At 66.2% G+C, this 40,719-nt stretch carries 42 protein-coding genes and 2 pseudogenes; 14 read left to right on the top strand and 30 right to left on the bottom strand.

Annotated features, from left to right (window positions below; all coding sequences use genetic code 11):
- The first annotated feature begins 519 nt into the window (after nt 1–519).
- Nucleotides 520–660, top strand: coding sequence for a hypothetical protein (locus ACIPM1_RS31755; protein WP_402440528.1), 141 nt, complete (start codon nt 520–522; stop codon nt 658–660).
- A 118-nt stretch (nt 661–778) separates the two neighbouring features.
- On the opposite strand, the gene ACIPM1_RS31750 is transcribed toward ACIPM1_RS31755, so the two are convergent.
- A complete protein-coding gene (locus ACIPM1_RS31750; RefSeq protein WP_402440526.1) occupies nt 779–1,234 on the bottom strand; it encodes a hypothetical protein in 456 nt (151 codons plus the stop codon).
- A gap of 1,091 nt (nt 1,235–2,325) precedes the next feature.
- On the opposite strand from ACIPM1_RS31750, the gene ACIPM1_RS31745 reads away from it, so the two are divergent.
- Nucleotides 2,326–2,607 carry a hypothetical protein gene (locus ACIPM1_RS31745; RefSeq protein WP_402440524.1) on the top strand — a complete coding sequence of 94 codons (282 nt, stop codon included), beginning with the start codon at nt 2,326–2,328 and terminating at the stop codon, nt 2,605–2,607.
- Here ACIPM1_RS31745 and ACIPM1_RS31740 read toward each other — a convergent pair.
- Together ACIPM1_RS31740 and mobF are read right to left on the bottom strand one after the other, a co-directional pair.
- Nucleotides 2,540–3,655: a hypothetical protein gene (locus ACIPM1_RS31740; RefSeq protein ID WP_402440534.1), complete on the bottom strand. Its 1,116-nt coding sequence runs from the start codon at nt 3,653–3,655 to the stop codon at nt 2,540–2,542. The genes ACIPM1_RS31745 and ACIPM1_RS31740 overlap by 68 nt on opposite strands.
- 367 nt (nt 3,656–4,022) lie before the next feature.
- Nucleotides 4,023–4,718 carry a MobF family relaxase gene (gene mobF / locus ACIPM1_RS31735; protein WP_402440522.1) on the bottom strand — a complete coding sequence of 232 codons (696 nt, stop codon included), beginning with the start codon at nt 4,716–4,718 and terminating at the stop codon, nt 4,023–4,025.
- 525 nt (nt 4,719–5,243) lie between these two features.
- On the opposite strand from mobF, the gene ACIPM1_RS31730 reads away from it, so the two are divergent.
- Entirely contained in the window at nt 5,244–5,876 is a 633-nt protein-coding gene (locus tag ACIPM1_RS31730) for a hypothetical protein (protein ID WP_402440520.1), read from the top strand.
- A gap of 475 nt (nt 5,877–6,351) precedes the next feature.
- Here ACIPM1_RS31730 and ACIPM1_RS31725 read toward each other — a convergent pair whose 3' ends face one another.
- Nucleotides 6,352–7,599 (bottom strand): CynX/NimT family MFS transporter, encoded by a 1,248-nt coding sequence (locus ACIPM1_RS31725; protein WP_402440519.1) that lies wholly within the window; start codon nt 7,597–7,599, stop codon nt 6,352–6,354.
- A gap of 205 nt (nt 7,600–7,804) precedes the next feature.
- The gene (locus tag ACIPM1_RS31720; protein ID WP_402440532.1) at nt 7,805–8,239 is read right to left on the bottom strand and encodes a transposase; all 435 of its coding nucleotides are present in this window, start codon (nt 8,237–8,239) and stop codon (nt 7,805–7,807) included.
- A gap of 204 nt (nt 8,240–8,443) precedes the next feature.
- On the opposite strand from ACIPM1_RS31720, the gene ACIPM1_RS31715 reads away from it, so the two are divergent.
- From ACIPM1_RS31715 to ACIPM1_RS31700, 4 genes and pseudogenes are all read left to right on the top strand, one after another.
- Nucleotides 8,444–8,740 (top strand): transposase, encoded by a 297-nt coding sequence (locus ACIPM1_RS31715; protein WP_402440517.1) that lies wholly within the window; start codon nt 8,444–8,446, stop codon nt 8,738–8,740.
- 633 nt (nt 8,741–9,373) lie between these two features.
- A pseudogene (locus ACIPM1_RS31710) lies at nt 9,374–9,595 on the top strand (transposase); the annotation flags it as partial.
- Between the two features lie 47 nt (nt 9,596–9,642).
- Nucleotides 9,643–10,381: pseudogene (locus ACIPM1_RS31705) on the top strand (IS5 family transposase); the annotation flags it as partial.
- A 260-nt stretch (nt 10,382–10,641) separates the two neighbouring features.
- The gene (locus ACIPM1_RS31700; RefSeq protein ID WP_402440515.1) at nt 10,642–11,250 is read left to right on the top strand and encodes a superoxide dismutase; all 609 of its coding nucleotides are present in this window, start codon (nt 10,642–10,644) and stop codon (nt 11,248–11,250) included.
- A 477-nt stretch (nt 11,251–11,727) separates the two neighbouring features.
- Here the strand turns inward: ACIPM1_RS31700 and ACIPM1_RS31695 are convergent, their stop codons facing one another.
- The 12 genes from ACIPM1_RS31695 to ACIPM1_RS31640 all read right to left on the bottom strand — a co-directional run bounded on the left by ACIPM1_RS31695 (nt 11,728) and on the right by ACIPM1_RS31640 (nt 23,636).
- Nucleotides 11,728–13,998 (bottom strand): SpoIIE family protein phosphatase, encoded by a 2,271-nt coding sequence (locus tag ACIPM1_RS31695; protein ID WP_402440513.1) that lies wholly within the window; start codon nt 13,996–13,998, stop codon nt 11,728–11,730.
- 522 nt (nt 13,999–14,520) lie between these two features.
- Nucleotides 14,521–15,246, bottom strand: coding sequence for a DsbA family protein (locus ACIPM1_RS31690; protein WP_402440511.1), 726 nt, complete (start codon nt 15,244–15,246; stop codon nt 14,521–14,523).
- Between the two features lie 65 nt (nt 15,247–15,311).
- The gene (locus ACIPM1_RS31685) at nt 15,312–16,145 is read right to left on the bottom strand and encodes a carbon-nitrogen family hydrolase (protein WP_402440530.1); all 834 of its coding nucleotides are present in this window, start codon (nt 16,143–16,145) and stop codon (nt 15,312–15,314) included.
- 127 nt (nt 16,146–16,272) lie between these two features.
- A complete protein-coding gene (locus ACIPM1_RS31680) occupies nt 16,273–17,199 on the bottom strand; it encodes a cyclase family protein (protein ID WP_402440510.1) in 927 nt (308 codons plus the stop codon).
- Complete coding sequence (locus ACIPM1_RS31675) at nt 17,199–17,498, bottom strand: Dabb family protein (RefSeq protein ID WP_402440508.1); 300 nt, start codon at nt 17,496–17,498, stop codon at nt 17,199–17,201. The genes ACIPM1_RS31680 and ACIPM1_RS31675 overlap by 1 nt, the downstream gene beginning before the upstream one ends.
- Before the next feature lie 105 nt (nt 17,499–17,603).
- Complete coding sequence (locus ACIPM1_RS31670; RefSeq protein ID WP_402440506.1) at nt 17,604–18,935, bottom strand: MFS transporter; 1,332 nt, start codon at nt 18,933–18,935, stop codon at nt 17,604–17,606.
- Nucleotides 18,936–19,081: 146 nt separating this feature from the next.
- On the bottom strand, nt 19,082–20,281 hold the full coding sequence (locus ACIPM1_RS31665) for an NAD(P)/FAD-dependent oxidoreductase (protein WP_402440504.1): 1,200 nt from the start codon (nt 20,279–20,281) through the stop codon (nt 19,082–19,084).
- Nucleotides 20,281–20,469 carry a rubredoxin gene (locus ACIPM1_RS31660; RefSeq protein ID WP_402440502.1) on the bottom strand — a complete coding sequence of 63 codons (189 nt, stop codon included), beginning with the start codon at nt 20,467–20,469 and terminating at the stop codon, nt 20,281–20,283. The genes ACIPM1_RS31665 and ACIPM1_RS31660 overlap by 1 nt, the downstream gene beginning before the upstream one ends.
- Nucleotides 20,470–20,492: 23 nt before the next feature.
- Nucleotides 20,493–20,798, bottom strand: a complete 306-nt coding sequence (locus tag ACIPM1_RS31655; RefSeq protein ID WP_402440500.1) for a hypothetical protein — start codon at nt 20,796–20,798, stop codon at nt 20,493–20,495.
- A 9-nt stretch (nt 20,799–20,807) separates the two neighbouring features.
- A complete protein-coding gene (locus ACIPM1_RS31650) occupies nt 20,808–21,311 on the bottom strand; it encodes an aromatic-ring-hydroxylating dioxygenase subunit beta (RefSeq protein WP_402440499.1) in 504 nt (167 codons plus the stop codon).
- Nucleotides 21,298–22,527: an aromatic ring-hydroxylating dioxygenase subunit alpha gene (locus tag ACIPM1_RS31645; RefSeq protein ID WP_402440497.1), complete on the bottom strand. Its 1,230-nt coding sequence runs from the start codon at nt 22,525–22,527 to the stop codon at nt 21,298–21,300. Before ACIPM1_RS31645 ends, ACIPM1_RS31650 begins: the two co-directional genes overlap by 14 nt.
- A 23-nt stretch (nt 22,528–22,550) precedes the next feature.
- A complete protein-coding gene (locus ACIPM1_RS31640) occupies nt 22,551–23,636 on the bottom strand; it encodes a zinc-binding dehydrogenase (protein ID WP_402440495.1) in 1,086 nt (361 codons plus the stop codon).
- Nucleotides 23,637–24,172: 536 nt separating this feature from the next.
- Between ACIPM1_RS31640 and ACIPM1_RS31635 the strand changes: the two genes are divergently transcribed.
- Genes ACIPM1_RS31635 through ACIPM1_RS31620 form a run of 4 tightly spaced genes read left to right on the top strand, consistent with a single transcriptional unit; the run spans nt 24,173 to nt 28,592 of the window.
- Entirely contained in the window at nt 24,173–26,566 is a 2,394-nt protein-coding gene (locus tag ACIPM1_RS31635; RefSeq protein WP_402440493.1) for a xanthine dehydrogenase family protein molybdopterin-binding subunit, read from the top strand.
- Nucleotides 26,563–27,435, top strand: a complete 873-nt coding sequence (locus ACIPM1_RS31630; protein ID WP_402440491.1) for an FAD binding domain-containing protein — start codon at nt 26,563–26,565, stop codon at nt 27,433–27,435. The genes ACIPM1_RS31635 and ACIPM1_RS31630 overlap by 4 nt, the downstream gene beginning before the upstream one ends.
- Nucleotides 27,432–27,944: a (2Fe-2S)-binding protein gene (locus tag ACIPM1_RS31625; RefSeq protein WP_402440489.1), complete on the top strand. Its 513-nt coding sequence runs from the start codon at nt 27,432–27,434 to the stop codon at nt 27,942–27,944. The genes ACIPM1_RS31630 and ACIPM1_RS31625 overlap by 4 nt, the downstream gene beginning before the upstream one ends.
- A gap of 27 nt (nt 27,945–27,971) precedes the next feature.
- Nucleotides 27,972–28,592, top strand: coding sequence for an SRPBCC family protein (locus tag ACIPM1_RS31620; protein ID WP_402440487.1), 621 nt, complete (start codon nt 27,972–27,974; stop codon nt 28,590–28,592).
- Here the strand turns inward: ACIPM1_RS31620 and ACIPM1_RS31615 are convergent.
- The 3 genes from ACIPM1_RS31615 to ACIPM1_RS31605 all read right to left on the bottom strand — a co-directional run bounded on the left by ACIPM1_RS31615 (nt 28,567) and on the right by ACIPM1_RS31605 (nt 31,400).
- The gene (locus tag ACIPM1_RS31615) at nt 28,567–29,259 is read right to left on the bottom strand and encodes a GntR family transcriptional regulator (RefSeq protein WP_402440485.1); all 693 of its coding nucleotides are present in this window, start codon (nt 29,257–29,259) and stop codon (nt 28,567–28,569) included. The genes ACIPM1_RS31620 and ACIPM1_RS31615 overlap by 26 nt on opposite strands.
- 104 nt (nt 29,260–29,363) lie before the next feature.
- Nucleotides 29,364–30,089 carry a GntR family transcriptional regulator gene (locus ACIPM1_RS31610; protein WP_402440483.1) on the bottom strand — a complete coding sequence of 242 codons (726 nt, stop codon included), beginning with the start codon at nt 30,087–30,089 and terminating at the stop codon, nt 29,364–29,366.
- Nucleotides 30,090–30,263: 174 nt separating this feature from the next.
- The gene (locus tag ACIPM1_RS31605; RefSeq protein WP_402440481.1) at nt 30,264–31,400 is read right to left on the bottom strand and encodes an XdhC family protein; all 1,137 of its coding nucleotides are present in this window, start codon (nt 31,398–31,400) and stop codon (nt 30,264–30,266) included.
- 442 nt (nt 31,401–31,842) lie between these two features.
- On the opposite strand from ACIPM1_RS31605, the gene ACIPM1_RS31600 reads away from it, so the two are divergent.
- On the top strand, nt 31,843–32,625 hold the full coding sequence (locus ACIPM1_RS31600; protein ID WP_402440479.1) for a DUF5753 domain-containing protein: 783 nt from the start codon (nt 31,843–31,845) through the stop codon (nt 32,623–32,625).
- Nucleotides 32,626–32,805: 180 nt separating this feature from the next.
- Here the strand turns inward: ACIPM1_RS31600 and ACIPM1_RS31595 are convergent, their stop codons facing one another.
- Nucleotides 32,806–33,462, bottom strand: coding sequence for a FadR/GntR family transcriptional regulator (locus ACIPM1_RS31595; protein WP_402440477.1), 657 nt, complete (start codon nt 33,460–33,462; stop codon nt 32,806–32,808).
- Between the two features lie 654 nt (nt 33,463–34,116).
- Between ACIPM1_RS31595 and ACIPM1_RS31590 the strand changes: the two genes are divergently transcribed.
- The gene (locus ACIPM1_RS31590; protein WP_402440475.1) at nt 34,117–34,473 is read left to right on the top strand and encodes a hypothetical protein; all 357 of its coding nucleotides are present in this window, start codon (nt 34,117–34,119) and stop codon (nt 34,471–34,473) included.
- Between the two features lie 79 nt (nt 34,474–34,552).
- Here the strand turns inward: ACIPM1_RS31590 and ACIPM1_RS31585 are convergent, their stop codons facing one another.
- From ACIPM1_RS31585 to ACIPM1_RS31575, 3 genes are all read right to left on the bottom strand, one after another.
- Complete coding sequence (locus tag ACIPM1_RS31585; RefSeq protein WP_402440473.1) at nt 34,553–34,921, bottom strand: hypothetical protein; 369 nt, start codon at nt 34,919–34,921, stop codon at nt 34,553–34,555.
- A 100-nt stretch (nt 34,922–35,021) separates the two neighbouring features.
- On the bottom strand, nt 35,022–35,588 hold the full coding sequence (locus ACIPM1_RS31580) for a hypothetical protein (protein ID WP_402440471.1): 567 nt from the start codon (nt 35,586–35,588) through the stop codon (nt 35,022–35,024).
- 121 nt (nt 35,589–35,709) lie between these two features.
- Nucleotides 35,710–35,868 carry a hypothetical protein gene (locus ACIPM1_RS31575; protein WP_402440470.1) on the bottom strand — a complete coding sequence of 53 codons (159 nt, stop codon included), beginning with the start codon at nt 35,866–35,868 and terminating at the stop codon, nt 35,710–35,712.
- Between the two features lie 11 nt (nt 35,869–35,879).
- Here ACIPM1_RS31575 and ACIPM1_RS31570 point away from each other — a divergent pair, with 11 nt between their 5' ends.
- The gene (locus ACIPM1_RS31570; protein WP_402440468.1) at nt 35,880–36,050 is read left to right on the top strand and encodes a hypothetical protein; all 171 of its coding nucleotides are present in this window, start codon (nt 35,880–35,882) and stop codon (nt 36,048–36,050) included.
- Nucleotides 36,051–36,207: 157 nt separating this feature from the next.
- Here the strand turns inward: ACIPM1_RS31570 and ACIPM1_RS31565 are convergent, their stop codons facing one another.
- From ACIPM1_RS31565 to ACIPM1_RS31540, 6 genes are all read right to left on the bottom strand, one after another.
- A complete protein-coding gene (locus ACIPM1_RS31565; RefSeq protein ID WP_402440467.1) occupies nt 36,208–36,618 on the bottom strand; it encodes a hypothetical protein in 411 nt (136 codons plus the stop codon).
- A 196-nt stretch (nt 36,619–36,814) separates the two neighbouring features.
- A complete protein-coding gene (locus tag ACIPM1_RS31560; RefSeq protein WP_402440465.1) occupies nt 36,815–37,396 on the bottom strand; it encodes a hypothetical protein in 582 nt (193 codons plus the stop codon).
- 914 nt (nt 37,397–38,310) lie between these two features.
- The gene (locus tag ACIPM1_RS31555; RefSeq protein ID WP_402440463.1) at nt 38,311–38,502 is read right to left on the bottom strand and encodes a DUF397 domain-containing protein; all 192 of its coding nucleotides are present in this window, start codon (nt 38,500–38,502) and stop codon (nt 38,311–38,313) included.
- A gap of 12 nt (nt 38,503–38,514) precedes the next feature.
- A complete protein-coding gene (locus ACIPM1_RS31550) occupies nt 38,515–39,369 on the bottom strand; it encodes a helix-turn-helix domain-containing protein (RefSeq protein WP_402440461.1) in 855 nt (284 codons plus the stop codon).
- 7 nt (nt 39,370–39,376) lie between these two features.
- Nucleotides 39,377–39,901 (bottom strand): DUF6879 family protein, encoded by a 525-nt coding sequence (locus ACIPM1_RS31545; protein WP_402440459.1) that lies wholly within the window; start codon nt 39,899–39,901, stop codon nt 39,377–39,379.
- Nucleotides 39,879–40,280, bottom strand: a complete 402-nt coding sequence (locus tag ACIPM1_RS31540) for a hypothetical protein (RefSeq protein ID WP_402440457.1) — start codon at nt 40,278–40,280, stop codon at nt 39,879–39,881. The genes ACIPM1_RS31545 and ACIPM1_RS31540 overlap by 23 nt, the downstream gene beginning before the upstream one ends.
- Between the last annotated feature and the right edge of the window lie 439 nt (nt 40,281–40,719).

Here is a 40,719-nt window from a genome sequence, read left to right as displayed (position 1 = left end):
CAACTGGCAACTCGCCCCGGCCACCGCATAGCAAAGAGGGGCTGCCCGGCCTCCGGCCGGACAGCCCCTCACCAAGATCTTCATGAGCCTTCTAGGGGGTGAAGAAGCCGTGCTCGGGAGGACAAGACGCAAGCACCTGAGACCTGCCACTGTTCCGCCCGCCCAGCCGAACACATGCCGGAGGCAGTACCGATGACCACCCGCCAGACACCCAGGGCAACACCCGCACCGATCGCCGCTACGCTGAACACGCCACCCTGGGCTCGGGCAGAAGCCCCGCAGGGACGCTCTCAGGAAGAGAGCCGCAGCAGGACCGCCGACCGCGAGGCGCGCATCACCCCCACGCGGACGACACCACCTCAGGTGTCCGTCGTCTCTGTTCCTCCGCCTCGTAGGAGACTCCCGATGTCTCGGGACCCGCGCCCGCACTCCCCCATACCCGCCCGACCCGAACCACCCGGCCCGCCTAGCACGGGGCTGCCGTCGACGGCCCCGCTGCTGTCGGTGCACGCTGCCGTGGTGTTCCTGGCGGCCGTCATCATCGGCCTCGTCATGGGTGGGGTCATGTTCCTCCACGAGAAGTCCGTGCCTGCAGCCATCGCGACGGGCCTAGGCTGCTGCGGTCTCAGCGTTCCCGTGCTGCACAAGCTGATCGGCTGACCCGCGGTGGGGTCAGGGCGCATCCGCTGCGTCCGGCCCCACCGCCTCTCTCGAATTCCTCTACACGCAGGAACGCGTGTACAAAGCCATCCAGCCCGGGGCCATGGGTCAATGCTGCTCAGTTTGAGCGAGACACCCACTTAGAACTGGCCTTCCATGCAGCTCTGTGCAGCTCAAGCAGACGGCTCCGCTCAGCAGGCTCCACGGATAGGGCATCCAACACACTTACCAACTCAGATGGGGTAGGAATCAACTTTCCGCTCAAATAGTCAACAAGCGCGTCAGGATCTATGTCAGCGACGCGACTGATGTCCGTCACAAGCCATGGCAGACCGACTTCGCCAGGCAGGGTGACTCTTCTTGGACGCTGCCGCACAGCGCTCAGGGCCATCGCGAAGGCAGCTGCTTCCTCGGTCTCACCTATTACACGGTTGTCACTCGTAGTACCCGCCCCCGGGTGGACAGCTACGACTTCCTTGGAGCGCAGCGCAACCAGTTCATCCTCAACCTTGTTGCGGGCCATGAGCCACTCGCCAATGGCAAGTTTGCCACGAATGTCCCAGGCCGCGACCATGGTACTGATCGTTTCTGTCGAAGCTAGACGAGTCCCATTGAGGGCGGCATAGACGGCAGTTCGGCTTGTTCCCCATGGTGAGTTGCGAGCGATCTCAGTCGGGCTGATCCGTCGCACTTCTTCTCGGCTCCCTGCCCGCGCGATCGCCTCAGCTTGCAGGCGGCGCAGGCGAAGCGCGAATGCGCCCAATGGATGCCGGTAGTTGATGGGTCGTCGTCGATTCGGCATGTGCTGAGCTCGCCTCCCTTGAAGTCCCAAGTCCCGCTTGGTACTGCGTGGTGCCAGTCTGTCAGCTAGGTCACGGCTCCTGTGCTGCTATGAGAACGGCCCGTCGGAGGCGTCCAAACACACCGACGGGCCGTCGGATCTCACCTGCGAAAAGGGGACCCAATGGCTAACCGTACGCGCACCCGCAAAGGTGCACAGCCCAGCACCGGACAAGGGGAAGCGCTCAAACCGAAAGGAAAGTACTTTGCAGGCCAGGCAGTGCGGGGGACATGTGCCGGCGCCGCGCGTGCGGTAGTCGATTGGGTACTCCGAACGCTCACGGACCACTGAGCTGGCTACGCGATAGAGGGGCGGGAGCGGGAGCTTCCCTCTCCACGCCCCTCTACCGTCGGCGCGGCTCAGACGGCGTGGTGTGCAGAGGCTCCGTGCCACTCCGCCCAATGCGGGTCCGTCCAGGATGGCCTCGGATCGGCGACGCCGGTGCCTTCGAGAAACACGACCAGGTCGTGGTCGCTGTAGGCGGTGCCGAGGGTCTCGTCCCAGCCGCTGCTGTGCACGGTGCCTCTCCGGCCGCCCGAGGGGGAGGGCCGGTGCACGACGATCGGCGGTGCTGGTCACGCCTCCCAGCGTGCCCCGGGCCGGTTCGGTGAGCGAGTCGGACCGAGGCCCTCAGCACTGCGGTCGGCGAGCCCGAAAGCCTGATCATGTGTGAGCGGATGGAGAGCGCATCGTGCGTCATGCGCAGTCGGTGGGAGGTTGGAGGATGTGCTCGTTCCACCCGGGCAATCGGTGAGGGCTGGCCCCGAGGCATGATCTATCCGTAGGGGCGCACCGAGCGTCCCACGATCCTAGGGAGGGACCAGATGGCCGATTTTCCCGGCGTCTACCAGTGGCCTACGTACTTTCACGAAGCGAACAACTCAGCCGTTCTGTCCATGCAGGAGCACGGCCTGCTGAACCTTCCCGTCGGAACGGGGGTGCTCCTCCGCGGTGACCGCTACAGGGTGGTGGACTCCTGGTTCAGCTACGACCACCACGGCATCTTCGATGACGGCTTGCACATCTTCCTTGAACCAGTCACTGAGGAAGATGACCGCCTCCGGCACCTCGCCCCCGATTACTTCCGGGAAGACCCCGACGCCTGAGCGCCTCAACAAGATCGCCCGCTGCCCGATCCGGGTTGGGAGCGGTCTTGTTACGCTTCCTCACGAAATCCTGGTCCGACCGCGGGCCCAGGTGGTCGTGGTCAGCGCCGCACCCGGCGGCATAGCAGCTGCTCGTCATCACGGTCCGTCCGTTCAGCCTGGCAGCCGCCGCTGACAGCCGGGTCCTCGCGTCACCTGCGGAAGCGGGAGAGCCATGTGCCGCCGGCCTTCTGCTCGGGCACGACCTGGTCGTGCTCCTGGTGCTCGTGCCCGGCCTGCTGGGCTTGGCGTTCGGCAGTGATGGCGCGCTGCTTGCAGTCGTCGCACAGGTGCGGGTGGGTATCGCACGGGGCGCCCCACCCGGCGGGCTCGATGGCCTTCCACCGTTTGTCGGTGAACCGGGCGCCGCAACCGGCGCACACCGGGCGGCGGGCTTCCCGCTCGGCCTTCTGCTGCTCGGCCGCGCGGCGCAGCTGTTCCTTGTACTCCCGCTGGCGGGCGGCGTACTCGGCCTGCTTGCGGGCGTCGTGGGCTTCGCGGCACGGATTGCCGATCGCCTCGAGGTGCGTCTGGTTCTGTGGCCGGCAGAAGCGCCGGAAGATCGCTCCGGCCGGGACGAGCAGCAGCGGCGGGTGCGGCTGTCGCCGTCGCGGCCGTCGAGCACCCACCAGCGGGTGCGCCACATCGGCCGCTCCTTGCCGTCGACGTCCTTCAGCTTCCGTTGGCAGATCCGCATGTACTTGTCGATCTTCGCGGCGAGGACCTGCGCGGACTCGAAGCAGTTGTCGATCTCCACGAACAGCAGCGGCACTCCGTCCTCGGGCGCGGTGATGACGATGTCCGCCTTGGCGCCGCCCTTGCTGGGGTTGGACCAGGTGCCGGTCGCGGGCAGCGCCACCTCGGTCGCGTAGAAGGCTATGGTGCCCAACCCGGCGGGCGCGTCGACGGCGGCCTGTGCGGCGGCGAGGACGTCGGCCGGCTTGTTGGCGAGCTGGGACAGGTGCGGCTTCGGGCGCAGCAGGGCGAGCACGGCCTCGTTGACCGCCATCGGGTGGGAGGCGCCGGTGCGGCCCGCGCCGCGGGCCGGGTTGCCCATCTCCCCCACCGGCCGCCCAGCTCGCGAGCGGCGGCCGTCAGGCCCATGGGCGTCAGGTTGCGCAGCGTGTCCCCGCCCGGGAGCTGCCCGCCGTTCTCCGCCAGGCCGTGCTTGCGCAGATCGGACAGCGCGCCCGTGTGGGAGGCGGTGCGGGCCTGCTTCCGCTTCGACGGGGTCGGCTTGTCGGTGTGCCGGTAGCTCAGGTGCGGAGCCGCGATCTGCTGGATCTGTTCGACCGTCGCGACCTTCAGCACCCCGAGCACGTCGCCGCGCAGGGTGTTCGACGACCCCGCCAGGTTCTCCTCACGCTTCCCCGCCATCAGCTGCCCTCCCTCCCCGTCGTCTGGCGCGCGCGGCCACCTGCCGGGCGCCGGCCGCGCCCGCCCACAGTGGGCACCCGGCCCCCGGACCCGATGATCTCCTCCTCCACGGACATCACTTCCACAGTGGCCTCCCAAGTGATCGCGCTCGTCTTCCACCACGCGCGCGGCTGCGCGAGCGGCCGGGTCTGCTGCTTGGGCGGGCGGGTCATCTTCGCCGCGATCCCGTTCAGCTTGGCGCGGGCCTTCTCGGAGACCTCAGGCGCGAACTTCAGGTTGCCGTCGTCGTCGACGGCGGTGACGTACTCGTGCTCCAACTCTGCCCAGCAGGCGGCTATCTGGTCGCTGCGCCGTGAGGTCCAGCGGATCAGCTCGTGCGGCACCCCGGCGATCTCCATCACCGGGCGCCGCCCGGCGGTGACGGTGCGCGGCTCGGAGGCCAGCCCCAGCGCCTTACACACCCCAGCCATCACGATCTCGTTGTAGAGCGCGGACGCGGCGACGGTGTTCTCGAACAGGACCTCCGAGTGGACCGATCCCCACTTCCCGTCCAGACGCTGCCCCTTCACGGACAGCCACAGATGGTCATGGAGTAGCGGCATGCCGGACCGGGCCTCGTAGTGGTGGAAGCGGGCGGCGACCAGGCCGGCGGGCGGCCGGACCTGGTCGCCAGCGGGGACGACCCGCCAGACCACCCCTGACCAATACACCTGAACTACGCAGCAGCAGGCAGTAATAAAGAAATCCCGTAACGATCACTGAACTTGCACTTCAGAGCCTTCCCTCGCTTCCGAACCTCCACGGAGACTCCAGCTCAGAGACAGACCACACCACGTCAAAAATCCTCAAACGATCACTAGATTCCCCAGGTCAGCCCATCACTTACCTAGTGATCACTACCGGGTTTGTCACCTCCAGCCCGACCCCGTCGAGGCCGACATCGACCCGGCCGCCATCGAGGAGACACGCACAGCCCTACAACTGCAGCTGGAGGACGCACAGCGCATCCAGGAGGCCGATGAGACGCACCTGCAGACCGCCCAGGAACGCTCGCAGCAGCTCAGCTTCGCCATCAGCAGCCTGCGCCGGGAGCTCGACGCCCAGACCCGCGATGCGGTCGCCCCCCCCGCTTTGACGCGATCGCCGAGGCGAGCTCCCGCGTCGCCGCGCTCAAAGCCAGCATCGATGTCATCACCCAACTGCGGGAATCGTGGGCCCGGGTGCGCGCTATCGACGCGGATATCCGCTCGATCAAGGCCGAGCGCCGGCAGGTCAACAAGGACATCAGGGAGAAGTCCGAGCAACTCAAGGTCAGCCAGTCACTGCTGGGCGACCTCAGCACCGAGTTCGGTCGGCTGCTCACCGGCTGGAACCTGCCGTGGGTCGAGACGGCGGTCATCGACCGCGACACCTACCTGCCCGTGGTCAACGGACAGCCCTTCGAGAGCCTGCAAGCCTCCGGCGGCGGCCTCGCCACGTCCGTCAACCTTGCGTACAGCCTCACCCACCTCACCTCCGGGCTCGACCACGCCGACGTCCTGGTCCCGTCCCTCCTCGTGATCGACTCACCGCGCAAGGCCTTCGGCAACAACGCCTCCGACCGCCAACGCGCTGCCGAGATCTACAGTCGATTCAGGACCCTGGCTGATGCGTACGGCGAACGCCTCCAAATGATCATCGCTGACAACGACCCCCACCCATCACCAGCGACTCCTTCGGCAAGGTGGAATTCGACTACGAAAACCCCATGGTCCCCGGCGTCGAGCACCCTGGCCCCGAACACGTCACCCGTATCGAAACCCAGTCGGAGAGCGGAGATCGACAGCCTCCTGCATGACCGGCGGGACGGGTAGTCGGCGACAGCGACGTAGTCCCTCGACGTCAGTTACGGCGGCGTCGGACGCTGCGCAGCCACCGGCCCAGGGCCGAACGCCCGCCGTCCTCTCCTGGCCCCGGCGGCGGGAACGGCGGAAGCGGGGGCGTCGGAGGCAGCGGAGGCCGTGACGGGCGCGGAGGCTCCGCAGCCGGGCATCGCGATGCAGCAGACTCATCCTCACGGCCTTCATGCTGGACGTGTGTGTTCCTTGGTCGGAGCACATGTTCAGACGAAGGCCGCTTTGACGTACGCGGTTACCGAACCGAGTGATCAAGTTCGAGGCACCATTCGACATCGGCCGTTAAAGATCAAGCTAATAGGGGGCGAAGCTCTATGTGCGGCGGGCTGCCTGCCCGGTCAGCAGCCTCCAGCAGCGTCGGCGTTGCGAGAGGCTGAGCCGTCCATGACTCGGGCCTCATGTGGGGCGCGACAGATGCCGTGGGACGGGTCGGTCAGACGGAACGGTTCCGGCCGGCGAGCGCGCCAACAAGCATCTGCAGCGCCATGACCGCAAGCAGCATGGTCAGGGATATGCGCCAGCCGCCAGCCGCATCATGCAGCAGACCGAAGAGCATCGGTCCGAACGAGGCGATCAGATAGCCGATGCCCTGGGCCATGGCCGAGAGCTTGGCTGCGGTTTGGGGATTGGGCGATCGCAGGGAAATCACCGTCAGGGCCAGGGAGAAGACCGTCATGGACGCCCCGATCAGGGTGGCCCAGAGCCAGGCTGCAGCCGTGGGGGCAACGATCAGCCCGAGTACTCCGAGCATGCCGGCAAGGGTCAGTCCCACAATCCATGGTGCCTGGTTGCGGGCGCGTGCCGCGGCCGCAGGTATCACCATGCTGAGCGGGACTGCCACCACGGTGGCGATGCTGAGCATCAGACCGGCCTCGCCCTTGCTCAGGCCTGCACCGATGTACACCTGCGGGAGCCAGCCCATGACGACGTAGGCTGTGAAGGACTGAAGGCCCATGAAACAGGTGACCGTCCAGGCCACCGTGCTGCGGGACAGGCCACGGGACGGCGAGGCATCCGCCAGCTGCTGCGAACTGTCCAGAACCTGCGCTGGCTCGTGACGCGCCACGGCCACCCAGACGACCAGCGCGATGAGAGCCAGTCCTGCCCACAGGAGCAGGGCAAGGCGCCAGCCGCCAAGGGGTACTTCGGCCAGAGGTGTCACCGCAGCGGCCAGGGCACCGCCACCTTGCAGGGCTGCCGTGTAGGCGCCGGTCATCAGGCCGATGCGCAGCGGAAAGGATTCCTTGACCACGACCGGGACAAGTACGTTAGCGATGGCGATGCCCGCGCAGGCTAGGAACGAGGCGCCCAGCAGGGCGAGCGCTCCCCCCAGCACGCGAAGTCCCAGGCCGGTGGCGAGGACCAGCAGGGCCAAGGAGACGGCCCTGGCCAGACCGATTTTCCGGGCAAGCCAGGGAGCCGCGAGACCGACCGTTGCGAAGCAGAGTGTCGGGATGGTGGTGAGGGTCCCTGCCCAGCTCGCGGATGCGCCCAGGTTGGCCTGGATGTCGTCGAGCAGCGACGAGGCGCTGGTGACGGCGGGCCGCAGGTTCAACGCGGCGAGGACGAGTCCCACGGCCAAGAGCAGGGTCCCGCGCAACGGCCCCCACCGGGCGTGGCGAACCGGCTCGACCGCGCCGTCGAGCTCGCGCTCCAGGCCGCGTTCGATGTCGGACTCCACCTCCCTCCATAGCCGGTTGGAACGAGGACGGCGGTGTGTGTGGTGCTGGGTCCTGCTCATGCGGCCTAGTATTACAAACATAGGATGATCGGATGACCGGATGGCTCTGTGGGTTCGATCACGCAGAAACTGGGGAATAAGTTGTCGCTCCGCGGTGACTGCCGTACAGGTGACGCACGCCACTAGAGGTCTTTAACGGCTGGAGTTACGGCGGTTGGAGGTCGAGTGCGGTCCTGGCCGTGAGGCCCTCAAGGAGACTGGGCCGGTACTGCATTCGTTTCAGTCGCGTCTTCACCAGAACGGTGAGCTGGTCGAGGTCGTGTCTGGTGAGGTTGGCCAGCGACCTCTTCAGGTGCGACCACACCCCCTCGACCGGGTTGAACTCGGGAGCGTACGGCGGCAACTGGTAGACGGTGAGCCATAATCGGGTGGCGATCAGCTGCCGCATGGCGCGGCTGACATGCGTGTTCAAGTTGTCCCACACCAGCACGATGGGCCCGCCGAGCTGTTGGTGTGCGCCGTCCAGCAGGCGGGCGTAGTCGGTCTCGGTGAAACCCTTGCGCCGACCCTTGGCGGGACCGCGGTCCAGGTGGATGCGATAGATGAGCCGTGGCCGTCGACCGGCTTTGGTGCAAATCAGCGCGGCGATAGGGACGCGTTTGGTGCCCTGCGGCCCTTGGGCGGCCTCAGGCCCTGGCTCAGTCAAGATTTCCGTGACAGGGTGACGGGGCGTCATGTCAGTGGCATGGTCTGCAGTGTGTGACGACTTACTGACCATCCGCTACGGACGCCGCACCGTTGCGCTTTGCCCGACCCGTGCCTTTCGTCGCCACGGATGCTGGGCGTGGATGATTTCGCCACCCGACGTGGACGCAGATACGGGACAGTGCTGGTCGACGTCGAGTCCCATGGCGTCCTCGACCTGCTGCCGGGCCGGGAGAAGGAACCCGTGGCCGTCTGGCTGGCACGGCACCCTGGCATCGAGGTGATCTGCCGGGACCGGGCCGGCGCCTATGCCGAGGCAGCCCGCACAGGAGCTCCGGGTGCGCTGCAGGTTTCCGACCGGTGGCACTTGTGGGACAACCTCGCCACCGCCGTCGAACGCTCACCCATCGTCCCTGCCTGCACGCACCGGAGCTGAACGCCCCGTCCCACCGGCGCATGGCCGCAGCCCTGCCCCGCCCGCGACTCAATCCGGATACCGGCCTCGAAAAATGGCTGGTCACACGGACACGCGAGCGCTATGAAACAGTTCAGCGAATATTGGGCCGGGGCTGGACGATCAGCGCCATCGCGCGAGAGCTGGGCCTGGCCCGGCACACCGCAGAACGCTACGCCCACTGCAAGAACCTCGATGGCCTCATCGACCGGTCCCTTCGCACGACACGCCTGGACGACTTCAAGCCCTACCTGGTCCGGCGCTGGAGCGAGGGGTGCACCGATGCGTCCCGTCTCTTCCGGGAAATCCAGGCTCAGGGTTACCCGGGACGGACCCCGCAAGCGGTGCGGCGCTATCTTCGCCCGCTCCGCACGAGCCTGGGCTCGATCCGGTCACCGGCCCCGGTACTCAAACCTCAGCAGGTCACCAATTGGATCATGTGGAACCCCGAGCATCTCCGCGTCGACGAGGAGCGACAGTTGCGCGAAGTCCTCGGCCGGTGCCCCGAGTTGACTGCCACACGTGGTCACGTGCACGCCTTCGCGCGGATGATCTGCGACCTCTGCGGAGATCGCCACAGGTTGAGGGCGGAGGCGGCCGAGGCGCCGCACCGCATGGACAGACGCCGTTCACTCCGACGACCTGCCCGCCCTGCGTGCCTTCGCCGACGGCCTCCGACGCGATCACGAAGCCGTTGTCGCCGGCCTGACGCTGCCCTGGAACTCCGGCCCCGTCGAAGGCCACGTCAACAGGATCAAGATGCTCAAGCGGCAAACGTATGGCTCTGCTTTGAGGACGAGGCAGGTCAGGGCCTGGGCTCAGTCAAGATTTCCATGACAGGGTGACGGAGCGTGATACCTGTCAGCTGAGAAGGACGTGTTTGCGGAGGGTGGCCGGCCGAGAAGCATCCCCGCCGCGAGATCGTCGACGCCATCCGCTACGTCGTGGACACGGGCTGCAAGTGGCGGCCTTGCCTGCGGATTTCCCTCCCTGGCGCAAGGTCTGGGGGTTCATGGCCCGCTGGGCGGCGGCCGGGATCATCGGCCAGATCCGTGACCAGCTGGCGGGGCGAATCTGCCGCAACATGGGCAAAGGTCCCCGCGCGGTGGCCACCGTGATCGACTCCCAGAGCGTGAAGGCCGCAGAGACCGTCTCCAAGGCCAGCCGCCGCTACGACGCGGGCAAGAAGATCAACGGCCGCAAGCGCCACCTGGTCGTCGACACCCGCGGCCTGCCCCTCATGGTCATGGTCGCCCCGGCGACCTGCACGACGCCGCAGCCGCCAAGGAAGTCCTCTTCCGGCTGCGTCTGATGCACCCCGAGATCACCATCGTGTGGGCCGACTCCGCCTACGCCGGAAAGCTCGTCGACTGGGCGAAACAACACCTCAACCTCACCATCAAACCCGTCAGCCGTCCCAAGGACGCCTCCGGCTTCGTCGTACTGCCCCGCCGCTGGGTCGTCGAGAGATCGCTCGCCTGGATGATGCACGCCCGCCGCCACGCAAGAGACTACGAACGACTCATCCAGCACTCCGAAACCTTGATCACCTGGGCGGCCATCACCCTCATGACCAGGCGTCTCGCACGGAAAGGCGCCACCCCCAGCTGGCCGAGGAAACCGGCACCTGCCAACGGCTGAGCGAGCCTGAGGCCGTTGCATGCCAGAGCGGGGCCAGCCGGGACCGGCGGGTGCCGGGTGAGAAGACGATCACTCTCCACGAAGGACACGCCGACGGACGGGAGGCGCTCAGACACCGAAGACTGACGGGCCGACCCCGCCACAGATCATGCTGATGCATCTCAGTCGTTGTTGCAAGCTCTTCGCAATAGAGGCATAGGCTGTCCCGGGACGATCACTCACCCGGAAAGGGGACGTGCCTGATGAGCACCTACGTGCTTCCCGACCTGCCCTACGACTACGCCGCGCTGGAGCCGGCCATCACCGGGCAGATCCTGGAACTGCACCACGCCAAGCACCACGCCGCCTACGTCAAGGGCGCCAACGACACCCTGGAGCAGCTCGCCGAAGCCCGCGACGAGGACCAGATCACGCCTACTTCACTGGTCGGCCTGGAGAAGACCTTCGCCTTCAACCTCTCCGGCCACGTCCTGCACTCGATCTTCTGGCAGAACCTCTCCCCGGACGGCGGCGACCGCCCCGACGGGGCGCTGGCCGACGCCATCGACGAACACTTTGGCGGCTTCGAGCAGTTCAAGAAGCAGCTCACCACGGCGACCGCGTCCGTCCAGGGCTCCGGGTGGGGTGTCCTGGCCTGGGAACCCCTCGGCAAGCGCCTGATCGTCGAGCAGGTCTACGACCACCACGGCAACGTCGGCCAGGGCGCCACCCCGCTGCTGGTCTTCGACGCCTGGGAGCACGCCTACTACCTGCAATACAAGAACGTCCGCCCCGACTACGTCACCAAGCTCTGGGACCTCGTCAACTGGGAAGACGTCACCGCCCGCTACACCGCAGCAACCAGCGCCTGACCCAATCACAGCAACACCAGGCGGGCCGGGAAGCCGCCATGGCTTCCCGGCCCGCCGCGTTCGGCGACCGTCCGGCCAGCATCAGAAACACGCACTCAGCGGCCGCGAGACGAACTTGCTCACGGCGAGCCCGTTCCTCGGCCGTCAGCCCGCCTCCATCGGCATACCTCATCCCTCCGGCATAGCGCGACTGAAACCGACCGTCACGGCCGGACGTGACCCCAGCCGTTAAAGATCTCTAGCTCCCGCGAAGCGCAGCCAGCTCGTCGGCCGCGAGCCTTCGAAGCCGCCGTCCCTGACCAGAGTTCACGGCCTCTCAGTTGCGGTGTCTGTGCCAGGCCGTGGTACCTCGGCGTCCGGCCCAGTCAGGCAGCACTGGCCTCGGGGGCCATTGCGTGACCGCAGAATTGCTGGGGTGGCCTGCAGAGTCAGCGGCATGTGGAGGGGGCTGAACAGAAAGCCAGCGGTTCTCGTTTTTCAGGCCCGGTCCGTGTGCAATCCAGAGTCCGCCGCAGGTATACCGATCTCGAACCAGGTGGTCTTGCCACGACCCGCAGGCGAGCTACCCCATGTGAGAGCAAGCGCATCGACGATCAGGAGACCGCGTCCGGACTCAGCCTCCTGATTGCTGGTCTCGTCCTCAAGGAGGGCCGTCGGCACGGGAGGATACGAATCGCTGTCGCGCACTTCAACGCGGATCCTGTCCGCGTACTCCCGCAACCGCAGATCTACTTCACTATGCGCGTGAATGAGCGCATTCGTGACGACCTCAGACACGAGCAGCTCCAGGTCGTCCAGCATCACCAAACGATTCCACCGGTGCAGCACATCGCGCAGGAAGCGCCGTACTCGCGAGACCCCTCGTAGGTCGTGGCGTCCGATCGAAGTCCGCGCCACACGCGGGCGATCACTCGGCTGGACGCCTTCATACCGCACCAGAAGAAGAGCGGCATCGTCGCCGAACACCGCCCGTGGGCGGCAGTGGCCGACCAGGTGGTCTGCCAGCACCTCCAGATCCTGGGAGCAGTTGTCGGCCAGCCGGCGAGCCAGCTGGCGAGCGGCGACGTCTGCATCCAACTGCCGTGAATCCAACAAGCCATTGGTGAACAGGGCGGCCACCGAGCCTGTCTGCACCTGCAACTCGGATTGCTGGTAAGCGGACTGCGTCTCGATGCCCAACGGCGGCCCGGTCAACAGCCGCGGCTGAATGATCCGTCCTCGAATGTCGCTGATCACTGGTGCGGGATGGCCCGCGGACGCCATGCTGACGAGCCCGGTCGTCGTGTCCAGCCACACACAACAACATGTGGCGTACAGGTCCGTGTCCAGCCCGGCGAGCAACCTGTTGCTCCGTTCCAGGACATGGGCCGGGTCATGCCCTTCGGCGGCGTAGGCACGTACACCGCTGCGCAACTGGCCCATCACCGACACAGCCTCCAGGCTGTGCCCTTCCACATCGCCGATGACGAGGCCCACTCCCCCATTGGGCAGGGTGAGCAGGTCATACCAGTCCCCCCCTACCGCTGCGCCTTCGGCCGCAGGGAAGTAGCGGGCGGTGGCGGCCACCTCGGGCAGGTGCGGAAAACTGCGCGGCAGCAGGCTGCGCTGGACGGTCTGCGTGAGCGCGTGCTCGTGTTCATAAGAGCGGGCCCGTTTCAGGGACTGCCCTACCTGCTCCAGCATGACCATCAGTACGGCGATCTCTTCGGCGGACAGGGGGCGGCCGGGCTCGGTGAACTCCAGGACGCAACAGCCCACGGCGCGGCCGTTGGAGATCAAAGGAAAGTAGGCCCGGGCCTGGCGCTCGAGATCGATGCTGAGACCGGGATATTCGTGCCAGATCTTGTTGGCCGATGTGAAAACCTTGACCTCGACATCGGTGATCGCATCGGTCTCGGGGCTGCGGTGGGACAGCGGTGTCCCCTCGATGCGATTGAGCACTTCACGCGACAGGCTGGCGGCACCCACCACATGGAGACGTTCTCCCTCGACCAGGCACAACGCCGCGGCCCTTCCCCCGAAGGGGCGGACGATCTGGCTCTGGGTGACGGCGAGGATGCCCTTGGTGTCGACCGCGGCGGTGAGTTCCGTGGCGAGCCGTTGGAGCTGGTAGAGGAACGGGCTTCCTGGCGTTGTGGACGGGGCTGTTGCCTCTCGATGCTGCTGGACAGCCCCCCGGGTGCCCGCGGTCGGCAAACCGGGCTGGCTGGAGATGAACAGTGGAATCGAAGGCCCTTCGATGGCCACGTCTTGTCGGGCCAGGCTCTCTAGATCGTTTGCCAGTTCGCCCGCGGTTGCTTGCAGGTACTCCAGCTCGTCGCCTGTGATCTCCCGTGGAGGGAGGCAGCGCAGGCTGATGACCCCGAAACGGTTGTGCGGTGTCCGTATCGGCGCCACTGCTATCACCATGGGGAAGGGCGTGGTGACCAGAAGCGCCGGCGACTGGCGGGACAAGTTCTGCAAGTCTCGTTCGTCGAAGATCACCGTTTTCCCGGTCTGGAACGCCTGCGCCACGGGCCAGGCGAGATTGTCCACCTTGACTTCAGGAGTGATGGCGAAGCTCAGTGGGGCGTTCACAGTCATCGCGGCGACCAGCAGCCGGGCGTCTGCTGTGAGCAGGTAGGCGGTGCAGGTACTGGCCTGCAGTCGCCCGTATATTCGGCGGAGCGCGGAAGCGATGGCGTCGTCGCGCCGCGCTTCCAGCCCGTCAAGCCCGACGCTGAGCGGTGTAGAAAGCTCAGATTCCATGAGGTCCACCCGGTGAGTGGCGTACGGCCGGAAGAAGGCGGCACCCGGGTCTTACGGCTGCTGGCGAGGGATTGATCACTACCCATATTATGGGCAACCCGGCCACAATGGGCAGATTCCGACAAAACCGGACGCGATCATGGCGGACGCCGGACTGGACACGGCCGGACGCTGTGACCTGCCACGGCGGCAGTCTTCGTTGACACGTACACCTCCTCGCGTATCGGCGCCTGATGACTGATCCAATCTCGGAGTCCAGCCGACGGTCGAAAACCGGCGTGAAAGGCCCGCGCGGCCCGTCGAACAGGTGCTCTTGCGGAATCGCTCCGGCGCGGCGCCTCTTCCGGACCCACCAGCCCCAGCGGCTGACTGTTGAGGCTTCGGGAGACACCACGCCAGCCGCTTCCCCGGCCACCGCCTTACCGGCTGGTCGTTTTCGGCCAAGGAAACTAAAGCACCCGCAACATGTGCGGAAATGCGCACCCGCCGTCACTGTCGTGTCTGCCACCGGGACTGCCTCAATCAGCCGCTCCCCAGAGAGGTCAGCAACTCATCCGCCCACTCATGGTCGTAGTGGGTGAGCTGGAGTCCCTGGTCGTCCCGGTGGTAGGTGGCGCCCGGGTTGTGGACGTCAACGCCATCCGGCGTGAAGAAGTGCGGGCTGCCCTGCACTTCCGGCCGCTGGGCGCTCTTCCACTGCTCGTAGACGGTTGACCGCGAAGCGCCCTGCGCCAGTGCTGCAGCCAGTCGTTCAGTGTCGACACGCGGACACAATTCGGCGATGTCCAGGATGACTGCCGGCACGCTGATGCAGCGGCTGTCTTCGTAGAAGGCCCTGCGCAGGGCGGCATCCAATTCATCACTCGCCCGAACGCCTCCGACTTCGGGCAGCTTGCACGCTTGGACGGCTTCCATGGCCAGGAGCGTAGTCACGGGGTAGGTGTATTCGGGTGCGGTCCAAGGCCGCCAGCCAAGGCCTGGTACGGCACGGAGCACCGCCCTGACTTCGTCGTCGAGCAGAGGCTTGGGGGTGGGTCGGCGGTTGAACAGTTCGAGGGGGAAGACACGGTGATCGATCACCAGGTCCTGCCCCCGTTGCCGGGCCAGGTCATGGATGGTGGTCAGGGCCAGGGTGGCCCAGGGGCATCCGATGTCGGACCATACCGTGACTGTTCGGCGGTCCGAATTGGCCAGGCCTGCCGCGGAGGGCGAGGCCGTGTTTGCGGGTTCGGCGTCGGCGTTGATCACCCGGTGCTCCGTCGGTCGAGGCCGTGAACGGTCGATGCCAGCAAGGGCTGTCTAACGTGGCTGTGTCACAGGCGGCGGTCATCCAGCACCGGGAATGCCGCACGGTAGGAGGTCATTTCCGCGAGGTCGATGTCGGCCCAGATGCACTCCTCGTCGTCCCCGGCCTCCGCGAGCACTGCTCCGGTCGGGCTGACAATCTGGCTGTGCCCGCCCATGGTCACGCCGCTGTGGGTTCCTGCCGTGTTGCATTGGACGACAAAGCACTGATTTTCCACCGCCCGAGCGCGGCCCAAAAGCTTCCAGTGCTCCACCCGGCTGGCGGGCCAGGCCGCCGGGACGACGAAGAGCTCACTGCCGGCATCGACCAGGTGCCGGAAGAGCTCCGGGAAACGCAGGTCGTAGCAGGTCGCCAGGCCCACGGTCACAGGTGCTGCCTCACCATGTCCCGTGCGCCCCGCCACCACCGCGGTCACAACCTCTGTGCCTGCTTCGAGGAGTGCGGGTTCCCCCTCGCCGAATCCGAAGCGGTGAATCTTCCGATAGACACTTTCGACGCCGCCATCAGATCTGAGTAGTACCGCGGTGTTCGACATGCCTCGGCTCCGATCCCCCGGAGCCGAGGCATGTGCACTACTGCGGGCTCGGGCCACGATGGAACCGACGTGAACACTCGCGCCGATCTCGCGTGCCGCGGCTGAGAGAGCCTGCACAACGGGGCCGTCGACAGGTTCTGCTCGCTTGCTCCACTCGGTGTAGGCGAAACCTCCGTGGGCCCACAGCTCAGGCAGCACCACCACGTCCGCTCCGCGTTGCCGACGCACCAGTTCGGCCACCCGCTCGACGCGTTCGGCGACGGGCTCGGTGTCGCCATAGGCGACCTGCAGGACGTGGATCCGCAGCCGTCGGGACGTGTCGGCGAGCCCGTGGCTCTGCGGCAGCGCAGGACTGTCGGGAGTCGGGGAGGACTCCCGGGAAACGAACGTGGTCATGGTGATGCCTGAGGTCTTTCGTGCGTGGGGAGAGGGGTCAGTGCCGCAGGGCCATGGCAAGCGGACGCAACGGAGCTCCGGTGGCACCACGGAGCCTGATCGGGGCGGCCACGAGACAGAACTCGTGCACACCGTCGCGCGCCAGTTCTTCGAGGTTGACCAGCTCGATCATGGGCACACCTGCCTCCGCGAGGAAGTGGCAGTGCCCGGGCAGCCAGTTGTCCTCGTGTTCCGAGGGCCCCACCTCGACGCACTCCTGGTCTGCTGCGACGGCGATGATGTCCTGAGCGGTCAGCCAGCGGGCCGCGTCCAGGCTGAGCCCGGGGGGCGCACCGAGCACCTTGGATCCGTCCGGCCAGTAGCCCATCCGGCCGGTGCGGACCAGGGCGATGTCGCCGGCCTGGAGCGACAGGTTGTGCTGCTTCAGCGCCTGCTGGCAGTCCTCGACCGTGATCGAGTAGGAATCCGGCAGGCACGGAACGTCCTTGAGTGCGGCGATGTCCAGCATCACGCCCCGGGCCACGATCGGGGGGATCTGTTCGGCGCCGCCGCGGGTCCAGTGCCGGCTGCCCAGGTGCTCGTCGGCGGTGAAACCGTTGTAGATCTTCCCGTCGACGCCGAAGTGGTTGAGGGCATCGATATGGGTGCCGGTGTGGGTGTACATGAAGATGACATCGCCGGAGTAACAGACCCGTTGGTTGACCTCTTGGCCCACACCGTTGAGGTCGTCGATCGGCGTGCCGGCGGGCGTGTGACTCATGAAGATCTGGTACGCAGGGTCGCCCGCGGCCTGGAAGCTTGGCATGCCGACGAAGTAGTCGATGCTCAAGTCGTAGACACGGGAGGCGTCGGCCCGGCCCAGGATGTCTGCCTGCGTGGCCGGGGTCATGAGATTGAGTGCGCCGAGCTGGTCGTCCGGGCCGTAGAGGCTCGTGGCAACCTTGATGTCTGCTTTCGGGGCCATCAGGCGTCGTTCCTCTCGACGTCGACTACCGCGCGGTCGGCAACCAGGGGCTTGAGCTGTGCGACCACCTCGACATGGAAGGGGTGGTCGGAGTACTCCTCGAGGCCCTTCCAGTCGTCGAAGTCGGAGATGAGCATGCCGTCCCACGGCTCGCCGTTGTCGCCGGGGTCACCCTGGTGCTTGCCGATCTCCCAGCTGCGCAGCGACGGGATGCGAGTGGACAGCTGGGTGAGCAGCTCGATGACCTTGTCCGGGTCACTGCCGGCGGCGACCTTCCACAGGAAGACGTGACGGATCATTATCGCTCTCTCCTTTGGGGGATACTTCTATCCAGCGCGGAAATGGTGGATAGCTGAGGGGAAAGGGTTGGGTATTTACACCAGCCCCACACCCGGTCTTGCGCTTCAGGTGTTCACGGGAACAAAGTCCACGTCCCTGGTCTCCGGGCCGATTTTGGCCCCTACCGCGGTCAGTACGCCACCGATCAAAATGAGAACGATCGGCGTGTAAACGTACGGCATCACATTCGAAAGCCACAGCATGTAGAAGCTGTAGAACGACGGAATGATCAGGGAGAAACTGTATGCCACACCATATCCGGACGCCCGGACTCGGGTGGGGAATGCTTCCAGCAGGTAGACGGTCGCCACACCGTACGGCGAGATCGCCACGACGAGACAGACGGTGTAGATGACCATGGCGAGAGTGAAACTACCGCCTGCCCGCAGGATGTGAACCGTTTCGTAGAAGGTGATCGCGGAAATTATTGCGGTGGCGATTCCCGAGAGAAGCAGTACCTTCCGCCTGCCGTGTCGCTGCCCGAACCGGCCGTAGGTCAGATAGCCGAGGAATAGAGCGACGTTGGCAATCAGCAGGGCCGTGGTCACGGAGTCGGATCCCTGCTTCAGATGAGCAATCAACAGCCCCGACATGGGCGAGATGATGGACTGGACCGCAAACCACAGTCCGCTCATCAGGACCATGACCTGGAGAAGCCGGCGGCCGTTGTCTCCTGCGAAGAGCTGGCGCAGCGGTGGCTTCTCCGACGAGGCGGTCTTCTGCGCCTCCTCCTCCCACACCTGGGACTCTTCGATGGACCGGTAGAAGTACCAGAAGAAGACGACGCCGAGCAGGCCACCGACGATGAAGGGGATTCTCCATCCCCACTGGACGTAGTCCGAATACAGGCCCTGTGTTGGGAAGAGCCGGAGAAGCGGCAGTGTGACCAGCGAGATGGCAATGTAGCCGATCGGGTAGGCAGCGGCGATCAGGGCTCCGACGAAGCCCCGCCTTTCCTTGGGACAAGACTCCAGTGCCAGCGGGTTGGCACTGGTGTACTCGCCGCCCATGAACACGCCGCCGACCAGCCGGAGGAACATCAGCGCACCGAGGCCACCGTATCCCCATGCCTCATATCCGGGAAGCGCCGCCATCAAGAAGGTGGCCACCGTAAAGCCAGCGACGGCGATCAGGGTCGACTTCCTCCGACCGATCTTGTCGCTGAGGCTTCCGAAGATCGCCGAGCCGATCGGCCTGCCGATCAGCGTGAGCGCAAAGGTCAGGTAGAAAAGCGTCGTCTCCAACGCGCCCGAGATCGATTCCGGCTGAAAGTACTGGATGGCAGGTGCGAGCGCCACGACGGGGAGGTAGATGTCGTAGTAGTCGACCGCGAAACCGAGGAACGCAGCCCTCGCCGCCTTCTTCGCCTGGGGTGGCATGTCTTCTGCAGTAGCCACGACTGTTGACGATCTGAGAGGCGCTACTTCTGGTGAATTCTCCATGGGAGAGCTCCTGTCTAGATGCCCAGCTTAGCCGGGGGTTGGTGTGCCGCGTGGTGGCCGTGAGCGGCTATTGCCGTCCCGGTCGCTGCGCGCTGCTCCTATTACTCCTGTGTGAAAATCCTTGTCGCGGAGATGAGTTCGCGGGCGTGCTCAAGATCCTCCGGGCGTCCGCAGGTCAGTGCCGCAGCCACCCGCCCGCCGAGCAGGTACCAGACGGTGAACTTTCCGCTGCGGAGAGACCCGATGACGCGTTCCTCGTCCCACTTCGCCGCCGGGCCGACGTATTCGAGTCGCGCCCAGTCGGCGAGGTCGGTCCAGAAATATGGGACTTCCACGTGCGGGGTGGACAGGCCCAGCATGTTGCGGGCCGCTGTCACGCCCTGGGCCTCGGCATGCCGTTCATGCTCGACACGAATACGGCGCTGGTGGACGAGGCTGTAGTACTCGCAAACATCGCCTGCCGCATAAACGTCTTCGGCGCTGGTGCGCAGCGCCTCGTCGCAGGCGATGCCTCCGGTGGCGCCGATCTCAAGCCCGGCGCTGGAACCGAGCCTGGCGTCCGGGACGGCACCGATGCCTACCACGACCAGATCGGCCAGCAGGTGTTCGCCCGCATCCGTGCGCACCCCGCTGACTCGCCCGTCGCCGGTGAACTCCACGACCTGCTGACCGCACACGAGGGTGACTCCGCGCTCGCGCAGCATGTCGGAGACGTAATTCGCCACGGTGGGCCCGAAGGAAATTTCCAGAGGGGCACGCTCGGGCATCACCATGGTGCACTGGACGCCGATCGATGTCAGCGACGCTGCGACCTCGACTGCGATGAAGGATCCACCCACGAGTACGGCGTGCTGAGCCTCTCGCACCTCGGCACGCAGCTTGCGAGCGTTGCCCGGGGCGCGGAGGTAGTGGATGCCTTCCAGCGCGGCCCCCTCGATCAAGAGCCTGCGTACGCCGGCTCCGGTCGCGATCAGGGCCTTGCGGTAGTGCAGCACCTTCTTGCTCGCCAGGGTGGCGGTGTGAGCGTGGGGGTCAAGGGAGGCGACCGAAGAGCGGGTGAGCAGCTGGATGTCGTTGGCCGTCCACCAGTCGGGGGGCTGTACCGTCGGGTCGTGGTCTTCGGCCTTGGGGCCTAGGAGTTCCTTGGTGACTGCGGGACGATGGTAGGGCGGGTCGAGTTCGCGCGTGACAAGTGCGATCGATCCATCGAACCCGCTGTTGCGCAACTCGGCCGCTGCGGCGACCGATGCGACGCCACCGCCGATCAGCAGCATCTCAACGTTCAGGTCCTGTGTCGGCATTACGCTGCCTCTTCTACGTAGGGCTCGTAGTCGCTCTTGCGGGCACCGCAGATGGGACAGACGTAGTCGTCGGGGAGGTCCTCGAAGGCCGTTCCGGAAGCGATGCCGGCCAGTGGGTCACCTTCGGCGGGATCGTAGATGTCGCCACACGACATGCAGATCCACTTCTGGGCTGTTGCTGCGTTCATGGTGTTGCGCTTCCTCAATGTTTCTATTCGTCGCTGGAGTTGGCCCAGCGGGTACGGCTGGGGTCCAGCAGCGGCGAAAGATCCTTGTGCTGGGCCCAAGCCAGCGATTCCAGTTCGAGAGCGTCCAGCTCCACCGTCTGGCGGGTCCGGAGGTCTTCGATGAGGAGTCGGGGGCGTGCGGATCCCGCGTCTCGGACGGTGACAGCGACGACCGCGAATTCGTTGCGGACGATCATCCGGTCCGGGTCGGGTTGCAGCGCGGCGCGGATGCTCTCCAGCCGCATCTCCGCGTCGCTGTCGTTGGGGCCCGTGCCTTCGAAGCTCGACATGCGGTCCCCCTAGAGAAGCAGGCTGAGGTTTCCGAAGTAGCCGTCGTTGTTGATGAGTTCGACCTTCTTCCGACGGATGCGGAACTCGCCGTCTTCACGGTGGAGCCGGTATTCGTAGCGTCCGGCGTGCTGGTAACGGGCGCCCCTGCGAAATTCGGCGATGAGGAAGCCGGCTTCGACCTCCAGCTCCAGAACGCCTCCCTCGGAGGGCTGCACGTCCAGGAGGCGGACGTTGGTGACGAGGTGGGCAGTACGCGACCGCGGTTCCTGCGCGTACGCCAGGCCGCTGTCGAAGCGCCAGACACGCTCGCTGAGGGCCGCAACGTCGTCGTGGACGATGGACACTTCACGGCTGGGGTCGATGTTGTCGCCGATGGCCGGTATCCAGTACACGGCGTCCGTTGTGAACAGCTTCAGCCAGGCGGGGAAGTCCTCCGCGTCGAGGAGCGCTGCCTCGGCGTATAGGAACTGTTGCACTGCCGGAAGCAGTGTCGTGTCCTCAGTCGTTGTCATTGCCGGCCTCCATCAGCTCCAGCCAGCGGCGCAGGTAGGCCCGCTGGGGCACCTCGTCCGAGGAGCGGCCGATGCGTATGCCCGTGGTCTCGTCGATCTCTTCGCGATTCAGTCCCCTGCTCATGAGGGTGAAGTCGGCTGCGCTGGCCGAGCTCTCGATGCCGGCGGTGACCCGGTCGAAAGCGACTTCGATGTCGTCGGTGGAGCCGAAGCCGGCGGGGCCGTAGAAGATCTCGTGGTCGCGCAGAATGCGGTTGCGGGTGTCCTCATCGGCTCCCTTGGGGAGCATCGGGTAGAGGTAGACCCATGTCTCGTCCGCGGCGCGGGGGACGATGAGTCGCAGGTGTGCCCCGACGAAGGCCAGGCTGGGGAACACGTTGAGGTTGAAGGGGATCAGCTCGCCGATGGCGATAGCGTGGGCGTTGGCGGTGTCGCCGTTGATGCTGCCGAATTCATGCACCGCGTGTCCGCCTCCGAGGTCGATGCCTCGCCACTGCGGGTTGGTGCGCACGTTCTTGACCCAGGGGCTGCTGGTGCCGGTTCGTTCCTTGAGGATGTCCAGCCAGCTCTTGTGGGTGAAGGAGAAGTGGTAGGGGTCGATGGTGTTCTCGACCTGGAGCTTCCAGTTGCCCTTGTAGACGAGCTTGTGCGCGTTGGAGGTCAGTTCCGGGCCTGCGTCCCCGATGTCGGCGATGAAGTCGAGGTAGCGACGGGCGTGGCCGAGGTAGTCGGCCAGCGGCTCGATCCCGGGGTTGAGGCTGGCGAAGACGAAGCCGCGGTAGTTCTCGACGCGCGGCACGTGCACGAGGCCCATGACGGTCTTGTCGAAGTCCTCGCCGTAGCCGTCGTCGAAAGGGACGCCGGTCAGTTGGCCCGTGGAGTCGTAGGTCCAGCCGTGGTAGGCGCACCGGAAGTAGTTGGCGTTGCCGAAGTCGCGCTGACAAACTGATGCTCCGCGGTGCCGACAGCGGTTGAACATCACGTGGATGGTGCCGTCGTCTGCACCGCGGTTGACGATCACGGGCTGGTGCCCGATGTGGGCAGTCTTGTAGTCGCCCCCGTTGGGGATCTCGCTCTCGTGGGCCACGAAGACCCAGGTGCGCCCGTAGATGGCGGTCATCTCACGGTTGAAGATCTCGGGGTCGCGGTAGATCTTGCCGCTGACGTGCCAGTCATCGGTGATGAGCGGTTCCTTGGCGCTGTCGACCGAGCTCACGTGCTTGCCTCCTATCAGTTCGGTCAGATGAGGGTGGGGACGATGACGGAGCGGATCGCCGAAGGGTCCTTGGCCGCGAGGGTCAGGGCCTGCTCGGTCTGCTCGATGGGGAATTGACCCGTGCACATCCGGGCGAGTGGGTACTTGCCCGATTCGATGAGTCGGAGGGTGGGGGGCACGGCGCTGCTGGGTCGTCCTCGCACTCCCCTGAGGGTGAGGACCTTGCGGTTCATGGCGTCGACGATGGATTCGGCGCCGCCCCCGCCTCCCTTGGCCAGACCTGCCTGCACCACGGTCGACCGGTCTCCTGCGACGGCGAGCGCGGTATCCAACGCGGCTGATGAATCGGCTGCGTTGATCACGGTGTCGGCGAGTTTTCCGTCCGTTATGTCTTCGACGGCTGCGAGGACGTCCTCGAGCGGACCGGTGAGTGTGTGGTCGGCGCCCAGGGCACGCGCCACGTCCAGGCGTGTCTCGTCGCTGGGCCGTCCGATGACGATCACGGATCCGGCACCGGCTTCGCGTGCGCCGACCACGCAGGACAGGCCGTGCGGGCCGGGCCCGACTATGACGACCGTGCCGCCGGGGCGCAAGCCTCCGACCCCGGCAACCCAGTCCAGGCCGTTGGACAGGGGGATGTAGAGCTGTACCAGCTCGGCGGGGACCTCGTTGGAGACCTTGTGGACGATCGACTGCGGGTGCAGGTAGAGGTAGTCGCTGTAGGCGCCGTACAGGCCGGATCCGCTGTGGATCGACTTTCCGCCGTAGCGCGGTACGCGGCACATCTGGTAGGCGCCGCCCAGGCAGGACCTGCAGGTGCCGCAGGGAAGGTACTCCTCCACGACGATCCGGTCACCGGCGCTGACCCCCCATCGGGCGCTTGCTTCGGGACCGATGTCGACGACCGTTCCGACGAACTCGTGTCCGAGTGCGCACGGCAGCTCGTAGTAGGGGTTGACGCCGTGGTACGCGGCCATGTCGGTGCCGCAGACCCCGGTGGCCTCCACCTTCAGCAAGCCGTCATCCCTGCCGATTTCGGGCAGGGGGAGCTCCTCGATCCGGAGCTCGCCTGGCCCGTAGAGCACGGCCACTCGGCTCGTCGCGTTCATGCGGGAATCTCCTTCTTCACGGTCGGGGCGCCGATACGCCGGCTTCCACCCATCCGTGATTGATTGGATACAATCTTTCGCCAGTGTCTGGCTGTCAGGCGCGGGCCGCCATGACACTTGGTCGCCGATCGGCGACCAGGGTGAAGCGGCTCTTCTCCGGGTGACGTAGTGGTTGCCCCGGGAGTAGATAGAATTCTATATTCCAAAGAGTGGGTCTCGGACACCTGGAAGTCAAGGGTCAGATGCGAGCAAGCTGCGAAAACCTGACCCCAACCCCCTGGAGTCCGGTCGAGGCCGTACTACGACGTGGCTGCTTTGACGTCGGGCGCCGCCCGGAGGATGAAGGGGCGGCACCCGTGGAGGGGACACGGTGAACGCGACAGCCAGCCTCGGGTCCGTTGGCCACCCACTGCAAAGTTGCATACCATCTATCTCAGCGGCCCACGCATGGCCGGACGCTGCACCGCAGTCGCAGGTAGCCGACGGGGTGCACCGGACAGTGACGAGGGGCTGCCTGAAGCAGCAAGGAGGCTCGCATGACCGCCGATGACGGCGAAGTTGCACGACGCCACGGAATCGGGACCCGAACACCGCGACGCGAGGATGCCAAGCATTTGGCGGGCAAGGGCTCGTTCGTCGCGGACGTGAAAATGCCCGGGCTCAAAGAGGTTGCCTTCGTCCGGAGCCAGGTCGCACACGGCTGGATCAGGAACGTGTCCGTCCCCGACGACGTAGCGCCTGGATCGGTGTGGACCGGAATCGACCTCGCGCCGATCGCCCAGCCCCTCACCGCGACCTCGACGCTCGAAGGCTTCAGGACCGCTCCGCTGCCCAACCTCGCGGTAGATAAGGTGCGTTACGTCGGCGAGCCCATCGCGATGGCCATCGCCGACACCCGCGCGGAGGCCGAAGACCTGGCAGCGCGCATCACCGTGGACATCGAACCGCTGCCGGCGGTGGTCGGCTTCTCCTCAGCGCTCGCACCGGACGCATCTCTGGTACACGACGACTGGCCAGACAACATCTTCGTCACAACGTCAGGCGACATCGGCGACGTAGACGCCGCAGCGCAGGCTGCGGCAGTGTCGATCACCCGCGAGTACACCATGAACCGGCAGGCAGTGGTGCCGCTGGAGACCCGAGGGGTCATCGCCCACGACGACCGGACTACCGGCCAGCTCGTCGTGTGGTCGTCCACCCAGACACCGCACATGATCCGCGACATGATTGCGCTCCTGCTCGGCATCGAAGCACGGCGAGTGCGGGTCATCGCGCCGGACATGGGCGGCGGTTTCGGCGCCAAGTGCTCTGTCTACCCGGAGGAGGTCGCGCTCGCGGCGGTGGCGGTCCGGCTGGGTCACCCGATCCGTTGGGTGGAGGACCGCTGGGAGGGCATGGTCTCCTCCACCCAGGCACGCGACCATCACTACCGGATCACCGCACATGCGGCCCAGGACGGCACGCTGCTCGGTGTCGAGGCCGACATCCTCGTCAACGCCGGTGCGTACTCGGTGCATCCGTGGACGGCGACGATGGACGCGACCATGTCCTCCGCGATGATTCCCGGCCCCTACCGGCTGCGGAACTATCGCTTCCGAACTCGCAGCGTCGCCAGCAACAAGACCCCCCTGGGCCCCTACCGCGGGGTGGCACGCCCCGGTGCCTGCTTCGCCATCGAGCGGACACTCGACGATCTTGCGCACGAGCTGGACATGGAGCCGTATGAGATACGGATCAAGAACATGGTGCGGTCCGAGGACATGCCCTACACCTCCGTGGCCAACAAGGTCTACGACAGCGGCGACTACCCCGAGGCCGTGCGCCAGGTCGTGGAACTCATCGGGCACAAGGAATGGCGGGACCGCCAGCAGAATGTGCCGGCGGACTCGCGCCGCAGGATCGGCATCGGCTATGGCTCCTTCTGCGAGCAGACCGCGCACGGCTGCATCGAATGGGCGGCCCGCGGCCTGGCGATCACCATCGGCACGGAGGGCGCCCGGCTGGAGATGGATTCCACCGGAAGCCTCACCCTGAGCGTCGGCATCAAGAGCCACGGCCAGGGCCTGGAGACCACCCTGGCGCAGGTCGTCAGCGAAGTCTTCGACGTCGATCCGAAGCACGTCACCGTCGTGCATGGCGACACCGCCCTCACCCCCCGGGGGGATGGCACGTTCGCCTCCCGGTCCATGGTGATGTCCGGCGGTGCCACCCACGGAGCGGCAAAGGTCCTTGCGGACAAGGTCAAGCGCATCGGTGCCGTGCTGCTCAAGGAGCCGGTGGAGAACCTGCGGCTAGAGGATCACAGCGTGGTTGGTCCTTCGGGTTCGATCTCCTACCAGGAGCTGGCCAAGGAATTCTTGTTCACCCCCGACCACGTGCCCGGGGTGGAGGCGGGCCTGGAGGTCAGCTACTACTACCGACCCGACGTGCAGACGGGTGCCTTCACCTACGCGACGCACGCCGCGGTGGTGGAGGTCGACCTCGACACCGGCGCAACAACGCTGCTGGACTACGGGATCGTTGAAGACTGCGGAACCGTAGTGAACCCGCTCATCGTGGACGGGCAGATCATCGGCGGCATCGCGCAGGGCATCGGCAGCGCGCTCCTTGAGGAGATCGTCCACGATGCCGACGGGCAGCCGAAGGCCACCACCTTCCTCGACTACCTGCTGCCCGGCGCAACAGAAATCCCGGTGATCAAGATCGGTCACATCCAAACGCCCTCCCCCAACACGGTATTCGGAATGAAAGGTGCGGGCGAAGGCGGTGCGATCGCTCCACCCGCGGCCATCGCCAACGCCATCACGGACGCGTTGCGCGAGTTCGGCGCGAAGGCAAACGAGACACCCATGACTCCCATGCGGGTATGGACGGCTCTCCAGGAAGCCCAGGCATCGCAGACGGCCGCAGCAGCGGGAGCAGCACGATGAAGCCAATTGATTTCCAGTACTATCGGCCGACCACCAGCGCTGAGGCCGCCCGGCTGCTGAACAGCCTGGGCGACGACGTCAAAGTGATCGCCGGCGGGCAGAGCCTCCTGCCGATCATGAACATGCGTCTGGCCGAGCCTGCGCACCTCGTGGACATCACCGGCATCGCCGAACTGCGGCAGACGACGGAAAGCCACACCGGCGCGACGTACGGTGCGACCACCACGCACATGATGTTCGAGCATCAGCTGGTGCCCGATGTCACGGCGGGGCTGCTGAGCCAGGCGGCGCGGGGAATCGGCTATCCGGCGATCCGCAACCGCGGCACCGTCGGCGGTAGCCTGGCCCACAGCGACTCCTCCGCCGAGTGGCCCACCGTGATGTCGGCCGTCGGCGCCACGGTGCACGCCCTGTCGGTCCGCGGCGTGCGGCGTATCCCCGTCACCGAACTGCTCCTCGGCTTCTTTGCCACAGCCCTGGAACCGGACGAGCTGATCGTGGGCGTGGAGGTCCCACGGATGGCGGCCAACACCCGCTGGGGCATGTACAAGATGGCCCGCAAACCGGGCGAGTTCGCCGAATCGCTGGCCGTCGCGCAACTGGAAGTCGATACCGATGGAAGCATGACCGATGCGCGCCTGTGGCTCGGCGCGGCCAAGGACACACCGGTGCGCCTGGCCTGCACCGAGCAGCTGGTGAAGGACTTCACCCTGGGTGACCTCTCCCCCACTGACCTGGTCGATTCGGTCGCCGTCGATCTCAGTACCGAACCGGGGGGATCGGACGCCCATGCCCGGCATGCCCTGCAACTACACGTGGTCGCCGTGCACCGGGCACTGCTGGCCGTGGAGGAGGCACCCACGCAATGAATGACGTCACCATCGAGCTGCGTGTCAATGGGCAGCGGCGAAAGGTAACTGTCCCGGCCCGGACCACACTGGCTGACCTGTTGCGGGACCACCTCGGCCTCACCGGTACCCATCTGGGCTGTGAACAGGGGGTATGCGGAGCCTGCACCGTTCTCGTCGACGAGCTGCCCATGCGGTCCTGCCTCACTTTGGCAGCAGCATGCGCACGGGCCGAAGTGCTCACCGTGGAGGCGCTCGAGGGACCCGATGCGGACCGTCTGCGGGCGAACTTCTCCCGTGAAGGAGCACTGCAGTGCGGCTTCTGCACGCCGGGGATGCTCCTGGCGGGCTACGACCTCGTACGCCACCGGCAGCCACTGCAACGCGACGAGGTGTGCGTGGCGATGGCCGGCAACATCTGCCGCTGCACCGGCTACAACGGCATCGTCCGGGCGGTCGAGAACACGATCAACGAGGGCATCGCGGCCCAGGTACCCGCGGCCAGCCAGCCCCCAGCCGATCAGGCATAACCAACTACCAGCCACAAGGAGTAAGACGTGGAGTTCACCAACGAGTTCGTCGTGCCCGCCGCCCCGGACGCTGCCTGGGCACTGCTCACTGACGTGCCCAAGATTGCGCCTTGTCTGCCGGGGGCCACGGTCACCCCCGTCGGTGACGGACAATACGAAGGGGGCGTCACGGTCAAGGTGGGGCCGATCAAGGTCGGCTACAGCGGTTCGGCGTCCTTCACCGAGCTCGACGCAACCAATCACCGCATGGTGCTCACCGCCCGCGGCAAGGAGAGCAGCGGCAAGGGTTCCGCGAGCGCAACGGTTACCGTCGACTTGGTCGGCGAGGGGCCGGACAAGACAAGGGTGGTTGTCGGCACCGATCTTCAGATCACCGGGAAGGTCGCGCAGTTCGGCCGCAGCGCGATGGCTGACGTGGGTGCCCGCCTGATCGGGCAGTTCGCCTCCAACCTGGAGGCGATGGTGACGGGCAGTGGCGAGGGGACTCAGAGTCCCACGCTGCGCCCGGTCGACGCCGGCCCGGCGCCCCAGTCCGAGTCGGAACTGAATGCGCTGGCTCTGGCCTGGCCTGTCGCGAAGCGGGGTGTGCCGGTTGTGGCGGCCTTCCTGCTCGGTGCGCTGATCAGTCGGCTGACGAGTCGCCGCTGAGGTCACTGGGGTCCTGCGCCTGCAGTACGGCATGCTGTGCCGCGCGGATATGAATCTTCATGATCATTTCGGCGGACACGGCGTCCCTGCGGCGTAGGGCCTCGACGAGCTGTCGGTGGTGTTCGATGCTGCGTTCAAGATCGCGTTGGGTGTAGCGGAGGAATGTCCGGCGCACGAGAGGTAGGCCGAGCACACCGTTGAGCAGGCTGACGAGACTTTCGTTGCCCGTTGCCTCAAGCACGATGGAGTGGAACTCATTGTTCAGTGCGGCCGCCCGCTGCCGCGTGGCACCACCTTCGGCGATCGCCTGCTCGTACTCGGCGAGGTTGGCCTCGAGCTTGCTCAGCACGCCTTCGTCGATGTTCTGCGCGGCGACGGCGGCGACGTAACCCTCCACCGCGGCGCGCAGCCCGTAGATCTCGGAGATCTGTTCCCGACTCCACGCCACCACCTGGGCGCCACGATTGCGCTCGAACCGGACCAAGCCCTCAGAACTGAGTTTGCGTAGGGCTTCTCGCACCGGGGTGCGGCTGATCCCCATGGACGCGGCAAGCGACTCTTCCCGCAGCCAGACGCCTGGGCGCAGCTCGCCCGTCGCCATGCGTTCGGTGATCTCGACGTACGCACGCTGGGCTGCGGAGCCGTCTGTCTGCCGGCTGTCTGCCATCCGCACAACCCCTCTTCGTCGTCAGGTGAGTGACCGGCCGGCTTGTCAGCACAGTCAACCGCGACTTCGCGTTCCTCGCGTACGCCACGCAGGGATGACAGGGATCAGCTTGCCTGCTGCGGGCCGGGCAGAACGCCAGCGGCTACAAGGTATTCCAAAGCGCTGCTCAGACTCGCATCCAGATGCCGGTGCAGTGCGCCCGCGGTGCCATCCGGGTCTCCGGCCTTGATCCGCTCTACCAGTTCAGCGTGTTCCCTCGCCGAGGCCACCAGCCGCTCGGGGTTGGGGAGGCTGTTCATGACGTAGCGCTCGCAGGTGTTCCAGAGCATACGGAGATGCCGCTGCAGGACGCCTTCTCCGGCAGCCCGGAAGAACGCGAAGTGGAACTCCCTGTGCGCGTGGAGCATCTCGTTGGAGACTTGCGGCACCTTCTGCTTTGCCAGCTGCTGCATCTCCCCGAGCCAGTGCTCCATAGAAGTGACGATGGCGTCGTCTTGCGCCTCGGCGGCGCGGCGCGCTGCGATCGGCTCGATGGCCTGCAGAATCTGAAAGGAATCGTTCAAGTCACTCAGGCTGAGCGCGCGCACTACCGTGCCACGGCGCGGCAGGTTGTCCACTAGCGCCTCTGCCTCGAGCTGGCGGACGGCCTCACGCAGGGGCACCCGGCTCACGCCCAGCTCGTCGGCGAGTTCGTATACGGGAACCTTCTGCCCAGGGCCTAGTACGCCCAGCACGATCCGGTTCCGGATCTCCTCGGTGGCAAAGTCTGTGATCGTCCCAGGGGTCTTGATCCCCTTCGGGCCGATCTCGCGGACCGACTGCCTGACCACGTCTTATCCCTTCCTCACCGTTATCGACTACGCCGTGCACAGCAGCCCGACATCGACGGCGACCCACCCAGAGAACCCTTTCAGTATACAGTTTTCTTTCCACTGATATGGCCCCATGGCGAGACCTGCCTCAGCAGCCCCCCAGTACACGCCTGAGGGACACGGGCCGGGCAATCAGACGCGTGGCGCTACCGTGCTGCTCAGTTCCCGTCGAGGGTGGATCGTGGAACGTCGGGTGTCGACCAGCTGTCGGCCACTGCCGCCGCACTGCTCAGCGATGATCTCAGCAGCGATAGACACGGCCGTCTCCTGCGGGCTCTTGCCTCCGAGATCGAGGCCGATCGGGGAACAGAGGCGAGCCAATTCATCGGAGGTCATCCCTGCCTCACTCAGTCGGCGCATGCGGTCGTCGTGCGTCCTCCGGCTGCCCATTGCACCGATATACCCGGCCGGCGTGCGCAGGGCGACTTCCAGCAGGGGGACGTCGAACTTGGGGTCATGGGTGAGGACGCAGATGGCCGTGCGCTCATCGATGTACTCGCGTACCGAGGCGAGGTAGCGGTGAGGCCAGTCGACCACGACTTCGTCCGCGTCGGGGAACCGCTTCTTGGTGGCGAACACGGCCCGCGCGTCGCACAGGGTGACGCGGTAGCCGAGGAACTTGCCGATCCGGGCCACCGCGGCGGCGAAGTCGATGGCGCCGAAGACGAACATGCGTGGCGCAGGTGCATACGACTCCACGAGCACGTCCGGATTCACCGTGCAGCCCGTGTCGGCCGGGCGGACCAAGCCGGTTTCTCTGCGCGCCAGCATCCGCAACGCCGAGGCGGCAGCCAGCGAATCCAACCGCGTGTCGCCGAGCGAGCCCGTGAAACCCGAGGGCCGCACGATGAGCCGAGCCCGCCCGGCGCGCGGCCCGCCTTCGACGGTGGTGGCGACCGCAACGGGGAGTCCCGCGCTGATGTCCCCTGCCAGTTGCTCCAGACACGGGAACCATTCGCAGTCGACCGGCCGCACGAACACTTCGAGCACCCCGCCGCAAGTCAGCCCCACGGCGAGGGCGTCGTCATCACTGACTCCGTATGACCGGAACGCCGGCTCTCCCGTCCGCAGGGCCTGGAGGCCGAGTTCATATACCTCGGCCTCCACGCAGCCGCCCGAGATACTGCCCACGACTTCGCCGGTCTCCGCGATTGCCATCGTCGCTCCCGGTGGGCGTGGCGCCGAGCGCCACGTGCGCACCACGGTTGCGAAGGAGAACCGGATGCCCTCCCGATACCAGGCCAACGCCTGGTCCATCACATCCAACATTGCGGGCTCCTTTCCGGGTCTGCCCTGCATTCGCGGGCACGCCTGCGCTGGGCGCGGACACCGCATCGGTGACCCGGCGGGCACGCTTGATCGCAACATCGATAGTATACAGATCGTAGTAACCTACCGAGAGGCCTCACGTCGTCAGGCTCTCGCCAACAGCGCCTTGGAACCTCAAAAACAGCATCTGCACCAGGCACTCAGGCGACATCTGCACCACTCGAGGGCGCGGCCTGTACCCGACGGCGACCCCCTCGCCTCCTTTAATTGTATGCAATTAACTGTATCGATGGAAGGAAGGGCGCCGATGCAAAAGCCCGGCTCATCGTCCCTCTCGCCGGCCTCACAGGGAGAGACGAACGCCGACCGTCTACGACTCGGCATCCGGCTAAGGCAACTGCGTGAGACATGCCCGCCGGTGGAGGCCACCAGAAGACGCGGCATGACCCGCACGGCGGCAGTACGGGAGATCCCCGCTCTGACTCCAGCAGCACTTGCACGCATCGAGCGGAGCGACCTTGCCATTGGCTCCGCCACCCTGCGTTCCCTTCTTAGGAGGTACCGGGTCAGCGATGAGGAGTTGATCGAGCAACTCGTCGAGCTGAACCGGCAGGCCGGTGAGGAGGATCAGCTGTGGCGGTACCGCCCCTTCATGCCGGCGGGCATGCCGCGTGTTATCGCCCTTGAGGCCGCAGCGACCGAGATCCTCTCGTACCACCCGACCGCCGTGTGCGAACTGGTCCAGACAGAGCACTACGTCCGGGCGTGCTTCGAGGGCCAGCGTCTGACCGAGGGTGTTTCACCTGAGTACGCGGAGCGGCACACAGAGCTCAGAATGGAGCGGAACAAGCGCATTCTCACCCGCGAGGTTCCGCCCAGTGTGCGGCTGATTCTCGGTGAGACTGCGCTGCAAACTCCCGTGGGAGGCCCTGGCGTTATGCGCGAGCAGGTCAGTGCGCTCATCGGGCTCGCCGAGCAAGACTGGGTTTCGATCCGGCTACTGGCACTTCGGCCCGTCTACCGCCCAGCCCACGGTTTTACGATCCTGCGCCTGGGCGACCTACCAGCCCAAGTGCACAGCGAAAGCGCCTGGGGTACCGTGCTCAGCTCGGACAAACCGCATGAGGTGGATCGGTGCACACGTCGATTTGAAGCGATGGAGAACACAGCACGGAGCCGCCAGGCCACTACTGAATACCTCAGGGCTCTCAGGCGGCTGCTGTAGCCGGTGGGCATGCGGTCACCATTCCCGCTCGCACTCCGTCGGCTGTCTCCTCCAAAGCCACGGAAAGCTCGCGGCACCTCAGCACCATTCGGCATCAGGACTTCTGCCGACCTGGACGCCCGCCTGCGATCCGCTAAGACGCCGCGGGCGACCGCGGGGGTCAAACAAGGGCAGCGCTGTTCACGACAGGTCGCGCAGTGCGTCCATAGCGGCCGAGAGATGGCTCAACGCCGCCTCTTCGGCAGCCTCCGCATCCCCGCGCTCGATGGCATCCACGATGGCTGTGTGCTCGGCCACCTGGCGATGCACAGCCTCAGGCAGGGGGGCCTCAATGACCGAGTGGAGAGCCATACGAAGCGAGTCACTGAACTGCCCGTAGAGCTCCGCAAGGACCTCGTTGCCGGCGGCCGCGGCCACTGCACGATGGAACTTGAGGTCGGCCTCAACGAACGCGTCGATGTCCTCCTCGCGTCCCGTCTGCGCCACCTCTCGGACCGCAAGCGCATCACGCATCCGAGCGAGATCGCCCTCGGTGCGGCGCTCGGCTGCATACCGCGCTGCGTCCCGTTCGAGACTCGCCCGTACCTCGTACGCTTCAATCACGGTGCCGTACTGCAGCCGTCGCTTGACGGCAGCCCCCAGCCCGCTAGAGGCCAGTACATAGGTACCGTCGCCGGGCCGGGTGGCGAGCAGGCCCGTGTGCGCCAGCGCGCGCACCGCCTCACGCACCGTATTGCGGCCCACCCCCAGCAGTTCCGCCAGTACCGGCTCGGGAGGAATCTTGCTGCCGACCGGCCACTCGCCCTCTCTGATGAGGCCCTCGACCTGCTCGATCACCGAGTCCACAAGACTCGCGCGTGATGTGTTCTCTAGCGGCATGCCTCTCCGTCCCGACCCATCCTATGAGCCTAACAGCACGACATCCTACCTTTTGGACTTCCTTCTCGCTCGCCTTGGGCGTACATATTCGGCGGTGCAGCAGCGCCAAGTCACAGAGTTCCGATTACTACGGAACCGCCCTTACTGCCTTTCTCGTTGCGGGCGACGGCCGTTCATCTGATGCGAGAGCCGATCGGCCGGCCGGGGTGGGAGACTCATTCGACACGTGATGATCTAGGGAGTTCATGGCATGGCAGCAGGTGCCCTCGACGGACCGTTTCCGGTAGCAGCCCTCCGTAGGCAACAGGTCCGCGATCGCCTGAACCAGGTAATCGAGGACCAGCGCCCACGAGCTCGCGAGAACATCGCCCGGGCCCGCCGATGGAACCCGGAGGCGACACCAGCACAGATCATCCGCGACCTGGAGCGGAGGTACATCAGGGATTTCGCCGGGAGGGGCGCCGTAGTGGGAGCGTTTGCGGCCGCGCCCGGCCTCGGCTCGGGAGTCGCGTCGGCAGGCGAGGTTGTCTCGTCTCTTCAGCTGAGGTCCCTTTTCGCGCTGTCGATCGCCGAAGTCCACGGAGTCTCCGACGACGAGGACAGCGCCTGCGAATGCTCATCGGAGTCGCGCTCTACGGGATCGGCTCGGCAGCCATTCCCAGGGTCGCCGCGCGTACCGGACCACACTGGGGACGTCAGGCGGTCGCCAAGGTTCCCGTTGCGAGGCTGCGCCAGATCAACGGCGTAATGGGACCGAACTTCGTCACGAAGCACCGGACCAAAGAGGGCATCGTCGTGCTCGGCCAAGTAGCACCGCTCGGCTTCGGCGCCGTGATCGGTGGGGGCGCCACCGCTGCTCTCGCCGCTCAGCACGTGTGGACCGCTCGGCGCGCATTCGGCCCACCCCCGACGTCGTGGCCATCGCCGACACCCGGCACGCCGATCACGTCCGAGAACTCGCTCGGCTGACACCCGCTGGCGGAGTCAGCCACGGAGCCGAACGCCCGTTCACCGCGGGGTCGTACGTCGCGCCTGCCGGTCCGGCAGGTCAGTCATCGTCCGGAGCGGGCCCCACCCAGGCCACCGGCTGCCCTTCGGAGGTGGTCCCCAGGTGCGGGTACTGCGCTTCGTGCCCGGCGTCCAGGACGCAGATCCTCCCCCACCTGCCGTGGTTGCCCGGACACGACCGGCTCAGAAGGTCGAGGTCTCCGTCTTGGACCGCTCGGTCAAACCGCGCTTGGAAACGCTGAAACATGGGGCTGAGCTCCCGTGCCAGGGAGGCCTCCAGCTCCTCGATCTCTTGCTTGAGGCGCTGAACCTCGGGGTCCGACAGCACGGCGTTCATGGCCGTCTCGGTCTCCCACTGCCTGCGCTGACGAGCGAGCGTCGCCCGGCGCTGTGCCTCGCCATTCGCCACCGCGTTCCCTCCCTGGGGTGCGGGCCTTGCTGGTGGTAGCCGTTGCCTGCGGCACCGTACGGCGCGAAGGGAGCGGCTCTCGGCGGTTGTTCACCGTTCCTCACCGGTGTGTAGAGGTGGCGCGCGGGTCGCAGTCCGGGCAGGCCAGGCTGCCGACGGGGTGAGAACCCTGGTCGACGGGGACCTGGCTGCGGCGGTTCCGGCCGCGGCCCTTGGTGGCCCAGGTCCGGAGCGGTGTCCACTCGGTCGGGACATGATGCTCGGGCAGGTCGGGGATACGGCTGGCGCAGGTCGCGCACTGACGATAGACCAGCCGTTCGTTGACCAGCCACGTGTCCGGATCCCCCGCATCGTCGGCGTCGACCAGGACCAGGCCGGCCTGCCACTTCCAGCCCGCCGGACGGTCGAGATAAAGGTCGGGGTCGTAGCGGTCGGACACCACGCAGCCCGTGCCGAGGACGCGTGCGGCCACGCGCTCCAGGCTTTCCGCGGCGACCTCGCCCGGCTCGGTGACGTGCTTCCAGCGGCCGAATTCGCCGGGCCGGAAGATCAGGCGCATGGGTCGGTCGAGCTGCACACCGGTCTGGCCGAGGGTGACCACGAACCCGTCGATGGGACAGAGGTACCGGCCGCGGCCGCGGCCGGAGGCCACACCCTGGGGGGACACCGCACGTGGGGCAGTCGTGATTGCTGATCTTGTCGCTCCGTCGGATACGGACGTGGTGCGTCTCCGTACAGCGCGGGGAGCGTCCGTTCACCTCTCGGTCCTTTCCTCGATGACGACCGCGCTACGGGCGCCGGTCGGCTGGTGCCGTCGGGCAGGCGATCACCGGGAACGCCGCCGTGTGCCCGCCCGCGGTGAACGCGATTGCGGCGGGGCGCTGTGCCCAGAAGGGTGCGACGTCCATGAGGTGGTCGCCGTACTCGGGGTTGAGGCGCAGCCACATCTCGACGGTTGATGCTGGCGCGGAACGCGGTCACCTCCCACGGCTCGGTGGTGAACCCGCAGGTACCGGCGTGGGCGATCACGGTGTCCGGGTCGTCGACCGTGGACATGTGCAACGCGGTGCCGTCGTACAAGCCGGATCCCGTCCTGCTCAAGGTCTCCTCGCCGGGGGGCCTGGTTTAGGAATGCGTGCAGGTCCCGGATCTTCAGCTGAGCCACGGCTTCGTCCTCTCCCCGAAGTCGCCGTCGAGCCGACGGAGGCCAGGACGTTGCCCGGCGTTCACGGCCGTCTGTCCGCACACTGCGAGCAGCGGTAACTTCCGCCGCTCTGGGTGGTGGCTCATGATCTGGATCTCCTTGCTGCGGTGGGCGGTTCGACTGCTTCGCGTGTGCCGCTACCGGAGTACGAGGCGCCGGGGAACTCCCATCCGTCGGTGCCTTCGCCGATGTCCTCCACGATGACGTCGTCGATGAAGTGGTCCTCGAACTCGTCGTCGGTGAGTTCGCCGACGAGCCAGAGCTCCTCGATCTCGTCCCAGTTGCCCCGGCTGCCGTCGATCCGCAAGGGCGCGGCGTCCACGGTGCCGCGGGTGCGCTCGTCGTCCCCGGTTTTCACGACTCCGCTGATCTCGTACTGGCCCCGCTTGATGTGGTCGGGGATCGGGTCGGCGGGGACGACGGCGACGTTCTCATACGCGGTGTGGATGATGTCCACGTAACTGCGGCGGACGTTGTACTCGGAGTCGGACAACCAGTTGATGAGGGTCTTGGTCGTGACGTGGAGACCGGCGTCCGCGAGGGCCTGCTGCCCGCGGTGAGCTGGCTGAGCTGGGCGTGCCAGTGCTTGGCGCTGTACGACGACAGCCGGTGGCGGGGGGTGACCTGGGAGCGCAGGAGATCATTGAGGGCGGCGCCCAGGGAGTCGCCACGTCCGGTGGGGCCGGCCATCAGTCGTCACCTTCGGGGATGATCTCGCCGGCCTGCACGAACTTGGCCTTCACTTCGCCGAAGCCGGTCCCGATCCGGTACGTCGCGGGCGGGGTGCCGTCGGGCATCCAGAAGACGGCCGCGTCGACGTTGCGCAGCGCGACGAGCGTGTGCCCTTCCTGCACGGCCTTGAACGCGACCGTCCAGTGGCGGACGGACGCCTCGGCGACCATGCTCATGCGCCAGTCCGGCCGCCAGAACGGGGACCGCTGAGCCGGGCGCTTGGGCCACAGCAGACGCAGCGCGATCGACAGCCGGGTCTTGTACGCCTTGTAGGGGTCGCCGCCGACCTGGACGAGCTCGGTCCTTGCCTTCCGGGTCGCCTCGTAGAACGGCTTGAAAAGCGACTCGTTGGCCTTCCCCGTCCAGGAGTCGTAGATGGTCGGCATCGCCGCGAGGTGGTTGTCCCGGACGAGCCTCACCAGCTGCTTGATGTGGGGGGTGGTGACCCACACCCGGCCGTCCTCGTCGCTGGGGCTGGGGGCAGGCGGGTGGTTCGGGACTGCGCCGGGGGCGTTGTCTGTGATCCGGTCGCGGTTCACCGGGTAGGCCCCCTCCCACATCTCCTCGTCGGCCCACTCGCCGTCGTCGTACTCCCCCTTCGACAGCCTCGCCCGCCAGGCGACCGCGGCTGGGCCAGGCCGAAGCCGCCACCCGGGGACACCTCCTGAGCAGCCCCTGACCGGCACAAAATCAATCCGCCCGACCCGCAGGCAATTCGAAATCCCGCGCCGATCACTACATTCCGAGACGATCACTGAACTTGCACGTCAAAACCTCTCCAGCTAGCGCAGCTCCACGAAAGCCCCAGCTCAGAGATGCACCGCCTCACCGTCTTATATCCTGAAACGATCACTAGATTCCCAGGCCAGCGCTTCACTCATCTGGTGATCATTAACGGATTTGTCATACGTGCGGTGCCAGTCCGCTTGGAGCTGCATCAGGTCTGGGGGGGGGGAAGGTGGCGTGCTCCATACACGCCATTAGGCCATGTGTTCGATTTATAGGCCAAGTCGAAGGTTCTCCGAGTCGAGCCGCGGTTGTCACTGCGCACCCTCGCCCGGTCATGATGATCAGGACCCTGACCACAGCAGGTCAGCACGTTGCGCAGACCGACCCGTCGGCAACTGCATAGCAGCCGAACCGTTGCACGTCCCCAGCGGCCACCCCGGCCAGCCAGTCAGGACTTCACGATGCACAACCCGGCCATGCGCAGCCTTCAGCCTCCCGGAAGCGGGGCTGCGCAATCGGGGTCGGGGAATGCGCAGCCGTACGCACCAGCAGGTTGAGGCTGTCCCCGCCTGCCGCCACACGGCGCGTGCGATGACGGCCCTTGCCCGAGGCGCAGGGCAGAGTCGTAGACCGAGCGGCAATCCTCACCTGGCTTCTGGCCCGCGCTGCGACGTAGAGCTCCGCTATGTAACCGTTGAGATCACCGGGGCATCATCGCTCCCTATCACTTACCTACTGCTGATGCCTTTGCGTACCGCAGGAAGGCTGCCCAGACTGCCGGCGGAACGCTTATGACTCCGCGGCCGCGGTCCTTGGTATCTCGCACCATGACGGCGTGCAGGGCATTGTCGGCGACCTCCACGCACGTGTCTTGCGAGGTGTAGGAGCTCGTGCGCCAGCTGGGCTGCTCGGGCATATGGCCGGCCTCCTAGTCGGTTGGCATCCGGTCGAAGTGCTGAATCGCGTTGAAGACGAGGTCGCGGACGGCGTTGCCGTAGACGGCCGACTGCTGGAGCAGGGCGAACGCTTTGGCGTACAGCTCGACTTCTCGGGGCTGGGAGACGGACAGCTCTGCGGAGTAGGTCTCGACGAGGACGAGTTTGTCATCGAACATCGAGAACGAGTTGCCTGGCCAGATGGCGGCCGGGGCAGAGCGGGGGACGATGCCGAGGCTGAGTCGGGGCAGCCGCATGACGGCCAGGAGACGGTCAAGCTGTCCTTTCATCACGTGCGGGCCGCCGAAGTTGGTGTAGAGGGCCTGTTCGCCGAGGAGCACGTTGAAGATTCTTTCGCCCTGGTAGAGGTACTGCTGGCGCTCCAGCCGGCGGGCTACAGCTGCTTCACAGTCGTCGGGGATCTCGTAGTAGTTGACGACCTGTTCGAAGACCTTGGCGGCGTACTCGGTTGTCTGGAGGGTTCCCCATACGACCGTGGGGTGCCAGATGCGGAACACTCTGGTTTTGGCGTAGATGGGGATGGCTTTGTGCTGACGCTTCTCGGCTCCGGTCTGGAGTTGGCGGCGCCACTCGAGCCAGAGTTCATCGACGTGGCGGACGATGGCGATCAGGTCGCCCAGGTGCTCATCCTGGCCGGTGATTCCGCACCAGAGGCGGATATCGTCCTCGCTCGGGCGCTGCTTGCCGTGCTCGATGCGTGAGACTTTCGACTCATGCCATGCGGCGGCATGCGCGAAGGCCCGGCCGCTGGCGAATCCGGCATCCTTGCGGAAGCCGCGCAGCCGGGCACCAAGCGCTTGCAGCGCCTCGTCTACTTGTGTGCTCACGGAGGGTTCAGGGCTTGTAATCGACGTGGGGAATGGCGTGGGTCCACAGCAGGTCCCGCAAGGCTACGCACTCGGCGACGGCGTCGGGGGCGTCGATGAGGTGTGAGCCCAGGACGCGGCCGTCCGCATCGAAGTGGCCCACTGCGAGTAGGCGGTCGTCGTACAGCCACCAGTCTTTTGCGTCGAAGGGGAAGGTGACGCCGTCCGGCAGGAGGTGTCTGGGCAGCCATCGGATGCTCTCGCCGGCTTCCTCGTTCAGCGGGGTGGTGGCGTACTCCCACTGGATGTAGGGGCTCAGGGGCTCGGTAACGACCCGGACCCGACGCACCGTCATGCCGCGTGCGGTGCACTGCTGCACGAGCTCCGTCCACGGCTTGAGGTAGGCGTAGTCGACGTCTTCGCCCGCAAGCCAGCTGTGGAATGGGCCGTCTTCGCCGGGTACCGAGTAGTCGTCGCGCAGTTCCAGGTGGAAGGCGTCCTGCTGGAAGCGCTCGAAGAGCCGGTTGCGCTCAGCGCTGGAGATCAGCTCCACGGGGTTCCTCCAGGAGGGCGGCGATGGCCGACTTCGATACCTCGACGCAGGTCTCGTAGTACGGGATCGACATCTGCGCCAGGGCTTCCTGGTCGGTGACTGCCTTGCCCTGGACGACGCACGTGCCCTGCGGGGTGTGGATCATGATGGGGGCCTGGGAGCGCTTGATGTCCACGGCCGGAAGGCCATCCTCCTTCAGGTACTCGAACAGCTCGGTCGGCACCTCCACCGCCGTTTCGCCTTCGGGGATGTCGAGCTGCATAAGCAGCTCGTTCGCGAAGAGCTGCCAGCCCTGCACGATGTAGCTGTCGCGGTCGGTCGCATACAGCGTCGGGCAGTCGCCGCTGGTGGAGTTGGTGCCAAGGAACCGTAACTTCATCGCTCGTCTCCCGTCCTCAACCTTGCTCAAGTTTGCGCGACATATCGATCGTGGGCTCCCTATACGAGCCCGTCAATCGTGCTGCTGCAAACTCGCGCAAGTTCTTTGAGACTTGAGGAGCGGCGGGCCTACGGTCTTCATCAGCCGCCGGATGCCACCGTCGCGTCCCACCTGTGGCCTGGCTCCCCGCTGGCGGCTTGGAGGAGAGCCCGGCCCTGTCTCCCCCGGCAGGGCCGGGCGCCCGCCGCCGAAGGGACCGCGCCTGGGCCATGACCAGCGCACGGCCTCATCCCGGCCGGCGTACCCACGCAACCCACCTAAGACGTCGTCTCATTTGGCGTACTGGGTAGTCTGCACTGTGTGGTGATGGTCGAGCGCGTGGTTCCAGACGAGTTGTGGGAGCTGTTTCAGCGGGTGGTCCCGCCTGCTCCATCGCGGC

This window comes from Streptomyces sp. NPDC086766 (genome assembly GCF_044746005.1).
In the GTDB taxonomy this organism is placed as follows: domain Bacteria; phylum Actinomycetota; class Actinomycetes; order Streptomycetales; family Streptomycetaceae; genus Streptomyces.
This window is presented reverse-complemented; position numbering and strand designations above follow the sequence as displayed.

Bases quoted from the DNA above. Each gene is read 5' to 3' on its own strand.
- ACIPM1_RS31750 (WP_402440526.1), bottom strand. From the start codon at position 1,234: ATGGTCGCGGCCTGGGACATTCGTGGCAAACTTGCCATTGGCGAGTGG.
- ACIPM1_RS31745 (WP_402440524.1), top strand. From the start codon at position 2,326: ATGGCCGATTTTCCCGGCGTCTACCAGTGGCCTACGTACTTTCACGAA.
- ACIPM1_RS31740 (WP_402440534.1), bottom strand. From the start codon at position 3,655: ATGGCGGTCAACGAGGCCGTGCTCGCCCTGCTGCGCCCGAAGCCGCAC.
- ACIPM1_RS31700 (WP_402440515.1), top strand. From the start codon at position 10,642: ATGAGCACCTACGTGCTTCCCGACCTGCCCTACGACTACGCCGCGCTG.
- ACIPM1_RS31695 (WP_402440513.1), bottom strand. From the start codon at position 13,998: ATGGAATCTGAGCTTTCTACACCGCTCAGCGTCGGGCTTGACGGGCTG.
- ACIPM1_RS31680 (WP_402440510.1), bottom strand. From the start codon at position 17,199: ATGGCCCCGAAAGCAGACATCAAGGTTGCCACGAGCCTCTACGGCCCG.
- ACIPM1_RS31675 (WP_402440508.1), bottom strand. From the start codon at position 17,498: ATGATCCGTCACGTCTTCCTGTGGAAGGTCGCCGCCGGCAGTGACCCG.
- ACIPM1_RS31665 (WP_402440504.1), bottom strand. From the start codon at position 20,281: ATGCCGACACAGGACCTGAACGTTGAGATGCTGCTGATCGGCGGTGGC.
- ACIPM1_RS31660 (WP_402440502.1), bottom strand. From the start codon at position 20,469: ATGAACGCAGCAACAGCCCAGAAGTGGATCTGCATGTCGTGTGGCGAC.
- ACIPM1_RS31655 (WP_402440500.1), bottom strand. From the start codon at position 20,798: ATGTCGAGCTTCGAAGGCACGGGCCCCAACGACAGCGACGCGGAGATG.
- ACIPM1_RS31650 (WP_402440499.1), bottom strand. From the start codon at position 21,311: ATGACAACGACTGAGGACACGACACTGCTTCCGGCAGTGCAACAGTTC.
- ACIPM1_RS31640 (WP_402440495.1), bottom strand. From the start codon at position 23,636: ATGAACGCGACGAGCCGAGTGGCCGTGCTCTACGGGCCAGGCGAGCTC.
- ACIPM1_RS31635 (WP_402440493.1), top strand. From the start codon at position 24,173: ATGACCGCCGATGACGGCGAAGTTGCACGACGCCACGGAATCGGGACC.
- ACIPM1_RS31630 (WP_402440491.1), top strand. From the start codon at position 26,563: ATGAAGCCAATTGATTTCCAGTACTATCGGCCGACCACCAGCGCTGAG.
- ACIPM1_RS31625 (WP_402440489.1), top strand. From the start codon at position 27,432: ATGAATGACGTCACCATCGAGCTGCGTGTCAATGGGCAGCGGCGAAAG.
- ACIPM1_RS31615 (WP_402440485.1), bottom strand. From the start codon at position 29,259: ATGGCAGACAGCCGGCAGACAGACGGCTCCGCAGCCCAGCGTGCGTAC.
- ACIPM1_RS31605 (WP_402440481.1), bottom strand. From the start codon at position 31,400: ATGTTGGATGTGATGGACCAGGCGTTGGCCTGGTATCGGGAGGGCATC.
- ACIPM1_RS31600 (WP_402440479.1), top strand. From the start codon at position 31,843: ATGACCCGCACGGCGGCAGTACGGGAGATCCCCGCTCTGACTCCAGCA.
- ACIPM1_RS31590 (WP_402440475.1), top strand. From the start codon at position 34,117: ATGCTCATCGGAGTCGCGCTCTACGGGATCGGCTCGGCAGCCATTCCC.
- ACIPM1_RS31575 (WP_402440470.1), bottom strand. From the start codon at position 35,868: ATGTGGCTGCGCCTCAACCCCGAGTACGGCGACCACCTCATGGACGTC.
- ACIPM1_RS31570 (WP_402440468.1), top strand. From the start codon at position 35,880: ATGCTGGCGCGGAACGCGGTCACCTCCCACGGCTCGGTGGTGAACCCG.
- ACIPM1_RS31555 (WP_402440463.1), bottom strand. From the start codon at position 38,502: ATGCCCGAGCAGCCCAGCTGGCGCACGAGCTCCTACACCTCGCAAGAC.
- ACIPM1_RS31540 (WP_402440457.1), bottom strand. From the start codon at position 40,280: ATGAAGTTACGGTTCCTTGGCACCAACTCCACCAGCGGCGACTGCCCG.